Annotated in this window: 33 protein-coding genes and 4 pseudogenes; 25 read left to right on the top strand and 12 right to left on the bottom strand. The window is 67.2% G+C overall.

Translation table 11 applies throughout. The annotated features are described in order from the left end of the window. Positions 1-158: twin-arginine translocase TatA/TatE family subunit (locus SZN_RS38640; RefSeq protein ID WP_007495943.1), on the bottom strand; the 158-nt coding region annotated here is incomplete at its 3' end. A 181-nt stretch (positions 159-339) separates the two neighbouring features. Between SZN_RS38640 and SZN_RS15320 the strand changes: the two genes are divergently transcribed. The 3 genes from SZN_RS15320 to SZN_RS15310 all read left to right on the top strand — a co-directional run bounded on the left by SZN_RS15320 (position 340) and on the right by SZN_RS15310 (position 3,171). After that, on the top strand, positions 340-723 hold the full coding sequence (locus tag SZN_RS15320) for a BlaI/MecI/CopY family transcriptional regulator (protein ID WP_007495942.1): 384 nt from the start codon (positions 340-342) through the stop codon (positions 721-723). Between the two features lie 6 nt (positions 724-729). Beyond that, positions 730-1,662 (top strand): M56 family metallopeptidase, encoded by a 933-nt coding sequence (locus SZN_RS15315; RefSeq protein WP_007495939.1) that lies wholly within the window; start codon positions 730-732, stop codon positions 1,660-1,662. A gap of 126 nt (positions 1,663-1,788) precedes the next feature. After that, on the top strand, positions 1,789-3,171 hold the full coding sequence (locus SZN_RS15310; protein ID WP_483027200.1) for an LCP family protein: 1,383 nt from the start codon (positions 1,789-1,791) through the stop codon (positions 3,169-3,171). A 199-nt stretch (positions 3,172-3,370) separates the two neighbouring features. On the opposite strand, the gene SZN_RS15305 is transcribed toward SZN_RS15310, so the two are convergent. Next, the gene (locus tag SZN_RS15305; protein ID WP_007495935.1) at positions 3,371-4,351 is read right to left on the bottom strand and encodes a sporulation protein; all 981 of its coding nucleotides are present in this window, start codon (positions 4,349-4,351) and stop codon (positions 3,371-3,373) included. Positions 4,352-4,610: 259 nt separating this feature from the next. Between SZN_RS15305 and SZN_RS15300 the strand changes: the two genes are divergently transcribed. Together SZN_RS15300 and SZN_RS15295 are read left to right on the top strand one after the other, a co-directional pair. Further along, a complete protein-coding gene (locus SZN_RS15300) occupies positions 4,611-5,957 on the top strand; it encodes a hemolysin family protein (protein ID WP_007495933.1) in 1,347 nt (448 codons plus the stop codon). Further along, a complete protein-coding gene (locus SZN_RS15295; protein WP_007495931.1) occupies positions 5,954-7,009 on the top strand; it encodes a hemolysin family protein in 1,056 nt (351 codons plus the stop codon). The genes SZN_RS15300 and SZN_RS15295 overlap by 4 nt, the downstream gene beginning before the upstream one ends. Positions 7,010-7,363: 354 nt before the next feature. On the opposite strand, the gene SZN_RS15290 is transcribed toward SZN_RS15295, so the two are convergent. Together SZN_RS15290 and SZN_RS15285 are read right to left on the bottom strand one after the other, a co-directional pair. Next, positions 7,364-7,567 (bottom strand): DUF397 domain-containing protein, encoded by a 204-nt coding sequence (locus tag SZN_RS15290; protein WP_007495929.1) that lies wholly within the window; start codon positions 7,565-7,567, stop codon positions 7,364-7,366. Next, positions 7,564-8,415 (bottom strand): helix-turn-helix domain-containing protein, encoded by an 852-nt coding sequence (locus tag SZN_RS15285; RefSeq protein ID WP_043730792.1) that lies wholly within the window; start codon positions 8,413-8,415, stop codon positions 7,564-7,566. The genes SZN_RS15290 and SZN_RS15285 overlap by 4 nt, the downstream gene beginning before the upstream one ends. Before the next feature lie 427 nt (positions 8,416-8,842). Between SZN_RS15285 and SZN_RS15280 the strand changes: the two genes are divergently transcribed. Next, positions 8,843-9,289, top strand: coding sequence for an ATP-binding protein (locus SZN_RS15280; RefSeq protein WP_007495924.1), 447 nt, complete (start codon positions 8,843-8,845; stop codon positions 9,287-9,289). 84 nt (positions 9,290-9,373) lie between these two features. On the opposite strand, the gene SZN_RS15275 is transcribed toward SZN_RS15280, so the two are convergent. Together SZN_RS15275 and SZN_RS15270 are read right to left on the bottom strand one after the other, a co-directional pair. Then, positions 9,374-9,628, bottom strand: coding sequence for a hypothetical protein (locus tag SZN_RS15275; RefSeq protein ID WP_007495923.1), 255 nt, complete (start codon positions 9,626-9,628; stop codon positions 9,374-9,376). 36 nt (positions 9,629-9,664) lie between these two features. Then, positions 9,665-10,561, bottom strand: coding sequence for a phosphorothioated DNA-binding restriction endonuclease (locus SZN_RS15270; RefSeq protein ID WP_007495921.1), 897 nt, complete (start codon positions 10,559-10,561; stop codon positions 9,665-9,667). A gap of 136 nt (positions 10,562-10,697) precedes the next feature. Between SZN_RS15270 and SZN_RS40915 the strand changes: the two genes are divergently transcribed. The 3 genes and pseudogenes from SZN_RS40915 (at position 10,698) to SZN_RS38635 (ending at position 14,001) form a co-directional block, all read left to right on the top strand. Further along, positions 10,698-10,883, top strand: coding sequence for a hypothetical protein (locus tag SZN_RS40915; protein WP_139063556.1), 186 nt, complete (start codon positions 10,698-10,700; stop codon positions 10,881-10,883). Positions 10,884-11,304: 421 nt separating this feature from the next. Continuing rightward, positions 11,305-12,552 (top strand): VWA domain-containing protein, encoded by a 1,248-nt coding sequence (locus SZN_RS15265; protein WP_007495916.1) that lies wholly within the window; start codon positions 11,305-11,307, stop codon positions 12,550-12,552. Between the two features lie 475 nt (positions 12,553-13,027). Beyond that, positions 13,028-14,001 (top strand): annotated as a pseudogene (locus tag SZN_RS38635) (IS5 family transposase). Between the two features lie 343 nt (positions 14,002-14,344). Here the strand turns inward: SZN_RS38635 and SZN_RS40910 are convergent. The 3 genes from SZN_RS40910 to SZN_RS38630 form a co-directional block, all read right to left on the bottom strand. Then, positions 14,345-14,770 carry a hypothetical protein gene (locus tag SZN_RS40910; protein WP_139063555.1) on the bottom strand — a complete coding sequence of 142 codons (426 nt, stop codon included), beginning with the start codon at positions 14,768-14,770 and terminating at the stop codon, positions 14,345-14,347. A 287-nt stretch (positions 14,771-15,057) separates the two neighbouring features. Continuing rightward, positions 15,058-15,678 (bottom strand): helix-turn-helix domain-containing protein, encoded by a 621-nt coding sequence (locus tag SZN_RS40905; RefSeq protein ID WP_139063554.1) that lies wholly within the window; start codon positions 15,676-15,678, stop codon positions 15,058-15,060. A gap of 50 nt (positions 15,679-15,728) precedes the next feature. Beyond that, positions 15,729-16,532 carry a TIGR04255 family protein gene (locus SZN_RS38630; protein ID WP_167546308.1) on the bottom strand — a complete coding sequence of 268 codons (804 nt, stop codon included), beginning with the start codon at positions 16,530-16,532 and terminating at the stop codon, positions 15,729-15,731. A 1,198-nt stretch (positions 16,533-17,730) separates the two neighbouring features. Here SZN_RS38630 and SZN_RS15245 point away from each other — a divergent pair. The 5 genes from SZN_RS15245 to SZN_RS15225 all read left to right on the top strand — a co-directional run bounded on the left by SZN_RS15245 (position 17,731) and on the right by SZN_RS15225 (position 29,267). Continuing rightward, the gene (locus SZN_RS15245) at positions 17,731-22,446 is read left to right on the top strand and encodes a DEAD/DEAH box helicase (protein WP_043730806.1); all 4,716 of its coding nucleotides are present in this window, start codon (positions 17,731-17,733) and stop codon (positions 22,444-22,446) included. Beyond that, the gene (locus SZN_RS15240; RefSeq protein ID WP_007495910.1) at positions 22,443-23,960 is read left to right on the top strand and encodes a nuclease-related domain-containing DEAD/DEAH box helicase; all 1,518 of its coding nucleotides are present in this window, start codon (positions 22,443-22,445) and stop codon (positions 23,958-23,960) included. Before SZN_RS15245 ends, SZN_RS15240 begins: the two co-directional genes overlap by 4 nt. Beyond that, on the top strand, positions 23,957-27,136 hold the full coding sequence (locus SZN_RS15235; protein WP_007495909.1) for a helicase-related protein: 3,180 nt from the start codon (positions 23,957-23,959) through the stop codon (positions 27,134-27,136). The genes SZN_RS15240 and SZN_RS15235 overlap by 4 nt, the downstream gene beginning before the upstream one ends. Further along, positions 27,117-28,919 carry a DUF1998 domain-containing protein gene (gene drmB / locus SZN_RS15230; RefSeq protein WP_007495908.1) on the top strand — a complete coding sequence of 601 codons (1,803 nt, stop codon included), beginning with the start codon at positions 27,117-27,119 and terminating at the stop codon, positions 28,917-28,919. Before SZN_RS15235 ends, drmB begins: the two co-directional genes overlap by 20 nt. A 159-nt stretch (positions 28,920-29,078) precedes the next feature. Continuing rightward, positions 29,079-29,267, top strand: coding sequence for a hypothetical protein (locus SZN_RS15225; protein ID WP_032767136.1), 189 nt, complete (start codon positions 29,079-29,081; stop codon positions 29,265-29,267). Here the strand turns inward: SZN_RS15225 and SZN_RS42565 are convergent. Next, complete coding sequence (locus SZN_RS42565; protein ID WP_244313362.1) at positions 29,248-29,913, bottom strand: very short patch repair endonuclease; 666 nt, start codon at positions 29,911-29,913, stop codon at positions 29,248-29,250. The genes SZN_RS15225 and SZN_RS42565 overlap by 20 nt on opposite strands. A gap of 137 nt (positions 29,914-30,050) precedes the next feature. On the opposite strand from SZN_RS42565, the gene SZN_RS15215 reads away from it, so the two are divergent. From SZN_RS15215 to SZN_RS15185, 6 genes are all read left to right on the top strand, one after another. Beyond that, a complete protein-coding gene (locus tag SZN_RS15215) occupies positions 30,051-31,496 on the top strand; it encodes a DNA cytosine methyltransferase (protein WP_244313361.1) in 1,446 nt (481 codons plus the stop codon). Positions 31,497-31,767: 271 nt separating this feature from the next. Next, entirely contained in the window at positions 31,768-34,350 is a 2,583-nt protein-coding gene (locus tag SZN_RS15210; protein WP_007495904.1) for a Z1 domain-containing protein, read from the top strand. 23 nt (positions 34,351-34,373) lie between these two features. Further along, positions 34,374-35,351, top strand: coding sequence for a PD-(D/E)XK motif protein (locus SZN_RS15205; RefSeq protein WP_244313363.1), 978 nt, complete (start codon positions 34,374-34,376; stop codon positions 35,349-35,351). Continuing rightward, entirely contained in the window at positions 35,348-37,228 is a 1,881-nt protein-coding gene (locus tag SZN_RS37670) for a hypothetical protein (RefSeq protein WP_139063552.1), read from the top strand. Before SZN_RS15205 ends, SZN_RS37670 begins: the two co-directional genes overlap by 4 nt. Further along, entirely contained in the window at positions 37,225-38,127 is a 903-nt protein-coding gene (locus SZN_RS38620; protein ID WP_139063551.1) for a hypothetical protein, read from the top strand. The genes SZN_RS37670 and SZN_RS38620 overlap by 4 nt, the downstream gene beginning before the upstream one ends. Then, a complete protein-coding gene (locus SZN_RS15185; protein ID WP_007495897.1) occupies positions 38,127-38,888 on the top strand; it encodes a DUF6339 family protein in 762 nt (253 codons plus the stop codon). The genes SZN_RS38620 and SZN_RS15185 overlap by 1 nt, the downstream gene beginning before the upstream one ends. 81 nt (positions 38,889-38,969) lie before the next feature. Here the strand turns inward: SZN_RS15185 and SZN_RS15180 are convergent, their stop codons facing one another. Then, complete coding sequence (locus SZN_RS15180; RefSeq protein ID WP_007495895.1) at positions 38,970-40,277, bottom strand: restriction endonuclease; 1,308 nt, start codon at positions 40,275-40,277, stop codon at positions 38,970-38,972. 257 nt (positions 40,278-40,534) lie between these two features. Continuing rightward, positions 40,535-41,134 (bottom strand): annotated as a pseudogene (locus tag SZN_RS42560) (serine hydrolase); the annotation flags it as partial. Here SZN_RS42560 and SZN_RS15170 point away from each other — a divergent pair. From SZN_RS15170 to SZN_RS15150, 5 genes and pseudogenes are all read left to right on the top strand, one after another. Continuing rightward, positions 41,117-41,785 (top strand): annotated as a pseudogene (locus SZN_RS15170) (IS256 family transposase); the annotation flags it as partial. The pseudogenes SZN_RS42560 and SZN_RS15170 overlap by 18 nt on opposite strands. 162 nt (positions 41,786-41,947) lie before the next feature. Next, complete coding sequence (locus SZN_RS15165; RefSeq protein ID WP_007495888.1) at positions 41,948-43,312, top strand: IS4 family transposase; 1,365 nt, start codon at positions 41,948-41,950, stop codon at positions 43,310-43,312. 13 nt (positions 43,313-43,325) lie between these two features. Further along, positions 43,326-43,883 (top strand): annotated as a pseudogene (locus SZN_RS15160) (IS256 family transposase); the annotation flags it as partial. 63 nt (positions 43,884-43,946) lie between these two features. Further along, complete coding sequence (locus SZN_RS43495; protein WP_043730764.1) at positions 43,947-44,228, top strand: endonuclease domain-containing protein; 282 nt, start codon at positions 43,947-43,949, stop codon at positions 44,226-44,228. 163 nt (positions 44,229-44,391) lie between these two features. After that, a partial coding sequence (locus SZN_RS15150) for an IS21 family transposase (RefSeq protein ID WP_007495884.1) occupies positions 44,392-44,696 on the top strand: 305 nt, incomplete at its 3' end.

Below are 44,696 nucleotides of genomic sequence, written 5' to 3'. Positions count from 1 at the left end.
CCGTCGTCCGCTGTGCCGCCGTCCCGCGCCGCCCGCGCCTCGGCCTTCAGGATGCGCGCCGACCGGCCCGCCGTACGGGTCAGCTCGGGCAGCTTCTTCACACACAGGACGGCGATGACGACGACGAGGATGATCGCGAGCTCGCTGAGTCCGAACATGTCGGTCCTGTCCTCCTGGTGGGCCGGGCGGCCGGCCCACCGCGGCCGGCCGTGCCGCCTGGAATCTACAGGAGTGTAGATTCACTGGGGAGGCGGCGTCTGCTTTCCTTACGATGGACCGCTCGATCCAGCGCCCGGCACACCGGGTGTGACGCGCGGATGTGCGACAGGGAGACAGGGCATGACGGAGCACCGGCAGCGCGCGCGGCGCCGGGGGCAGGGCGAGCTGGAGGCGCTGGTCCTCCGGGCGCTGCGGGAGGCCGACGGCCCCGCGACGGCCGGCTGGGTGCAGGAACGGCTCGGCGGCGGCCTCGCGTACACCACGGTGATCACGATCCTGACCCGGCTGCTGGCCAAGGGCGCGGTGACCCGGGAGCGCGCCGGGCGGTCCTTCGCGTGGACCCCGGACTCCGACCAGGCGGGCCTCGCCGCGCACCGGATGCGCCGGGTGCTCGACGCCGAGAGCGACCGGGAGGCCGTGCTCGCCAGCTTCGTCACCGGTCTCGGACCCGACGACGAGCGGCTGCTGCGCGAGCTGCTCGACCAGTCCCGCGGTGAAGACTGACGCCGCATGGGGTTCTTCGTCTTCCTGCCGCTCGTCCTGCCGCTCACGGCATGGCCGATCGCGCGCCTGGCCGAGCAGCATCTGCACCCCCGCACCGCCACCCGGCTGCTGACCGGCGTGGCCACGGTGATGGCCGCGTGCTCCACCCTGTGCCTGGCCCTGGTCATGGTGGTCGGCACCGCCCAGCTCCCCGGCAACCCGCTGCCCGACGGCTGGTCGGACCCCGAGGTGCGCGCCGCGGTCCCCTACGACGAGATCGTCGGCAAGGCGGCGATCCCCGCCCTGGGCGCGGTGCTCGCGGCCTGCGCCCGCGCCCTGTGGCGGCACGGCAGGGTGCGCCGCCGCGCCCACCGCGCGCTGGCCGGACTGCCGGCCACCGGGGTGGCGGTCCTCCCCGAGGCGGCGCCGTACGCCTACGCGCTGCCGGGCCGCCAGCGCGACCGGGTGGTGGTGACCACCGGGCTCCTGGAACATCTCGAACCGGCCGAGCGGCGGGCCCTGTTCGCCCATGAGCGGGCCCATCTGGCCGCCGGGCACCACCGGTTCCTGCTCGCCGTGCAACTCGCCGCGCGCGCCAACCCGTTCCTGCGTCCGCTGCGGACCGCCGTCGTCTACACCGCGGAGCGCTGGGCGGACGAGGAGGCGGCCCAGCGGGTCGGCAGCCGCCGTACGGTCGCCTCCGCGATCGGCAAGGCGGCGCTGGTCTCCCGCGGCACCCCGGCCGCCACGCTGGCCGGGTTCGCGGCGCCGGGCCCGGTGCCCCGGCGGGTGGCGGCCCTGCTCGGCCCCGCCCCCGCCGTACGGTGCTGGCCGTCGCTGTTCACCTCGGTGGGCCTGGCGGCCTGGTGCGCCGCCGCGGGGACGGCGGCGTCGGCGATGTCGTCCGCGAACTCCGCGGTGACCATGGTCCTGATCCTGTACGCGGCGACGCCCCTCTGAGACAACCGGCGCCGGCACGCAACGAACGGGGCGCGGATCACCGTCTGTCCAGGGTGGGCCGACCGCGGCGGCGGCCGGCCGGGAACGGACGGGTAGGGTTCAGCGCGTGAGGGGGAGGAACGACAGGTGAGCGGTCAGCGAAGGCGCCGTGCCGCGGCGGCCGGCCGGGGGAGGACCCGGCTGACCCGGCGGGGACGGATCCTGATGTGGAGCGCGGCGGTGACGTCGGTGGTCGTCCTCGGGGCGGGCGGCGTGGGCGCCTGGGTCTACCAGGACCTCAACGGCAACATCAAGTCCGCCGACGTCGACGACAAGATCGGCGGCGGACGGCCGGTCAACCTCAGCCCGGGGTCCAAGAACATACTGATCGTCGGTTCCGACAGCCGCGCCGGCGCCAACGCCGGGTACGGCAAGGACCTGACCACCATGCAGTCGGACACGCTGATGCTGCTGCACGTGCCCGCGAACCGGAAGTGGGCGACCGTGGTGTCGTTCCCGCGGGACTCCTGGGTGGACATACCGGCCTGCGACAAGGGCGACGGCAGCACCTCGGCGCCGCACAGCTTCAAGATCAACCAGGCGTTCGCGATCGGCGGCAGCGGCGGCGAGGTCTCCAGCGCCGCCGCCTGCTCGATCAAGACCGTCGAGGCCAACACGGGCCTGCGCGTCGACAACTTCATGTCGGTGGACTTCCAGGGCTTCAAGGGCATGGTCGACGCCCTCGGCGGCATCGAGGTCTGCCCGAAGCAGGCGATCCGGTCCAAGAAGGCCAGGCTGGACCTGCGGCCCGGCTGCCAGACGGTCGCTGGCGACAAGGCGCTCGGCTACGTCCGGGTGCGCTACGGCGTCGGCGACGGCTCCGACATCGGGCGCATCGGCCGCCAGCAGGAGTTCATGGACGCGCTGGTCAAGAAGGCGCAGGACCGGCTGACCAGCCCCAACTCCCTCTACGGCTTCCTGCAGTCGGCCACCAAGTCGCTGACCACCGACCCGAAGCTGGCCGGCGTCAAGCCGCTGTACGGGCTGGCGTCGATGCTCAAGGGCATCCCGAGCGACCGGCTGACGTTCCTCACGGTCCCCAACTACCCGCGCGAGGCCGACGTGGCGACCGACCGGGCCAACGTGGTCTGGCAGTACCCGCAGGCCGCCGACCTGTTCACCGCGCTGGCCAAGGACCGCGAGGTGGACAAGAAGGAGCTGGAGAGCTCCGCGAAGCAGCCGGTGTACGCCTCCAGCGTGCGCGTGCGGGTCCTCAACGGCACCGGGGTGCAGGGCAGGGCCGCCGCCGTGGCCGAGCGGCTGCGCGCCGACGGCGTCGCGGTCACCGGGACGGACAACGCCCCCGAGCTCGCCGCCACGAAGGTGACCTACCCGGCGGGACTGGAGCGGCAGGCCGCGGCGCTGGCCGGGCGGCTGCGCGGGGTCAGGCCCGCGGCGGCGCAGGACGCCCCGCCCGGCGTGATCACCCTGGTCGTCGGCAAGAACCTCGCCCTCGACGACATCCGCTGAGAGGCCGTGCACCGGCACCGGGGCGTACGCCGCCGGGGCCGTTGCCCGGTGGCGGCCGTTGCCCGGGGGTGCCGGGCGGGGCCGGGCGCGGCGGGTGTCCCCTACGCGGCGGCCCCGTCACGGGCCGCCCGCGTCCGGAGTATCCGGAGTATCCGGAGTATCCGGAGTATCCGGCGTGTCCGCCGCATCCGGCCCCGGCTCAGCCCTCGTCGTCGCCTGACTCGGCCGCGTCGCCTTCGTCCTCGCCCTCGAAGAAGTCGCCGACCTCGTCCACGACCTCGGCCGCGACCAGGCCGCCCGCGACGCCGACCGCGAGTCCGGCCGCCCCGGCGACGGCCGCCGTGCCGACGCCGGGGCCGGAGCGGCCGTCCCCGTGACGCTCGTCGTAGTGGGCGCCGTGGGAGCCGTACGCCTCCCGGTGCTCGACCAGCTGCCGGATCCAGCCGTCCACCTCGGTGTTCCAGTCGCGCGTGTCGTGGTGGCCGACCGTGACGCGGGTGAGCGCGTCGTGCCCGCCGGAGAGCGGGCCCCCGCGCTTGTCGGCCTCCAGGACCACCTCCAGCCCGGCCGGGCCCGCGAGGAAGGTCACCTCGATCTCGTTCACCTGGTGCGCGTACCGCGGCGACGGGGTGATCTCGATCTCCTGGTAGAAGGGCAGCTGCTGCCCGGTGCCGCCGATGCGCCCGTACTCCAGATCGGCGGACCGGAAGCCGAACCCGAGCTGTCCCAGGGCCTCCAGCACCGCCTCCTGCGCGGGCAGCGGGCGGACGGTCAGCGGATCGAGGTCGCCGCTGTCCCGGGCGCCCGCCACCGACAGCCCCGTGCGCACGCCGAGGACGATCCCCAGCGGCTGGCCGTACAGCTCGGTGACCGGTGTCTCCCAGGGCAGCGGCACGGCGAACGGCACCGACCGCTCCTCGTCCCCGCCGAGCCGGAAGCCGCCGCCGACCGTGAACCGGCCGAAGGCGACGAGGCCCTCGCTCTCGCCCTCCCCGTGCTCCGCCTCCACCCGGGCCACCAGCTCCAGCGTGACGTGCTCGACGTCGAAGCCGGCGCCGCCGCCTCTGAGGCGCACCTGCCCGGCCAGGGTGCCGCCGGGCCGGACGGCCCCCTCGTCGAGGACCGTGTCGACCGTGGGGCCGCCCACGCCGAGTGAGCCGAGCAGTCGTCTGAACACCATCGTGGCGTCCACTCCTTCGCGTTCACGTGCGTACGTGCGTGTCCGTGGGAACAACCGGGAATGCCGGGCCGTTCTCTACAAGCGAGTAGAAGAATAGGATGGCCGGACCCGGAAATCCGGCCACGACGACAGAACCGGCCACGACGCAAGCGGCCCACGAAGACAGAAGGAGACACGAGCCCGCGATGGGTGAGCCTCCCAGTACCAGCCGTGCCACACCCCGCACGATTCCCGCGCACGAGGGAACGGGGGTGGCACGGTGACCGAGACGCTGCTGCTCCTGACCGCCCTCCTCCTCATCCTGGCCTGCGCCGTCTTCGTCGCGGCCGAGTTCTCGCTGACCACCGTCGAGCGCGCCGAGCTGGAGCGCGCCGCCGACGCCGGTGAGCGCGGCGCCGCGGGCGCCCTGGAGGCCGTCCGCCGGCTGACCCTCCAGCTCTCCGGCGCCCAGCTCGGCATCACCGTCACCTCCCTGGTGATCGGCATGCTCGCCGAGCCGTCGCTGGCCGCGCTGCTGCGCGGCCCGCTGCGGGCCGCCGGCCTCGGCGGCGCCGCCCCCACGGTGGCCACCGTGCTCGGCGTGGCGCTGTCCACGGTCGTGCTGATGGTCATCGGCGAACTCGTCCCGAAGAACTGGGCGATCTCCCGGCCGCTGGCCGTCGCCAAGGTGGTCGCGGGCCCCCAGCGCGGCTTCACCGCCGCCTTCGGCCCGCTCATCCACCACCTCAACAACGCCGCGAACCGCTTCGTACGCCGCCTCGGCCTGGAGCCCGCCGAGGAACTCGCCTCCGCCCGCAGCCCCGAGGAACTCATCGCCCTCGCCCGGCACTCGGCGGCCAAGGGCGCCCTGGAGGCGGACTCCGCCGAACTCTTCGTACGCACCCTGCACCTCGGCGAACTGACCGCCGAGAACGTGATGACGCCGCGCGTCGACGTACGCGCCCTGGAGGCGCACGCGACGGCCGACGACGCGGCGAAACTCGCGTACGCCACCGGCCTGTCCCGCTTCCCCGTCTACCGCGACAGCCTCGACGAGGTCGTCGGCACCGTCCACATCCGCGACGTCCTCGCCCTGGAACCCGCAGACCGGCTGACCACCCCGGTCACCGACCTGGCCGGCGAACCCCTGCTGGTCCCCGACAGCCTCACCGCCGACCGGCTGCTGGAGCGCCTGCGCACCGGCCGCACGATGGCCGTCGTCATCGACGAGTACGGCGGCACGGCGGGCGTCGCCACCATGGAGGACATCGTCGAGGAGGTCGTCGGCGAGGTCCGCGACGAGCACGACCCCGTCCGGGCCCCCGACCTCCAGAGCGCCCCCGCCACCGAGGACGGGCGCGCGGTGTGGGAGGCGGACGGCGGCGTCCGCCTCGACGAACTCGCCGGCACCGGACTGACCGCGCCCGAGGGCCCGTACGAGACCCTCGCCGGGCTCGTCGCCACCCGCCTCGCCCGCATCCCCGTCCGGGGAGACCTGCTGGAGCTGGACGGCTGGCAGCTGTGCGTCCTCGACGTCGACCACCACCGCGCCGGCCGGATCCGCGTCACCGCGCCGCCGAGCGGCCCCGAGACACGGCCCGTACCGCTCGCGAAGGACGCCCGATGACCGCCCTGCAACTCGCCATCGCCGCCCTGACGCTGCTGACCAACGCCTTCTTCGTGGGCGCGGAGTTCGCCCTGGTCTCCGTGCGCCGCAGCCAGATCGAGCCCCGGGCCGAGTCCGGCAACAAGCGGGCCCGGATGACCCTGTGGGCCGTGGAGCACCTCTCCGCGATGATGGCCACGGCCCAACTGGGCATCACCGTCTCCTCGCTGGTCCTGGGCGCGGTCGCCGAACCGGCCATCGCGAGCCTGCTGGAACCCGCCTTCGAGACGGTGAGCATGCCGTCCGCGCTCATCCACCCGGTCGCCTTCGTGATCGCCCTCACGGTCGCCACGTATCTGCACATGCTGATCGGCGAGATGATCCCGAAGAACATCGCGCTCGCCGCGCCGGTGCCGACCGCCCTGCTGCTCGGCCCGGCGCTCGTGGCGCTCACCCGGGCGCTGCGGCCGTTCATCTTCGGCATCAACGCCTTCGCCAACACCCTGCTCAAGCTGCTGCGCGTCGAGCCGAAGGACGAGGTCGGCGCCGTCTTCACCGACGACCAGCTGGCGCGGATGGTCCTCGACTCCAGCGAGGCCGGACTGCTCACCCCGGCCGACGGCGAACGCCTGCGCGACGCGCTGGAACTGGGTACCCGGCCGGTGGGCGAGATCCTGCTCCCCGCGCGCAAGATGCGCACGGTGGACACCTCGATCACCCCGGCCCGGCTGGAGCGCACGGCCGCCGAGGCGGGCTACTCCCGCTTCCCGGTCACCGGACCCGACGGTGCCCTCCTCGGCTATCTGCACATCAAGGACACCCTGGGCGCGGCCGACCGCGACCAGCCCTTCCCGTCCACCGCACTGCACCCGATCCCCCGGGTGCGCATCGACACGCCCCTGGACGACACCCTCACCGCCCTGCGCGCCGAGGGCAGCCACCTCGCGGGCGTCCTCGGCGAGGGCGGCAAGGTGATCGGCTTCGTGACGATGGAGGACGTCCTCTCCGAACTGGTGGGCCCGACCCGGACGGCGGCTCCGACGCCGGTTCGGTCAGTCCTGGCCGAGAACTGAGGGGCGGGCGGAACCTGCACCCGCGCGCGTCGGCCGCCGTACTCGCTCGGCCGCTGCGGGCGCGCGCCACGGGGACGGCCCAGACGGAGCCCGGTCGGGCAGCGCGATCGACGCGTCTGCCCCGGCCGGCTCCGGGGTCCGAGGCCGTGGGGGCCGGCCCGGGTCGGACGGACGCGGCGGGGCGCGGGCTGCCGTGGAAGACCTGGCTGGTGTCCTGGATCAGGGTCCGCAGGGCCTCGCGGGTGTCCGTGAGGTACGCCTCCTCCCGCCCGGCCACCGCGATACGCGTTGCCGTCGGCGTCGGTGCCGACACGGAAGCAGTTGGAACTCTCCGCGCAGACGGCGGAGCCGGCGTCAGCCGCCGAACTCGCGGCGGCTGACGGCCCCTATGAAGTCCCGCCAGTCGTCGCGGGTGAACAGGAGTACGGGGCTGTTGAGGTTCTTGCTGTCGCGAGTGGCGATCGTGTGGGTCAGGGCGGCGACCTCTACGCACTGCCCCTCGCCGCTGCTGTAGCTGCTCTTGACCCAGTGGGCAGTGGTGAGGTCGGGGGCGTTCATGCTGTCTCCAGTTCCTGCGTCAGTTCGGCCGTCGCCGTGGAGATCAGGGCGAGCGAATCATCGGGGCTGAGGGCCTGCGCCCGCAGCTTGTTGAAGGTCGTGGCGTAGCGGACGATGTCGCTGTCTGACTCAAGGAAACTGTCGTTGGCCATCGAGTCGATGTACACGATCTCGCCGTCCTCGGGGTCCGCGAAGGAGAGCAGGGCGAAGCCGCCGGGCATTCCCTGGTGTGCACCGGAGGCGTAGGGAATTACCCGCACGCTGATGTGTGGACGGTCCGCCAGTTCTTGGAGCTGCCGGAGTTGATCGGCCATGACGGCCGGTCCGCCGACCTGTCGCCGCAACGCAGCCTCGTCCATGATTGCCGCGAGTTCCAACGGGTGCTCTTTGGTGAGGACGGCTTGACGCTCCATGCGGGCCCTTACCCGTTTTTCGAGGTCGTCCGGCGGGGCATCGGGCAGGTGCCCCTTGATGACGGCGTGGGCGTAGCTCTCGGTCTGGAGAAGGCCGGGGATGTACAGCGCCTCCCAGTTGCGGACGGTCTTCGCCTCAGCTTCGAACTGGATGTAGGTGTTGTACTCGTCGCGCAGTGCGTCGTGGTACGGCCGCAGCCAGCCTTGGGTGTCGGCTCCCTCGTGCAGCGCCAGGATTCGCGTGCGCTGGCCGTCGTTGACCTCGTAGAGGTCGAGCAGCGTCATCAGGGTGCGCATCTGGGGCCGGCCTTCCGGCTTTTCGATGCGGTACAGCGTGGCGGGGCTGATGCGCGTCTGCGCGGTTACGTCGTCCTGGCTGAGCCCGGCGGCTTTCCGAGCCCGCTTGAGTTCGGACGCTAGGCGACGGAGGCGCACAGTCGGCGGCCTTGCGGTCACGCTCACTTCCCTTCCCACTGCATGAGCGGTCACGGCCGAGTGTGGCCCATCGGGGGCCTGCTCGCCAAGCCGATTCGCAAATGAAGGGACTTCATTCGAAGGGCTTGCATCGACTCGGCGGGAAGGTCATGCTGAGTCCGAAACAGCGACCCACTGTGACTGAGGTGTAGCCGTGAGTTGATCGCGCCCGGTGGGGGCGAGGGCTCGCGAGGACGGCGTCTGTGGGTTTCCGCAGTTCCGCCGCGTGCTTGCCGAAGCAGGCTGGTCGCGCGCCTTCGGGGTGCGACCCGATCGACTGGGAGGACCGACCCTTGACCCTCGTGACGTATGTCCTTGATCGTCTGCTGCCCGGCACCGGCCGCCGCAGACTTCCGGTCTGTTCGAGGTGCCGGGAGGTGGGCGCGGCATGGACCGTGTGACGTATTGGTTCCGGCACGCGGCCGAGCCCAGGGCGGTGCCGCTGGGGCGGCGTTTCGCGGGGAACGTCCTCAGGGACTGGGGACTTGAGCACCTGGGCGATCCCGTCAGGCTCATCGCCTCCGAGTTGTTGACCAACGCCGTGGAGGCCACCGGAACCACGAAGGCCGGGCTGAGCCATGGCGAACGCGAGACGCTGCCGTTCGTCGCGGCGCGGCTGATCGTGTCCGACCGGGCGCTGACGGTCGAGGTCTGGGACACCGGCCGGACGCTGCCCCGGATGCGAACGCCCGAGGCGGACGCCGAGAACGGCCGGGGCCTGCCGGTGGTGACGTTGTTGTGCGAGCGCTGGGACTGCTACCGCCACCCCTCGGGCGGCAAGGTCGTCTACGCGGTGCTGCCGCTCGCGCGACCGCCGGTGAGATCCTTACGCTGATAGGCGCCATGATCGCCGGGGCGAGAGCGCCGGGGCGAGAGCGCCGGGGCATGATCGTCGGGGCGAGAGCGCCCGCCCCTCTCGTCACCGCTGTACTTCGCTGTTCGCCAGGACGAGCAGGGCCCGCAAGAGCGTGGTGGCCCGCCGGGTGCCGGTGCGGAGCTTGGTCGGGGTCCGCCGGCTCTTGAGGTTCGCGAAGCCGTGTTCGTTGGCGGCGCGTTCGCGGCTGACCAGGCGGTTCGCCTCCTTCTCGGCGCCGGTCAACTGGTGGTTGCGGCTGGCCTTGCGGCCGGTGACGATCACCGGGTCGTCGTCGAGGCCGACGAAGCCGAGGTGCACTCCTTACCAGCGGGTCACGTGATCGGCGCTCGGCGATCAGGCGGCCGGGGCGGGGCGCGGGCTGCCGTGGAAGACCTGGCTGGTGTGCCAGGAGCGGTGGACCGCCGCGACGGGCTGGGCACCCGGTTGGGGACCGATGAGCGGGCGGCCGGCGAGCGCTGTGACGTGCTCGCGGGCGGCGGGGCTGTGGCCGACGAAGCGCTGCGAGACCAGGATGCGGTGACCGTCACCGATGCCGAGGACGCCCTTGTCGAAGAGCTTGTGGTGCAGCGAGCACAGACACATGCTGTTGTCGACGTCGTCAGGGCCGTCGAACGCCCACCAGCGCACATGCGCGGCCTCCAGCCCGACCGGCACCGTGCCGATCCTGCCGTCGTAGCCGCAGAATGCGCACTGGTACTCGTATGCCGTCAGGACCTGCTCCCGCATCCGGGGATCCCGCCGCCTCCGCGCGACGGCCGAGAGCTGTCCGGCCTCCGCCTGCTCCAGCTCCAGACCTACGGCTTCGCACAGGTCGCCGTGGAGCGAGGGCGGGAAGTGCAGATCGAGCAGGACCCGTACCATCCGGCCGAGCAGTTGCGGATCACGCCGCAGCGCCGCCCGCAGCTCCGGCGCCAGCCGCCCTGCGGCTCGCAACTCCCGCAACTCCCGCACGCCGCTGCCGGGGCTGCCCGGTCCGCGATCGGTGCGCACCTCCCACACGCCGTCGCTCACCAGGTGGTGGAACGGGTAGGCCGGGGTCGTCCTGTTCGGCGGACCGTACTCGGTGAGCAGCCGCTGCAGGTCCTCCTCCACCGCGCTGTACCGCAGTTCGCCGGCGGCATCCTGCTGGAACCGACCGAGCGCGTACAGGAACAGCAGCGGCTTGTGCGGAGCGCGGGTCCCGCTTCTGCTCCACTGCCTCAGCTTCGCGGCACGCTCCAGCCAGTCCATGACCGGCGATCGTAGTGGCGTTGGGGTGCGGTGGTTTCGAGGGGGCATGGGGAGCGGGGTCGACTCCCAGACGGCGCCCGGACGCCGTGGGGCCACCGGCTTCGTGCCGACGTTGCCTGTTGCGGCCCATCGAGTCGTGCCGAGGACGACTGCGACGGGTCTCAGGTCGGCCGCTCAGAAGGAGAACGAGAAGCTGCAGGCCGAGAACGAGCGGCTGGCCGCCTCCTGGGAGAAGCTGGTCAAGATCTTCTCCCAGATTTCTCCCAAGAGATCTCCAGGAACCACTCAGGGGCCCGACCCGCACTGCGGATCAGGCCCCTGACCTGGTGTTTCACTGTCGGGGTGGCGGGATTTGAACCCACGACCTCTTCGTCCCGAAGCAACTTGGGCGGGGGTGCCTGCTTGGGCTGGCCTGGCTCTTACCTGCGCTGATGGTTCGCAGACGTCCGCGGGCGTCCGCCGTTGTTCGTCGGCGTTGTCACGCAGTTAGACACTCACTGATGCCGGGAGTATCTGCATCCCTAGGGTTCAGCATCAGGACTCTTGCACCCTCGATCCAGCTCTATCACGGCGTCCGCGCCACTGCCCTGGTGGCTTCTATCTATCCGGCCGTACTTGATAGTGACCAGGTCTCCGAGTTCCGCCACAAGCGTTGAGGGGTGCGCTAGCTGCGATGGATGTCGTCGAGCACGCCACAGACGGGTCAACTGAGGTCTAACTTACTTGCTAATAGGAGGCATCCGATGACCAACACCCTTGCCAAGGGTGGCAACGCACCCCTGCTTGCGGGGAACTGTAGAGTCACCCTCACCGCACGCCAGACCGACATCGACGTGTGTGCTGTGCTCCTGTCACAGGACGGCAAGGTGCGCAGCGACGACGACTTGGTGTTCTACAACCACTCGGCTCAGGACGGCGTCGTCCTCGGCGGGCAGTCTGTGAGTGCGGACCTGTCTGTTGTACCTGGCGCGGTTGATCGCATCGTCATCGTCGCCAGCATCGACCCGCAAGCGTCGGCTGCATACTTCAACGCAGACAACACCCCGCAGGCAGTCATTGACTCAGGAGGCGCACGACTCACATTCATGCCCCCACCGTTCGTCCATCGTGAGACGGCCGCCGTGTTGGTCGAGTTCTACCGACGGGCAGGAGGTTGGAAGGTCCGCGCTGTGGGGCAGGGCTGGGACACGGGTCTAGCAGGTCTGGCGACCGACTTCGGTGTCGTGGTGGACGATGACGGCTCGGCTCCGGACGCCGCAACAGCGTCGAGCGGCCCTGCTGGGGCCCCGGTGCCAGCCATCAGTCTGGACAAGGTTCAGCGATCGGCACCAGGACTCGTAGACCTCTACAAGGCTGCTCATGTCTCTCTGGCGAAGAATCGTGTTGTCGGCCAGCGCGCAGCCGTCTACCTGGTCCTTGACCACTCCGGGAGCATGGGCGGGTTCTACGACGATGGCACCGTGCAGCACCTCGCCGAGCAGGCACTCGGGCTGTCTGCGAACCTGGACGACGATGGCACCGTACCGCTGGTGTTCTTCTCCCATGAGGTCGACCTGATCACGGACATCAGTCTGGGCAACTACCAGGGCCGCGTCGAACGCCTTCATAGAGCTCTGGACTGGGGTGGTACCTGCTACGCGCCTGCCATGCAAGCCGTAATCGACCACTTTCGAGCCAGTAGATCCTCTGATCCGGCGTTCGTGATTTTCCAGACTGACGGAGATCCCTTCGATCGGAGGGAGACTCGTGAGCTTCTGCGCCGAGCTAGCTCTCTACCGATCTTCTGGCAATTCGTAGGCTTCGGGCTCAGCCGAGACCTGCGGTTCCTTCGCAGCCTGGACACTCTAGGCAATCGGACGATCGACAACGCTGGGTATTTCGGGGCCGGCCAGCATCCGAGAAGGCGCTCAGACGCGGACTTGTATGACCGCCTCATGAAAGAGTTCCCAGACTGGTTGGTTACCGCGCGGGCTGCTGGCGTCATCCGGTAACGACCGTGTTTGAGAGAGGGCCATCATCAGCAGGTCGCAGGGCAGACAGACAACCGGGTAGATGCCTTCCAGGTGGGATTACCACCCCCGCTTTAGGAGAGGCTGGGGTGTCCCGGTGGTGATCTGGGGCTTCGATGACTGGTGAGATGCCCAGCAACTCGACCGCCAGACACCTTCGTTGATCGTGGCGGACCACTGCATCTGGCACGACAGTGGCACGAACCTGAGCTGACGACAGCCAGCTACGACGGCGGGTGCGCCGACCGACCAGGCGCGCGTATGCCTCTCTGCACCCCCACCTACCTCCGCCACGCTGCCGCTGCCGTCGACCAGAGCAAGCCGCGACGGCCATCCCGTAACGACGATGCCTGAGCTCTCAGCTTGGGAAGCTTGGGTCTTCTAGGGCGTGTGTGGAGTTGTGATCTCATGGGCCCCCGGCCTGGGAGGGTCGGGGGTCTTGGGGTAGAACGGTGGGGTGTCTCGACCTCAACTTTCGGATGCCGAGTGGGAGTTCGTGTCCCCGTTCCTGCCGGTCGGTGAGTACGGGCCGTACCCGGAGAACCTGCGGGCGCACTTCGAGGGCGTCGTGTGGCGGTTCAGGAACGGTGCGAAATGGCGGGAGTTGCCCGAACGATTCGGGCACTGGTCCACCGTTTACGGCCGGTTTCGGCAGTGGCGGGATGCCGGGGTGTTCACCGCGGTGTTCCAGGGTGCGATCGCCGAGGCGGCGAAGCGGGGCCTGGTGGACCTGTCGCTGGTCAGCGTGGACTCGACCACGGTCCGGGCCCATCACGATGCTGCCGGGATGATCGTGAAGCCCGAGATCCTGGAAGCGCTGGAGGAGGCCGCCGCGGAAAAGGGGGCGCCGGCCAGGGACAAGACGGGCAAACAGACCCGGAGCGGGAAGAACGGCGACGCGTGAGGCGTCGCCGCAGGGCCCGACTCGCCGCTGCCGGCCTGGGACGTTCCCGCGGAGGGCTGACCACCAAGACGCACCTGTCCTGTGTGCCGCAATGCCTGCCCCTCTCACTGAAGATCACTGCGGGGCAGGCCGGCGACAGTCCGCAGTTCATCCCCGTCCTGAACAAGATCCGCGTCCCCGGCCCGGTCGGCCGGCCCCGCACCCGGCCCGGCGCAGTCGCGGGCGACAAGGCGTACTCGCCCCGCCAGAACCGTTCCCATCTGCGCAAACGCGGGATCAAAGCGGTCATCCCCGAGAAGAAGGACCAGGCCGCCCACCGCAAGAACCGCGGCTCACGCGGCGGACGGCCCGTCACCTGGGACAAGCAGCTGTACAAGCTCCGCAACAGCGTCGAACGCACCATCAACAAGATCAAGGACTGGCGCGGTCTCGCTGTCCGCTACGACAAAAAGCCTGAAAGCTACCAGGCCGGACTCGAATTATGCGCCAGCCTCCTCTGGATCCGGCACCTCGGATCACAGCATTGATCACAACTCCACACAGGCCCTAGGAGTCGATGACTGCCCCTAGCCTGCGGCGAAGTGGTGTACGAGACTTTGCGGATCCGCGGTCGAGTCCCCGCTGTTCCCCGTGAGTGCCCGCAGTATCTGGCACGCGAATGGCACGACTCCTGCCCCTTGACCTCAGCGCACCTGATCGCAGCGGGGCATTGGACGTCTGCGCCTCAACTGACGAACGCCAGCCACATCGTCGGGTGCGTCGACCGATGAGGCCCGCATGTGCCAGGGCAACCACCATCGGTCCTCAGCCACGCTGTCCGGCGACGTCCGTCGTAGCCAGACGAGGTGTCAGCCGCCGCGCCAGGCGCGGTTATTTATAGAGAGACGTGTAGTGTTGACGGGCTTCTCGACGAATTCGACTGTGCTCTCTAACGATCTTCAGTGCTTCCCTCCGCTCGACATTATCTTCGTCGAGCCAGGATTGATACTGCTTTACAGCTTCGTCAGTAACCGTGACAGTATCACTATCTGCCGTGGCCGATGCTAGTGCTTCCTCAGTCCATTCTTCCTGCAACTCCAGTTCTATGAACGTGGGCGCCATCTGGCTGTGGAATCGGTCAAGTGGGAGCAGCAATCGAGTTTGAGTGAATACCATGCGTTGCTGGAGAATCAGAACACCTTCATCACTCAGAGCTGCAACGCGATTTTGTGCAGTCAAGTTTGCTGAACTCGCGGTGATGAACTCAATCATGTCGCCCATGTAATTGGGTGTCCCGCTGCCATGCAGTTCAGGCAACGGCATGATTCTGAAGCGGTTGGTCCAGTCAGAAGACCTTTTGGAGTATTCGCTTACTGGGATCACTGTGATGCGATCCCGTAGGGCCGCCCCTCGTCGCATATTGCAGGGATGCATCACAATTTGCGCGCACTGAGGATCTTCGCTGAAACCAGGCAGGGGAACGTCTGAGAAGACGTCCCCCTGCATTAGAGGGCGCGCTAGCGAGGGGCGTTCCCCCCAACACGAGTAAAGCAGTTCAGTTGAACTCGGAGCGCAAAGTTCCCCCATTAGGACAGTCGTCCTCCCTAGCGGCTGCCTCCTCGCTCGCGGAAGGCTAGCTGTCCATCAGTAGCGGTGAAGACCTCAATATCGGAACGGCGGGTGTCACGCCACTGGGGATCAATCTCGTCCAGGACGTGTGCAGGGTCTCGCCGTTGGCCAGCGATCTCCAACAGGGCAATCATATGCCCGTCCGCGTAGAGTTCAACGGCTCGCACCGAATAGTCGGATGGCAAGGCAAGATCCATTTCCAACCACTGGGCTGGATCCTCGATGCTGGACTCTTCGAGTAGATCAAGAAAAGCCGCGAGTTGAGCCAGGAGCCTGCGCTTCTCCGGTGTAGCGTCGCCCCCCGTCCGCCACTTGCGAACTGCTGATACGCTCACGCCAACTAGGCGAGCGATGTCGGACCAAGCCATGCCCCGCTCAACTGCCAACTCCTGAAGCAGGGTTGGCACACCGTGCTTAGCCTTGACGGCTGCGCGGGTTCGTAGATCTTCTTCTGTGGCCTGGTTGTGGATCTCTGCGATATCCCCACCCAGTGCACTGACTTGTGTCCGGAGCGTCCCCGCTTCGGTGCGGAAATACCCTGGGTGAGTGATTGCGGCTGACGGCGTTCCTTGTTCTGGACTGTAGTCGCGGATCATTCCGCTTGTGCTCTGTGAAGAGAGAGATGCGTGAGGTGTTCGTGCGGCCATTATTCCCCCCTGAAAAGGTCGCGCAGGCGATCCGTGATGGCTGCCTGAAACATCCTGCCTGTGGGCTGATGTAGCCTTGTTAGTGTCTCCTCCAGGAATTGTGTGGTGAAGACTTTAGAGTCCTCTGGTGTACTACATTGCCAGTAGCTATCGAAATCTAGGACAAAGAATTTCCCGGCATCGGGGAAGTGAGTGCGACGGAGGGGCGCGTTGCCTACGATGGGAGCCCCATCAACGGCCGCATACTGGAACTGGAGACATGTTGAATCTCCTGTCTCGAAGAGTGAAACTCCCTGGCTGGACTTTAGAGGCCCAATGCCTGGGTTGAGTTGTGGCAGCAGTGTTGGCGCTACCCAGTTGCCCCATTGTGAGGCATCTTTAATCTCCTCGGGCACTCGAATTTCATCGATGTACCGAATGCCTACTCGCTCTATTGCTGGAATGATCGTCGCGTCTGCAATTGCCGTCGCAACTTTCAGCATTAGGGCGAGGAAGTCTGGGAAGTCGGAGTACCTTGTCGTTTCGATTGTGAAGGCTTCGGTAGAAATGACCGCAGAGCGCGTGCTGCTGCGATTTAGATACCGATAAACTTCGGTACTCTGTTTCTTTTTGATTCCACTATCGAAAGTAAATTCGAGAGTGGCGCGCTGCTCCGTCTTGCGGATCGGTAGTTCGTCCTCTAGAGCGAGCTGGATGCGATCAAGGGTCTCGGCCTGCCGCAAGCGTGGTGCGTAGGGGTAGCGAACCTCAGCAGTTACCAGTGCCAAGGGGGCGTTGCTGTAGACCTCTCTGCGGTCATACATCGGACACATCACCACCTTCTCGGCGTTCTGAGCTGGACGTTTACCGCAGCGTGCACCAGAAGTGCACCTAGACTGTAACCATAACGCGCACCCGTGCGCCTGCGTAGGTGTTGTACTGCACCCAAATGAAGGATCGCAGGCGCCGTGATGTGACTGTGGTTCGGTGGCTCAGTGTTACGGCAGAGGGCGGATGCCGCTCATTCGGCTACGAGAACAGGTGAGCTAAGAGGTCGGTGGAGCGGCTTTGGGGTGGCGCTGCTTCGGCGCGAGTGATCATGGCCCCGTAAGCTTCCGGCGCGTCGGGCAGTCTGTGGACCTGCCCGGTAAAGCACGACGTTGGGGCCATGATCTGTGAGGCTCGCGCCAAAGTGGCTCCGTAAAGCCGTGGAGCTGACCGCCCGGCCATTGAAACCGTGCCCTGCGCATACGCCGCTGTAGATCCAACTGATCGGCTCCGGCTACGGGGGCCGCATTCGCGAACGCGCAGGTCCGAGTGCGCTCAGCCGCCGCACCTCAGACGGCCTCACCGGTTACCCCTTGGGAGACTCTGACCAAGATCTTCTCCCAGGTTTCTCCCAAACGATCACCGGAGACGCGGGAAGGGCCTGATCCTCAGTGAGGATCAGGCCCTTGACCTGGTATTTCTCTGTCGGGGTGGCGGGATTTGAACCCACGACCTCTTCGTCCCGAATGAGGTTCGGCTACCACCCCTGCCAGCATGAATCCTGTTTTCCCTGGTCAGGTGGGTGGTCTCGCTTGGTCTCGCGCCGTATGAAACGGGCTTGCGGAGTCGGTCGGCTCCCAAACGGCTCCCACAGCGTTTCCTACCGGCTCGGGCGAGGACCTGCACGCCGGCAACCGTGTGACGTTCCCGTTCACTTGGCCCATCCTCCTGTGCCACCGAGCCGGTGTCGTCTCGGCTCTCGCTGAGTGACCCGTCGACACCGACCCGTGACATACCTGCGCCTTACAACTTGTGAAGGTTTGGCGTAGGTTTCTATCCTCCTGCTTCGACGACCGATCTGGTAATAACCGGTCGGTCTGTCAGTGGATGCGTCTACAGTCCGTGGCAGGTCGGCGGTGTGGTGTGTGACACATCGTCGGTGTACATGGTGATCGACGTTTCAGGAGCCATGCAAGTGCGGCTTTGGCAGTGGTGCGTTGCTGTGTCAGCAGCGGGGGCGGTGTAGGCGTGGCGATGAATCGAGCCGGTTGGATTCCCGACGAGCGTCTGGTTCGCGAGGTCGACGACCTCTTCGAGCGGGCGACCAACTCGTATCGTGCGAACTCGCACCTGATCGCGGAGCATGCCAATCAGGAAGAGTCCATCCGAGTCGGCGGTTACTCGAACCGCACGCTACTGGAGCTGGTGCAGAACGCGGCCGACGCGATGTCGGGAGCCGCCGAGCACGAGGAGGGGGCCGGGCGGGTCGAGATCGTCCTCGACCTCGATCGCCAGACCTTGTACTGCGCAAACGCCGGGCGTCCGTTTTCGCGTAGCGGCCTGACCACGCTCGCGCACGCGCACCTCAGCGGTAAGAGAGGCGATGAAATCGGGCGGTTCGGACTCGGGTTCAAGTCGGTACTCGCGGTCACCGACGCTCCGCAGGTGTTCAGCCGGTCGATCGCCTTCGAGTTCAACTCTCCCAAGGCGAAGGCGGCCCTCGCGGCGATCGCCCCCGCATCCAAGAGGCTGCCGGTCCTAAGGACCCTGACGCGGATCGATGCCGACGTCGAGTTCGCCGAGGACCCGATCCTGGCCGAGCTGGCGGAGTGGGCGGTGACGATCGTCAGACTGCGGCGCGCGTCGAGGTTGGAGAACCTCCGGAAGGAGATCGAGGAGTTCCGCTCCGAGTTCCTCCTCTTCGTCAACTCGGTGCGCGAGGTTCGGCTCCGGGTCGTCGGCGCCGACGCCGACTTCGTGACGAGCCACGTGTCGCGTGACCTCGGTGACGGTAGGTTCCGCATCGAGCGTCCCGACGGTGACCACGAGGAGTGGTACGTCGAGAATCGGATGCACGCACCCAGCCCCGAGGCTCGGACCGAGGTCGGTGAAGCGGTGTCGCGTGACCGGATGAAGGTCACGGTCGCCATGCCGGCACGGTTCGCCCAACTGAAGACGGGCGGGTTCTGGTCGTATTTCCCGCTCCAGGACAGGACGTCGGCATCCGCCCTCTTCAACGCCCCTTGGAGCGTGAACGACGACCGCACCACGCTGCTCGCGAACACGTACAACCGGGAGATCCTCGTGACTCTCTCCGGGATGTTCCTCGACATGTTGCCGAAGGTCTCGTCCTTCGACGATCCTGCAGCGCACTTGGACTACATGCCTGCACGTGGTCGCGAGACCCACTCGTTCGGCGATGAGATCCTCTGCGTTCATATCCCGCAGCTCGGATGCGAGAGGGCTCTGATCCCCGATGCTGCAGGTGTACTGCGCACGCCGCCGGAGCTCCGTCCTCTCGACTTCCGCGTCAGCGAGGCGTCCGAGCGCGACCACGAAGAGTGGATCAAGTCGCCCCACACCAGTGGCGATGTGCCGCACTGGCGTTGCTACGCCAACAATCAGCGTATGACGCGTCTGCGGACGCTTTACGTGTGCAGTGTCTCCTCCGCCTTCGTCGACTCGCGGCCGAGGGATGAGGCTAAGGCGCTGGAGAAAGTACCCAAGAGAGGCGTCCTGTCGTGGCTGCGCGAGTGGGCGGAAGGGGCCGACGCGGCCTCTGCCGCGAGAGCGCTCGACTTCGTGCTGCGGAATCCCAGAGTCGACGGCATCGGCTCCGCGAAGGTCATACCCACGACTGACGGCATGAAGTCCGTCAAGGATCGCGGTCAGGTCTTCCTCCATCGCGTGGAGGGCATCGAGGTCGAAGGATCGTGCTTCGTCGGTCCGGATTTTCTGGCCGTTCCCGGCGTCGAGAAGAAGCTCGGTGACAGGGGCTTCCGAGACCTGGACCCGCTCGCGAAGTTCGAGGCCAGGATGGCCAAGCTGTCGCCGGAGTCGGAGGACGACGAGCTTCCGAAATTCTGGGACGCGGCCGTCGACGTGCCCATAGCGCAGGCGCAGAAGGTCGTGGCGGGCAACAAGGCAGGTGCCCTCAAGGTTCCGACACGCGACGGCGGCTGGGCGTCCCCCGAGTACGTACTGGACATCGACGGCCTCGGTGACGGCATTGCCGACCGAGTGTTGGACAGGACGAAGTGCGTTCCCCAGATCGCCCATGCAGCAGGCGTCATCACAGAGCCTGTGGCTTCGTACTCGGTCGAAGAGGAGGTCCATTTCGACGACTACTGCCAGTACGTCCTGGATGAGCTGAACCGGAGGTTGGGGCCCGGGGAGCGCCACGTCGAAGAGGTCGAGTTCGACAAGGGCGACGGCCCGGGTCCGTTCTCGGCGCTCCTCATGCTTAAGGAGGCGGAGGCGCCTGAGGGCATCCGCGAACACTGGACGGAGAGGCTGCTCAGGCTCGACGAGACGGGTCACTGGCTCTGCACGGACGTCGACACGGGGCTCACCCACCGAGTCGCTTCCCCGGTGCGATGGGCGGTGGACCAGGCTGGCCTGCTGAAGTCGAGCCGCGGTTACCGGGCTCCCGGTCACGTCGTCTCCGCGTCGCTCGTCGAGTACGAGGCCCTGCTGCCTCTCTTCCGCGGACCGCGCCACGTCGAAGACGCCCTGGCACTGCCGAAGGGGCTGGACGAGGTTCCGGCGGAAGTCATGCGCGATGCGCTCCGATCGGAGGTCCTCAAGCCGATCAAGAACGGGGCCCTGACGGGGTTCGTCCTCACTGCCGGCAGGACCGCATTCCCGGACGGGCGTCCGGCACTCATCCCCGCCAGGGTTGGACGCGCCATCGAGGCGAGGCGACCCGACGCGGTGTACTTGGCGACGACCGAAGAAGAACGCAGGTTCCTCAGCATGAGGCAGAAGCCGTACCTCAAGGCGGACCCTGACGAAGCGGAGCTGCTCGTCGAGGAGGTCGGATGTCGTCGGTTCGAGGACAGCTTCTCCTTCTCGCTGCTGGTCGACGGCCGGCAGGGCGAGGAGCGCGTCATCGACTTGTACGCCGGGCTGCGTTCGACGTTCGTCGAGGACAAGGTCGTGAACGCGACCGTGGCGAAGGCCGTCCAGATCACGAAGCGCGTGACCACCGAGGACGGCGTCGAGGACCAGACGCTCGAGTGGCATCTCGAGGGGCTGACTCTTGTGGTCCATGCCGACCTCGACGAAGAGCGCGTTCTGCAGATCGTCAACGGCGCGTTCGACCTGCGTCTGTCGAGCGCCGAGCTGAGCGACATCCTCCGAGCACGTGCAGACCAACGTCTGGAGGAACAGCGGCAGGCCGCCCGGGCCGCAACCGGTGATGCGGAGCGCCTGGAGATCTTCTTCGGCGACGACACGCTGAAGGAGTGCCTGCCGAAGGGGCTCTGGCAGGCACTCGAAGGGCAGGGCCTGGTGGACGACTCCACGTCCGTTGCGGAGCTCTTCCTGACGGTCTACGGCAGCGACTCGATCAGATTCCTCAAAGATCAATTCAGCGTCGAGGGATACACGGACGTTCCCACGGCGTGGGCGGGGGGAGCGTCGACCGTCGCCTGGCTCCGGAAGATGGGATTCGGCACGCAGTATGCCGGACGCCGCGGTCGGCACCAGGACGAGGAGTTCGTCGTGCCCGGTGCCGTGAGGCTCAACCCTCTGCACGATTTCCAGAAGGAGATCAGCCGGGAGCTGAAGGAGGTTCTGACGTCCCGGGAAACGGATGGGCGCGCACGCAAGGGCATGGTGGAACTTCCGACGGGAGCCGGAAAAACTCGCGTCGCCACCGAAACCGTGCTGCGGCTCTTCGTCGACGGCGACATGAGCGGAACCGTGATCTGGATCGCGCAGTCGGAGGAGCTCTGCGAGCAGGCGGTGCAGACGTTCGAGACCGTCTGGCGATGGCTCGGCGACGAGCGTCCGTTGACCATCGGCAGGCTCTGGAACTCCAACGTGGTCCACGAGCCAGATACCGAGTTCAGCGTGGTCGTGGCCACCGACGCCAAGCTCGACAGGGTTGCAGACACCCCCGAGCACGAGTGGCTCAGTCGCGCGTCCGCGGTGTTCATCGACGAGGCGCACCGGGCGGGCGGGTCGAAGATGTACACGAAGATCCTCAGGTGGCTCGGAGTCGACGGCCGTAGCTGGGAGCGGCCTCTGGTGGGCGTCTCGGCCACCCCGTTCAAGGGGAAGAGCGACGTCGTCACCAAGCCGACGGAGGAGCTGGCGGCCCGCTTCGGCCACCACATCATGAGGGCCTTCGGAGGCAACGCCTACGAGGAGCTGTCGAAGAGGGGCGTCCTCGCGCGGGTTCGACACGAGGTGCTGAAGGGCGTGGACGTCGCGCTGAAGCCGGATGAACTCGAGCAGGTGCAGTCGTGGCGCAAACTCGAGCCCAAGGTTCTCGACCGCATCGGGCGGGACCAGGCCCGCATGCGGATCCTCGTGGAGGACATTCTTCGCCGGGACCCGGAATGGCCGATCCTCGTGTTCACTCCGAACGTCCTGTCCGCCCAGGTCCTCGCCGCCACGCTTCGTTACCGGCAGGTCGCGGCCGAGGCGGTCAGCGGCCAGACCGGACGGCAGGCACGCCGTGACGTAATCGAGAAGTTCAAGAAGGGGGAGATCCGGGTCCTGGCCAACTGCGATCTGTTGATCCAGGGCTTCGACGCACCGGGTGTCCGGGCCCTGTACATCGCGAGGCCGACGTTCAGCCCCAGCGCGTACATCCAGATGGCCGGCCGCGGACTGCGTGGCCCCGCGAACGGCGGCAAACCGGAGTGCCTCATCGTGGACGTCGCCGACAACTTCGGGGCGGTCAACGATTTCCTGGGATACCGCGCCTACGAAGACCTCTGGCGAAAGCAGGGAGCATGATCCTGGTACCGGATCTCGCCGACGTCGAGACGACGACCACCAGCAACGCCGAACGGCGCGTGGCGCGACTACTGCGGGCGATCGACGGGCCCCACGGGGCGGTCGCCTTCCACTCGGTGAAGCTGCGGAGTCATGCGGTCAAGCAGCAGGGGGAAGCCGACTTCGTCGTGCTCTGGGACGGTGTCGTCGTCATCGTCGAGGTCAAGGGCGGGGGCGTCAGGAAGTACGACGGCGTCTGGTACTCGATCGACCGCCACGGTGACTGGAAGAAGCTGCGCGAGTCCCCGATGGACCAGGCGCAGTCGGCGATGTACGCGTTGCGCGGCATTCTTCAGGAGGAAGGCGTCGGTTGGTTCGCGACCGAGGCCGTCGCCCTCACCCCCGACATCGACGCGCCTCCGGCCGCGGTCGAGTGGAAGGGGAGCCACTGGTGGGCCAGGGACCAGATGACCATCGCGGCGATGACGGAAGCCTTTGAGAAGGTCGCCGATGAGGCCAGGATCGCACCCTTCGGAGTCAGGATCGCTCGGTCCGAGACCCTGCGGGCGCGCCTCTTCGGCGAGTTCACGCGGATGCCCGTTATCGATGCACAGCGGGGCGCCGTCCTGGAGGAGCAGAACCGGGCGACCGAGGGGCAGGCACGGGTCCTGGCCGCGCTCTCCCGAAACCCGAGGATGCTCGTCTTCGGCGGTGCGGGCACCGGAAAGTCCCTGGTGCTGGTGGAAGGCGCGAAGCAGGAGGCGGGCGAGGGAAAGTCGGTTCTCATCACCTTCCACTCACCCGCCCTCGTCGACTTCTTCGGTCCGCGGATCGAGGGCAGAGACATCGATCTTCTTCCGTTCGCGGACTTGTCAGGTGACAAGCAGTACGACGTCGTCTTCGTCGACGAGGCGCAGGACCTTATGAACGCCGAGGGTATGGACGCACTGGACTCCGTGATCCGCGGAGGTCGCGAGGGCGGTCGGTGGAGGATGTTCCTGGATCCGAACAACCAGGCGCGCGTCGACGGCGAATTCGACCCTGATGTCTGTGAGCTGGTCCAGCAGGAGGCGCTCCAGTACGACCTGGACCGGAACGTCCGCAACACCCGGGCGATCGTCCACGTCGTGCAGGAATACCTGGGCGCCGACGTCGGAGACCCGGGCATCGTCCACGGTGACCGAGTGGAATGGCGGTGGTCCGATGAGACGGCCGACGTCGACGCGGCGGAATCCGTGGCCCGGGACCTCGTCGCGGACGGCGTCCGTCGTCAAGACATCTGGATCATCAACGTCTCCGAGGGCGCCGAGCCTTATAGAAGCGAGGCCGGGTTCCTCGTGACGAACCCGCGGTTCGCCAAGGGGCTGGAAGCAGAGCACGTCATCGTCTGCGGCCTGCCCCGTGAGTACGACGATCGGGGCCTGGCCGCCTTCTACGTGGCAGTCACGAGGGCGCGGGTCACGCTCCACGTGATCGCGTCCAAAGAGGACAAGAAGCGGCTCCAGGCTCTTCTTCGAAAGCAGGTCTGCAAGTGAACCTCACCGTGGCTCAGAAGAAGGCCCTGGAACACCTTCGAGAGTCCTACGTAGGGCCCGAGGCGGGCGATGACGAGGTCACGACGAACCTGCCTCACCGGCAGTACGCCGTCGGCATGCTGTTCCCGGTCGAGGCCGGGAATCGAGGGACTCACGGCGGCGGAGACACGGACGAAGACGTTTCCGCCGACGTCCCGGACGGCGAGGTGGAGGAGAGCGGCGCCGGGGTCCCCCTGGCAGAGGACTGGAGGCCCTCGTCCGTCGCGATCTCCCTCGTCACCGACGGCGATTCCGTCGACGTCGACTTCTCGTGCGGCACGTACGCCGTCGTCGACGGGGACGGGCCACCCGGATGGCGGCGTACTCCGTTCTCCGCCGGCGTCATCGAACTCCGGCGGGAGAAGAAGATTGAGCGCCTGTCCGTGGAGGGTGTTTCGGTCGAGGTCGGATCGCGCTGGCGCGTCTTCGGGGGAAACTCGTTGGTCACCGTCCATGTACGGGTTCTGACCGAGTCCACGGGTGACGACCGTCTCGACATCCCCGGGATGCTGTTCCAGGTCCGTCTGGCCGTCACTCCGCCCGCTGGTGCAGAGATCCTGGAGTACGACACGACGCGTTCGTTCGACGCCGATCCGGAAGCCGCCGAGCTGCGTCTGCGGTACCGCAACCGAAAGGTCTACGCGGTCGGGCACGGAATGGCCGCGGACTGGGAGTTCACGGCTGGCCGTTGCACACGGATCTTCCTCGAACCCGTCCCGGCGTTCGTGGTGCCCGCCGTCGAGACCACGGGGTTCGACGAGGGGACGGCCGAAGCCGGGGCCTTGGAGCTGAGGTACCTCCAGCAGATCGACGAGGACCCCGGAGCGGTACTGCAATCGTTGGACGCCTTCGTCGAGGCGTTCGCCGGCTGGGCTTCCCGGCAGATGGAACGGGCGGAAGCGTTCGGCGACGACAAAGCCGTGGCCGTCCGTATCGCCGAACGTTCGGAGAACACGGTCGGCAGGATGAAGAAGGGCGTCGATCTCCTCCGGTCACCGGAACAGCAACATCTCCGAACAGCATTCTCACTCGGCATGGCCGCCATGCGCCTTCAGATGCGGCAGGGGGCGATCAACCGTGGGGAGCCGGAGGACCAGGTGCGGGAACCGGAGTGGCGGCCGTTCCAACTCGGCTTCCTGCTAGTCTCGCTGGCTTCCACCGTTGACGAGAGGCACGAGGACCGGGGACTCGTCGACCTCATCTGGTTTCCGACCGGTGGTGGTAAGACCGAGGCATACCTGGGTCTCGCCGCGATCGAGGTCTTCCGCCGACTGCTCGACCACGGTACGGCCGGTGGGGGAACCGCCGTCATCACCCGCTATACCCTGCGGCTCCTGACCGCTCAGCAATTCCAGCGGGCCGCGGCATTGGTCTGTGCGATGGAGAGGTTGCGGGCCACGGACGGCCGGGCGAAGGGGATGGCGCCTTTCTCGATCGGTCTGTGGGTCGGCAACGAAGTCACCCCCGGTACGCGTGGAGAGGCGCGTGACGCGCTCAAGCGTCTTCAGAAGGCGGCGCGTCCGGAAGAGGCGAACGAGTTCCAGGTCGAGAGCTGCCCGTGGTGTTTGACGCCGATGGTGCCGAAGCTCAGGAGCGACAAGCCGCATGACTACGGCATGCGTCTGGTAGGACCGGACGTCGTACCCCATTGCGTCGACGAGTCGTGCGAGTTCACCGACGGGCTTCCGCTCGCGGTCGTCGACGAGGTGCTGTACGAGGAACCGCCCACGATCCTGCTGGCCACCGTCGACAAGTTCGCACGTCTTCAGTTCAAGCCGGAAGCCGGGAGGCTGCTCGGTCTCGGGACCATTTTCAAGCAACCGTCCCTGATCATTCAGGATGAGTTGCACCTGCTCTCGGGGCCGCTCGGGACCACCGTCGCCGTTTTCGACGCGGTGATCCAGCTCCTGCTGAGCCGGTCGGGGGTCAGCCCCAAGATCGTGGCTTCGACGGCCACCATCCGCGCGTCCGAGGAACAGGTGGGAGGGCTCTACGGACGAAAAGTCGCCCTGTACCCGCCGTCGGGGCTCGACGACGACCGGACGTTCTTTTCCCGCCCCGTCGAGAGCGGAGAAGGGCGTCTCTACGTCGGTTTGATGCCGCAGTCGGTCTCGCAGCCGTCGGCCGTCATCGCCGCCGTCACCCCCATGGTGGAGATGCCGGAGGCACTCGCCGCCCGCGCTCCGTCCGCCGCGCCACGGGACGCATACTGGACACTGGTCATGTACCACAACAGCCTCCGCGAGCTCGGGCGTACCGGAACGCTGGTCGTCGACGACGTCAACGGCCGTCTGGAGCCTCGTGCCGAAAGGCTCGGTTTCCCGCTGCGTCCCGTCAGGGCCGGAAAGGTCCTCGAACTGACGAGTCGCCGCGGAGCGGAGGAGCTGCCGAACGACCTCCGTGCGCTCCGGATCGGGGTCGACGAGTCGTCGGACGCCGTGGACGTGGTCCTCTCGTCGAACATGCTCTCCGTGGGCATCGACATTCCGAGGCTCGCGCTGATGCTCATGGTGGGGCAGCCGAAGACCACGGCCGAGTACATCCAGGCCACCAGCCGTGTCGGGCGTGGAGACACGCAAGGCGTCGTCGTCACGCTGTTCCGGTCGAGCAGGGCCCGCGACCGATCGCACTTCGAGACCTTCCGCGGTTATCACGAGGCTCTTTACCGGAGCGTAGAGCCCACGAGTGTCACGCCGTGGTCGTTGGCCTCGCGCAACCGCTCGCTCGCCGGCGCACTCGTGGCGCTGTTGAGGCAGTCGTTCAGCGCGCTCGCTCCGAACGAGGCCGCGGGTCGGCTCGACCTCGGGGACGACAAGATCCGCGAAGCGGTCGACCGACTCGTCGACGGGTTTCTCGGTTACGTGACGCGCGCCGACGGTCTCGAAGCGGAGGAGACGCGCTCTGCGGTGGGCAGCCTTCTAAGGGATTGGGACCGGCGGGCGGCACAGGCACGCGAGGCGGACGAGCCGCTGTACTACCAGCGCACGAAGAAGGATCAAGCAGCTCTGTTGAAGAGGTTCGGTCAGCCCGGAGAAGGGTGGCTCGTCGGAGACTCGATGAGGTCTGTGGAGCCAAACGTGGCGGTCGAGGTCCAGGAGCCGCAGGAGGAGGTGCACCGTGGAGAAGATCAGGCATGACCTGCGCCTCTCCGAGACGATCTCGCCGTTCGGTGCGGGAGCGATCGTCGACGTCCGGGGTGAGTCGCTCATGGCGCCGGACACGTCCTGGTGGGACAAGAGATTCGCCCATGAGATCAGCTGTGAGCGTCTGATGGCGCGCCTCGGTGCCGGCGTCCTCAGGCAACCGCCGGAACATGCGGGTCGCGCCGGTAAGGACACTCCCGCGTTGCCCTACTGGCGCTTTCCCGCTTGGCGGTTCTGCGAACGCTGCGACAAGCTCTCGAAGCTGACCGGGAAAAAGAAAGGTAAGTGGAGTAACGCCTGTGAGTGTGGCGGCGCGCTCGTACCGATGCGCTACATCGCCGTCTGTCAGAAGGGCAGCCACGCCCAGGACGTCAACTGGTTCAAGTGGGCGCATCGTGGGCGCGGGGCGAGCCTGAGCGAAGCGGTCCGTTTCTGCCGCGATTACAAGGCGCTCAGGTTCCACAAGCTGGCCACCCGTGGCGAAGGTCTCGCGGCGTTGGTGGTGAAGTGTTATGGATGCGGAAACGAGCGCAGGCTCGCGGAACTCGTGACGAAGGGGGCTCTGCACCGGGACGGGATCCGTTGCGCGGGGCGGCAACCCTGGGAGCCGGAGGACTCCGTCAAGAAGCCCTGCCCGTACGAGCTGGTCGCCGTTCAGCGCGGTGCCACGGGCAACTACATCGCCGAGAGGATCTCGGCTCTCGACATACCGGAGGAACGTCCGCAGTCCGCGGAGACGTCCGACAAGATCCGCGGGCACGTGTTCTTCGAGAAGGTGGTGACGGACAACGGCGGGCCCCTGTCGGAGCAGGTGGCGGAGTGGATCGCCGACGATCTCGGAGTTATGCCGGAAACCGTCCTCGCCGTGGCGGCGGGGGAGGAGACCGCACCGGACGAGATGCTGCTCGATCTCAAGGATGGTGAGTGGGCGGCGTTCCTGAAGAAGCTGGACGGTGGACGCGACGGTTCGGGAAGCGACTTCGTCGTCGACGGACGAAGCCTCGGAGGCGTCACAGGACCGCAGAGTCTGCTCGGCAAGATCAGCGGCATCGGGCAGGTGCGCAGGGTCCGTGAGGTCCGTGCTCTACGAGGATTCCGGCGTCATGACGCAGAAGCGGCGATGATCAGCGTTGATCTGGGCTCGGACCAGCGGCGTTGGCCCACCTACCCGGCGATCGAGCTGTTCGGGGAGGGGATCTTTCTGCGGTTCGACGAGCGGAAGCTCGCCGAGTGGGAGGCGCAACCGGAGGTGGAGGCACGCGCCGGCATTCTCAAGGAGCGCAGGGCCGACTCTCCCTGGGCCGGCCGCCTCGACATGCCGGAACCCAGGTACATCGCCCTGCACACGCTGGCGCACCTGCTTATCCGGCGACTGGCGTTCGCAAGCGGTTATGCATCCGCCGCGCTGCAGGAGCGGATCTACGCGAACTCCGACCGTACGGACAAGACCGCCGGGATCTTGATCTACACCGCGGCGGGGGACGCTCAGGGGACCCTCGGCGGCCTCGTCAGACTCGGGGCCCCCGAGAAGTTGATCCCGCTCCTGGTGGCCGCTCTGGACGACGCGGATATCTGTTCCAACGACCCGGTCTGCATCGAGAGCGATCGGCACGGAGCCTCGCAGCTGAACCTCTCGGCCTGCCACGGTTGCTCCCTGGTGAGCGAGACTTCCTGCGAAACCGGAAACCGGCTGCTCGATCGACAGCTGGTGCTGGGCGGAAGCGATGTGAGGGGACTCTTGGACGATGTTCTGGCGGAGGTCCGACAGCCAAGTTGATGTGGCGGCCGTCCTGTGACGCGCAACGTAGGACGGGCCGTAGTGGCTCGTTGCGGTTTGCGAACCCGTGCAGAGCGACTACGGGGTCTGGTCACTCTGGATGCGCCTGCTGCCCCAGGAGGAACAACGGGGGTGGGAGCGGCGTGCGATCCTGGCGGCATGATCCGAGAACCGGCTGAGGCCCTGGTGCGTGAGGACGGCTCCGTAGAACTTCCCATGGGGATTCTCGTCGAGGCCGGCCTGGCCCCCGGCGCCCGGCTCCTCGCCTACAGCGACGGAGACGGGCGGATCGTACTGCGAAGGGAGGTGGACGCCCTGGACGATCTACTCAACGGCCGTCCGCTCTGAGCACACGGGCGGTGCGCTCTTCTTTGGACTCCTCCAGTCCGAGTCGTACGAGGGCGGCCGCATCGTCGATCGGCGTGTGCTCCCAGACTCGGACCACGAACCAGCCGTGTTCCACCAGGACGCGGTCCGTCTCTCTGTCACGGCTCTTGTTGCCTTCGATCTTCGACACCCAGAAGTCCCTGTTCGTCGATGGGATCGACCGGTGAGTGGAGCACCCGTGCCAGTAACAGCCGTCCATGAACACCGCCACCTTGTGCTTGGTGAAAAGTACATCCGCGGTTCGGCGCAACGTGGCCACCGGCCTGGCGTTCACCCTGAAGCGCAGCCCTTCCCGATGCAGAGAGGAGCGGAGCCTGAGCTCGGGCTTGGTGTCGCGTGCCCGATTGGAACGCATCGACGCCCGGGTACCGCTCGACGAGGCCCAGGAGTTCCCTATCTCCTCCTCCACCAGGAGCCCGGCTTCTTCGGCCAGGAGCCAAGCGGCACGAAGGTTGGCACTCCGGGTGGGGTGGTCCACTGCGCCGAGGGAGTATCGGTGTCTGCGTCCTGCGACCGCCCATTCGAGTCTGGCGACGACGTGCCCCGTCCTTCGAGACTCGGTCAGGACGACGGTGGCGGGTACTTTGACGCCGGACTCGTCGCTCACGAACCGCTTGGCGTGACCTCCGGCAGCCCGATCCTGTTCACGTTTGCGATCAGTCCTCGTCATGCCGGCCCTGGGGCGCCAAGCGCGGGAGGGCGGGCGGTAGGCAGAGGTGTGCCGTCGGCTCGCGGGGCCGTCGGATGATCCGCGTGAAGGGTGCCCAAGGTCCACTCCTTGAGCTTAAATGGCTGCATGACCTGATCGAGCAGTCCGAAATGGACCTGATTGGGGGCCGGCACGAAACGCTGTTGAGCTGTAGAGTCAGGAGATTGCCTTCCGGCCTGGTGGCTGGCTACAGTGCGCCAATGCGCCAACCACACAATGAAGTCGACGCCTCCGAAGTGGAGACGGGGGAGCCCGGTCTCCCTCCGCTGAGGACGATCGACCTCTTCGCCGGCTGCGGTGGGCTGACGCAGGGCTTCATCGACGCGAAGTGCGGCGGCCGTCCGGTGTACCGGCCCGTCGCGGCCGTCGAGCTCGATCGGGCAGCGGCGGCTACGTACGCGGTGAACTTCACCGAGAAGTTCGGGGCGCATATCCACCAAGGGGACATCGCGGACTGGGTCGACAGGCCCGGAGGACTCCCGGAAGCCGACATCGTGTTGGGCGGTCCGCCCTGCCAGGGGTTTTCGAGGCTTGGAAACCAAGATCCGAACGATGCGCGCAACCAGCTTTGGCGCCATTATCTGGATGTGGTTTCAACCGTCCGGCCGATGGCTTTCGTTATGGAGAATGTCGACGCCTTCAGGAATTCTCCCGAATTCGAACTCTTGCGCAGAGAAGTGCGGGATGGGGGAGCTCTCTCCGAATACTTCATCTACGATGATCTTCTCAACGCTGCTGATTATGGTGTGCCGCAACGACGTTTCCGTGCGATTGTCGTCGGAATCCGAAAGGATCTACGATCCGCCGTGGACTCGGCTCGTCTAATCGATGACCTGACGGACATGGAACTACAGGCCGCGCTCATCCCGACTCCGGCTGCCGGGCCCGAACGCACCGTATGGCAGACGATTTCCGACCTCGTGCTGCGCAAGCTCTCCTCCGACCTACCCACCCGCGAAGTGTCCGCTAACGGGCGTAAGATCGCTGGCCCGTTCCGTATGGACGAGCTTCATCTGCGCCGAAACGGCATAAAGCCGATCTCGATGTCGCGCTATCGTTCCATTCCCGAGGGGGGAAACCGGTTCGACATCCCCTTCGAGTTGCTTGCGCCTTGTTGGAAGAAGCACAAGAGCGGTTCCGCCGACGTCATGGGGCGACTGCACCGCGACAAGCCGTCGGTCACCATCCGTACGGAGTTCTTCAAACCGGAGAAGGGCCGTTACCTGCACCCTTGGCTGCATCGGCCCATCACACACCTGGAAGCGGCCAGACTGCAGGGCTTCCCGGAGTCTTTCCAATGGTGTGGAAGCAGGAGCGACATCGCACGGCAGATCGGTAACGCCGTGCCCGTCGGGCTGGGACGGGCCATCGCCGAGCACCTCGCCCCGCTGCTACTCGCTCAGCGGGACCTTCAGGCAACGACCACGGTGAAGGCTCCCCGTCCGCCCAAGCGGCGACGAAAGCTGGCGGCGGCGGCCTGACCGGTCCTGCGCAGAACGTTCGATGATTCTCTACGGGGAACTTCCCGCATCCGGGCCCGGTTGTCGGTGCGCGCGGATATAGAGTTGTTTCATTGGACACCGACGCCGGGGCCTCAACCGTTGATTCACCTACGGGAGGGTGAGCGGTGGTGGCCGTGGCCGACCTGACGTCCGCGGCCGACGGGCGCGCGGGTCCGACGCCGCTCGTACGGCGGTCGACCCGTAGGCCACCCCTACGATCGCGGCACGCCGTGTATCCGAGGGGTGGGGCTTGCAGGAGTTCGAGGATCAGTACGAGGCGTTCAAGCGCCTGATCAAAACGCACACGCCCGAACAGGCGTTGGCGACGATCAAGCTCTTCGGCATGTCCGACGAGCTCGCCAAGCGCATCGCGGAGCGCCATCAGCAGGAGACCATCGCCGTCCGCGAGAAGCGGGAGCCCGGTTCCGTCGTCCGGAACAACCGCGAGACTTGGTACGTCGGCCCCCAGGACGACGACAGGTGCTGGCCCGCCCTCAGGAACCTGCTGGCGAAACAGTCGTGGAACGAGGACAGCCTGCGCGGCCTCGACTCCGCTTCGACCAAGGTCGTTTCTATGCTCGACCACCCCCTAGAGAGCGCCTTCTCTACCAGAGGGCTGGTCGTCGGCTACGTGCAGTCGGGTAAGACCAGCAACTTCACCGCGCTCATCGCGAAGGCGGCCGACGCCGGATACAAGTTCTTCATCGTCCTCGCCGGCGTCCACAACGGACTGCGGCTCCAGACCCAGCTCCGACTCGAGCGGCAGCTCGTGGAGCCGGTGATAGACCAGTGGCACCCGCTCACCGGTCGCGTCGGGGACTTCGAGCCTCCCGCGGGCAACCCGGCGGCCTTCTTCGGCGACAAGAGTCAGCAGCACGTCCTTTGCGTGATCAAGAAGAACGTGCCCAGGCTGCGGAAGCTCAAGGCGTGGTTGGCAAAGGCGCCCGACTACCTGCGCAACTGCCCGACACTGATCATCGACGATGAGGCCGACCAGGCGAGTGTCGCGTCACGTAGCACCAATCCGCTGATCCGGGAGATCATCGACCTGTTCCCCCGCGGGGGATACGTCGGTTACACCGCCACGCCCTTCGCCAATCTGCTGATCGACCCCGCCGCCAAGGACCTCTATCCGGAGGACTTCGTCGTCAACCTGCCGAAGCCACGCGGACACTTCGGCACCGAGGTTCTGTTCGGCCGGGACGCTTTGGACGGTGAGGACCCCGAGGAGGTACCGGACGGATACGACATGATCCGAACGGTCCCCGACGAGGAGGTGCCCCTCGTTCGACCGGGACGAGACGAGATCGAGGGGTTCGTACCCGAGATCAGCGGTGCCTTGAGGACGGCAGTCCTGTACTTCTGGCTCGTCACGGCCGCCCGACGAGTGCGCGGTACGGGGGTGCCCCACTCCACGATGCTGATCCACACCAGTGTCAGCACCGTCGTCCACGAGAGCTTCGAGATGCCTTTGGAGGCGTTCCGCAAGCGGACGGCGGGGTGGCTCGATGCCGCGGACGGGGAACTGCTCGAGGAGCTGAGGCGGCTCTGGGAGGCCGAGATCGTCCGCGTTCCCGGCACCGAGCCGGACCTCGGGGAGACGCCCGTTCCCTACGACGCTCTCCTGCCGTTGCTGGCCGGTGTGGTGGACGACTGTCGCATCATCCTGGACAACTCGAAGAGCGTGAAGCGATTGGACTACGAGGCCGGCCCGGTCGTCGCCATCGCCGTGGGCGGCAACACTCTGTCGCGTGGCTTGACCCTGGAAGGGCTCGCCGTCAGTTACTTCGTGCGAAACGCCACGACGTACGACTCTTTGCTGCAGATGGGCCGCTGGTTCGGCTTCCGCGAAGGGTACGCAGACCTGCCGCGCATCTGGATGACGGACGGGATGCGGGACTGGTTCAGGCACATCGCCACCGTCGAGTCGGAGATGCGTCGGGACATCGATGTGTACATGGTCGAGGACAAGACGCCCAGGACCTTCGCCGTCCGCATGCGGACCCACCCGTCACTCCGTATCACGGCGGCGGGCAAGATGCGGGACGCGGTGAAGGCGAGTGCGGCGTACGGAGGACAGCGTGTGCAGACCCGCTACTTCCGTACGCGGGACGCCGAGTGGTTGCGGGCCAACCGGCAGGCCGCCCACGACCTCGTCGACCGCTCCCTGCGATTGGCGGGAGCCCGACACCAGGACAACGGAATGCAGGGCAGGCACATCCTCCGAGGTGTGCCCTACGACGTCATCCTGGACTTCCTCGACGAATACCGCTTCCACGGCAAGTCGTTGGAGTGCGACGCGGGTCTGTTGCGCAGTTACGTAGAGCGTCGGGTGCGGTCCGGGGGCGGCGGTTCGCTGAAGCGCTGGAACGTGGCGATCATCGGCAATCCGCTCAGCGCTGATCCGGAAAAGCGGTACGAGTTCGGCCCCGGGCTCGCCGTGGACCGCGTCATCCGAGCGAAGCTCGGCGAGAGCGGAGGCGACGCCGCCGACATCAAGACCCTGATGAGCCGTCGCGATGCCGGCGTCGATCTCGACCTCGGTGCGCTGACGGAGATCAACGAGGCGGCGCTGAAGAACGCCAGGCGCGAGCAGGCGCCCGACACCGCGTTGCTGACCCTGTACCCGATCGACGCTCTATCGCCGTCACCGACGAACCGCGAGAGGCGTGCCCCGCTCGATGCCGTCGACCACGTGATCGGCGTCGGTCTGGTCTTCCCGATGCCTCGGGGTGAGGACAGTGAGGTGGAGTACTACAGCGCCGACCTGTCCCGCGTACAGGACGACGAGGAGGAAGACCTGTCGTTGCTCTTCGAGGAGGACGACAGTTGAGCGGGGGCGCCGATCTGCGGCGTGTGCTCGACCGGCACTGGGCCGAGTTGGATCTCGCCCCACTCGGCCCGGGAGCTGCTCTCAGGACCTCTCCGCTCCCCGTCGTCACCGAGCACGGGGCGGTCGCTGCGGCTACCGACGGTGACTCGTTGCGTCACTTGCTGATCCCCCTCCGGGGACGTCGACGTATCCCCACCGGGCGGATCGGCGGAACACTCCGCGTCATGGAGCGGGCGTTGCAGGACGACGAGACCTACGGACGTTTCGCGGATATCGTCTGCACCCGCAGGGATCTCGACGACGTCTTCACGGGGCTGTGCTCCGACGTCCTCGTGGCACTGGAGGCGGACGGGCGGCAGCCCTACCGCACTACGCTGGCGGTGGTGAACCGCTGGCGTCAGCTCTTCAGCGGCATACCCCGCACGCTCACCGAGACGCAGGAGATCGGCCTCATCGGCGAGTTGTCGGTCCTCCTCCACCTGCTCGTCAAGGACCCGGGCGCCGTGAGGTGGTGGACCGGCCCCGAGGGAGGACGGCACGACTTCTCCGACGGCCTCCGCGCCGTGGAGGTGAAGAGCACACACACGACCTCGGAGCGTAGGACTTTCGACGTCCACGGACTCGACCAGCTGGAGGCACCGCAGGACGGTCGTCTGACGCTGGCCTGGCAGCGGTTCGAAAAGAGCCCGCGGGGGCGGACCGTCGGTGAGCTCGCCGCGGAGGCGGCCCGGATGTGCGACGACGAGTCGGAGCTGTGGCTTCGACTGGCACGTGTCGGCTATCGGCACGGACAGACGGACGACGAAGGCGCACTGCGCGTGTCACCGCTTGAAGAACGTTGGTACGAGGTCGACGGGGCCTTCCCCCGCCTCACGGCGGAGCCGGTACCCGACGCACTCCTGGACGTTCGCTACACCGTCGACCTGGCCGGTGTCCACTCGCCGGTGCTGGACGACGCGGCCGTGGATGCCTTCCTGGACGAGCTGGGGTGGACGCCATGAGCGCGGAATCCCCGCGTTGGTCGTCCGAGCCCTACGCCCCCGGCGGCGGAGGGACGGCCGAAGGTGCCTTGAAGAACCTCGACGGCACCGAGCTCGACCCGCTGACACTTCTGGTGAGGGAGTCGGCTCAGAACAGCTGGGACGCACGAACCGGGGACGGCCCGGTGGACTACCGAGTGGAACTGCGCACCCTCGGACCCAGTGAGGCTCCGGTGTGGCGCGAACTCCTGGCCGCGGGCGCGCCTCAGCTGCGACACCTCAAGCTCCGGGCCTCGCTGGCACGTCCCGCCCCGCGCATCCTGACCGTGACCGACACGGGGACGAGGGGACTGGGCGGACCCACCCGCGCCGACGTCGCGGTTCCCGGGCAGTCGGACTTCGCGTCGTTCGTCCGCAAGACCGGCAGCTCCAGCAAGGTCACCGGCCGTGGCGGCACCTACGGTTTCGGGAAGGCGGTTTTCCACCTCCTCTCCGCATCGCACACGGTGATCGTGCACACGCGCTGTCGGGTGGACGACCGATTGGAGACCCGACTCATCGGGTGGGCGGTCCACGAGAGCTACACCGTGGAAGGCGACGACGGTGCGAAGACGTTCACCGGCCGCCACTTCTGGGGAAGGGTCCGCCGCGGTTACGTCGAGCCGCTGGTCGGGGATGAAGCGGACGAGGTCGCCGGAAGTCTCGGCCTGAACTCCCTCCCCGACGGCGACACCGGGACTTCCGTCGCGATTCTCGACCCGGTCTTCGGCGAACGCGACGACGCCGAGGCCATGAGGTGGATCGTCGACGCGATGGTCTGGAACCTTTGGCCGAAGATGCTCCCGGAGGGAGGAGACGCCCCCATGCGCTTCTCCGCCCACCACGAGGGCCTGGCCGTCCCCGTTCCCAGGCCGTCGGAGGTGCCCCACCTGCGACCGTTCGTCTGGGCCTACGACGACATGACCCGTCTCGTCGAGCACAAGTCCATGGGGCGCGTCCTCGGCCGACTCGGTATGCGGAAGTTCATCTCCCCTCAGGGAAGGCCCCCTCGGGTGGCGCAGGAGGCGGGTATCGGGGACCGGCTTCACCACACGTGCCTGATGCGGCCGGTCGACCTGGTGGTGAAGTACCTCGAAGGTCCCCCCTTCTTCGAGGAGAGCGGGGGTTACGCCGCGATCTTCCGTGCCGACGCCGCAGTGGACCGGGTCTTCGCGGCGGCGGAGCCCGCATCGCACGACGCCTGGTTGGTGGACAAGCTCAGTGGCGACGACCAGCGCCTGGCCAAGCACGCCCTCCGGAAGATCAACGACGCCATGAAGGAGACTTCCGGGCCTGCCCGGGTGGCGAACGAGACGGGCGAAGGCGTCTCCCTCGCGGGGATGAGCCGACTCATGGCTGGACTCATGGCGGGTACGGCGGGGGAGGGGGCGGAGGCAGTTTTCGCCGCGGGTACGACGCCCCCGGGAGGTTCCTCGGGCGCCGGACGAGGCTCCGGGGGGCCGGCCGGAGCCGGTGGGATCCCCGGTCCCAGAGGAGGATCGAGCGTCCTCTCCGATCGCAGGCGCGTTCTGTACGACGGAGCCCCCGAACACGACGTGGTGGACGGTGAAGCCGTCATCGTCCAGCGATTCACCCTGCCCGACGCGGGCTCCTACGTCGTCCACGGTCGCCCCGCCGTCGCGTTGGGCGACGGACGCGGTGTCGAGACGGAGCCGCCCATCGGAGCGTCGATCCCCACTGTGCTGGGATGGCGTGCGGGGAGCGGACCCGTGACGGACGGGTCCTCGTTGCACACGGTCGGCGGCGACGGCACGGTCTGGTCGCTGGTCGTCCGGCCGGCCCCCGACACCATGACCGAGGTGACGGTCGTGGCCGAGGCAGGGGGTGACGATCGGTGAATCGTCGCGCCTACCCCTATCGCAGCGCGGCCGTCGGGTCGGTGACGATGGCCGAGTGGTCCCTCAAGTCCGAGGACGGGGAAGCCGTTCCGCTGCCCGCCTTCATACCCGACTGGGACTTCCAGAGAGACCTGTCCCTCGAGACGGTGGTCGAGGTCGACCTCGACGCAGTCAGGGCTTCGGCCGGACTCCCATACGAGGCCGAGCTCGCCCTCTCCGCGATCTGGAGCTCCACCGGCAGCGGCCTCCGGCGACTGGCCCACCGAATCACACTCCACGGTGGGGGCACCCGCTCGGCGCAGCTCTCGTTCACCGTGATCGGACGCGACAGCGGCGGCCGATTGTCCCTCGACACCCAACTGGTTCTCGCGAAGGCCCAGGACAATCCGGATCCGACCGGCCCCCGACGCGCGGGGTCCGTGCTCTGGCAGCACCGGGCCGGGGTGCGGCTGCAGGGCGACGCGTCGCAGTTCCCCATGGCCGTGATCGACTTCAAGAGTGCCGGCTACCCGGAGAACGCTCCCTGGTACCTTGACGTCGGTCCGAACCTGGAGGCGGCGACGATGGGCGCCGTCGTGCTGCTCGTGAACAGCGGCACGCCGGTCGTGCTCAACGCGCTTCGCCGCGCGGAGAAGGCGTCATACGCGGAACGGCTCATCCAGTCCGCCGTCCGCCAGGACGTCGTCCGCCTGATGATCGAGCGGGCCGTGTCCGACGAAGAGCTGACGGACTCGTCCCGGTTCGAGCCGGACACGCTCGGTCACACACTGCTCGGCCTTCTGCGTACCTTCCTCCCCGGTACATCCCTCACCTCCCTGCGCATGACGCGTCGCACGGATCCGGCGCTCTTCTCGGCGAAGATCCAGCACGCCGTCGGCTTCTTCTCCAAGGAAACGTAATGGTGCACCTGTATCCGCGGCTTCTGCCCGCGGCCGCGGCCAACCTCCGGGAGGAGTGCCTACACCGTTCCGTCGAGTACCTACGTGATCGTTCGGCTCTCTCCCACTCGGCCATGTTCTACGCGGCCACCGGCGGGTCCCGTCTTCCCGAGCGGAGCCTCGGCTCCCTACGCGAGGCGGTGCTCGCGTGCGCCATCGAACGCGGCTATCCCGCCAAACCCGGCAGGAGGCAGGCGGCGGGTTTCGACATCGACGTGGCGACGGTCCTCCACCGAGACTCGGGCATCGTTCCGGCGGAGGCGGTCGCGGGTGACCTCTGGGCCTTCCTCTCCCTCGTCGTCCTGCCGGACGTGTCCGCGTGGAGATTCGCGGACCTGCATCGCGACCGGGTGCTGGGGACCGACGTCACACGCCACGTCTTCGGCCGGCTGTGGTGGCGAGCACACCTTCTGTACGACGAGGACGGAGGGAGGGAGGACCTCTACGCCTCGTTGTCCGTGCTCAACGAGTCGGACTTCGACCAGATCTACGCCCGACGCACCTCGATCGGCGGGAGCCCGCATCTGGTGCGGGCGATCGTCAGGGTGTGGCAAACGCTCGACGTTCCGCCCAACGCGGAGAGGCGGGTACTCCGCGATTTCCTCATGCGTGTGCTCAGGCTCAACGCCTTCATCTCCTTCGACTCGCTGCCGGCGGAAGTACTCGACGAGGAACTGGAAGGCGTGTTCCGGGAGTCGCTGTCCGTGGTGGCCGGAGGGTGAATCCCCGAGTGCCGTCAGGCGCGTTCACGCTGGAAGAAGAGCTGCCGGGGTTCACCGTGTGTAAGGACGGCCGGTGGCCGGCTACTGCAGCAGGATTTCCTCGGGGCGTCGGTTCGTGATCGCGACCTCCCGTCCGGCGAGGACGTGCTCGATGCACGCCGCCAGGTCGCCGCCGTGGTCGTCCCTGGCCATGCTCCGCAGTTCCGCGACCAGGCTCGTGCCGTTGAGGAGGATGATCGGATACTGATCCTCCACCATCTCGGTCTGTGCCGACTCGGAGTAGGCGCCGGTGGTGACGTAGACCCCGATCCACCCGCGTCGGAGCCGGGCTACCACCCGGGCGATCTGCTCCGCCGTGATGAGTGTGTCGGGTTTGACGCACTTCGCCTGCCCGAGCACGACGAGGCTCGTGCCCGCCAGGCCGCTTCCGCCGCCGAGGTCGAGACGTCCGACGAAATCGGCTCCGCCGTCACCCGACCGACGTGTGAGCCAGCCTTCCACGTACCCGTGACCCGCCCCACGCAGTACACGAGCCGCCACCGCGGCGGCCAGAGCCTCGAAGTCGTGCTTGCGGCCGTCGAAGTACTTGTAGATCGTTTCCAGGTCCGCCGCTTCACCACTGCCTGGCTTCGGGCGTTGATCACGCACCTTCGCCACCTGAGCCCGGGCGACCCGGCGACGCAGTCCCGGGAGGGCCGAGGAACCGTGCTTGACCCACTCCCGCCATGCCCGTGGCGCGAGGTTGAGTGCTTGAGCGTGGGACACGCCCTCGTCCCTGCGGGCCCCGATCCATTCCCAGTCGACCGTGTCGTCCTCGGAGGTCAAGTCAATGAGGGCGATGTCGTAGACGTAGTTCACGAACGGGGTGTGCTCGCGGCCTCCCCATTGCACCAACCGTTCGGTCCGCTCGATGACGCCGAGCCCACAGAACGCCACATGGCCCTTTGGTTTGCCGTTCCGGGGCACTGCGCGGAACAGCAGCAGAGGCGTGGCGGCGGCTCGTTCATCGGCGGTACGCCCCTGGTGGTCGGTGAAGGCGTCGAGTAGGGCGGCGTTACCGGTGGTCGTGCCGGGCGGAACGCTCGAACCGGCCTTGTGATCGCCGAAATAGCGGACGTGGCCGTTGTCCATGTCGAAGACGTCGTGCCAAGGCGTCTGCTCGGTGCCGGCCTTCCAGGGACTGGAGCGGATGAGGATCGCCGGGCGCCGTATGCCGTCGGGGGTGGAGACCTTGGCCATCCCGTTGATGCCGGCTTCCAGAAGAGCCCGTTTGTGGCCCGACGAGTGCGTCACGTGGTGGAAGTTCGGGAAGCCGTCGAGCGACTCCGGCTTCGGGTCCTTGCCGCTCGCGTAACGGTAGACCTGTCCCACCCGCAGCTTCCCACCCACAGCTGGCCATCTCCCTGGACTCGCTCCCCTATGTGTCATCACGACAGTAGCGGCGGGTACTGACAGAGCGGTGTGCTTGCTCCGGGGTCGAGGATCTCGGAGGGTCCCGCCGGCGGCAGACGGGCGCGCTACGGCGATGCCCGGCTGACGCAGGTCGGGTCGAAGGGAGGTGCCTGGCGTCCATCGCCCCGGGTGGCCAAGCGGATGACCGAAGAATCTCCCGCGGTCTCACCGCCAGGGACGCCGACCGGCTTCGCGAGAGCCTCGCGCACCGTCTCGACCAGGGAGGACGCACGCACATCGTCGATGCCCCCGACGATGTTGTTCATCGCATACCCGAAGGCGGCACCGTGCTCCGGATCGGCGAAGGCGAGCGACCCTCCTCGACCCGTGTGGCCGAATGAGCTTGACCCCAACATCGGGTTGCTCTCGGTGGGCAGCATGTACCCGGCGCTGAAGCGGCTGGGGATCAGCATGACCTGATCTTTCCCGCCAGCCTGCTCCTCGGCCGCCAACGCCAGGACGGCCGAGGAGAACAGGCGCACGCCGTCCACCTCACCGATCAGCGCGGCGTACATGCGGGCAAGCGCGCGGGCCGTACCGATGCCATTGGAGGCCGGGAGCTCCGTCGTTGGTGTCGAATCACCGAGCAGCAGGAGGCCCTGGTGCAGCAGTCTTGGATGGCGTCCCGCTGTGTGGTGTAGGGGATCTCCGCGGTTGAGTGCGCGGGTTCTGCTCCCTCGGGTGCACCGTCTGCCGGTGTCTGCTCCCTGCTCAACTGGCAGGCCACCGTGCAACTGTCCGGAGTGAACGGGCAGTTCGACCCCAGGGGGTGCACGGTGGCCTTGTCCCAGCATGACCTACTTCGCCTGCTTGAGTCACTACGTTCGGCCGATGGTCTTGAACTCGTCCGCGAGGTCGCCGAGCGGCTGCTGCAGGAACTGATTGAGGCCGAGGCCACCACAAAGATCGGCGCCGAGTGGGGCGAACACTCCGAGACCCGCACGACCTGGCGCAACGGCCACCGGGAGAAGACGGTGACCACACAGGCCGGCGACCTGGAACTCGCCATCCCGAAACTGCGGGCCGGGAGTTTCTTCCCGAGCCTCCTCGAGCGCCGGCGGCGCATCGACCAGGCCCTCTACGCGGTGATCATGGAGGCATACGTCCACGGCGTGTCCACCCGCTCGGTCGATGACCTGGTCAAAGCCCTCGGCTCTGACACCGGGATATCGAAGAGCGAGGTCTCCCGGATCTGCGCTGAGCTGGACGATCAACTGGACGCCTTCCGGACCCGGCCGCTGGACCACATTCGGTTCCCCTACCTGTTCCTCGACGCCACCTATGTCAAGGCCCGCGTCGACCACCGCATCGTCTCGCAGGCGGTCGTCATCGCCACCGGTGTCACCCAGGACGGCGGCCGCGAGGTCGTCGGTGTCATGGTCGGCGACAGCGAGACTGAAGCGTTCTGGACCCAGTTCCTGCGTCACCTGCGCGAACGCGGCCTGAGCGCAATGCCGTTCGGTTAGGGGTTCGATCGGCGGTGCAACTTTCGGCGTTTCGGCTGGTGATACGGGTGCAGCCCTTGTAGTGGTTCTCGGGTCCGCCAAGACTCGTGTTCCTCAGCAAGGGCTGCAGTGTCTGATTCTGTCATTACGCATGCTCCCGGCGTGTTCGCCGTGGGGCACCTGGGCGAGTTGACCCGGGTTGTTCCGTTCGATCTCGTCGACGAGGCACTCGCGTCTGCAGGTGGTCTGCAGCAGCGGGTGCGGCGGCTGCCGTCGCGGGTGGTGGTCTACCTCCTGCTCGCCGGCGCGCTGTTCACCGGGGCGGGCTGGACGGGGATCTGGTCCCGGCTGGCTGCCTCGCTGTCCGTGCCGCTGCCCGTACCGGCGCGTTCATCAATCACGGCTGCGATGCGACGGGTCGGCCCCAAACCGTTGAAAGCACTGTTCGACCTGGTCAAAGGCCCCGCAGCGGTGACCGCGACACAGGTGACACGGTTCGCGGGCAGGCTGGTGGTCGCGATCGACGGCACCCAGATCGCCCTGCCGGACACGCCCGCGAACCTGTTGGTGTTCCCCAAGGCGAAGGCCGGACCGAACGGGCCCGCCGGTTACCCGATGCTGCGTCTGGTCACGCTGACGGCCTGCGGGACCCGAACCCTCATCGACGCCGCCTTCGGCACCGACGCGACCGGCGAGCTGACCTACGCCCGTGACCTGGTCACCGCCGCGGGCACGGCCAGAGCACTCCGGCCCGGGATGCTGCTGCCGGGTGACCGGAACTTCTCAGCCACCACGTTCGTGGGCACCGTCGCGTCCACGGGCGCGGACTTCCTCATCCGGGCCAAGACCCACAGCACAGCGCTCAAGCTGCCGATCCTGCGTCGTCTGCCCGACGGCACGTTCCTGTCCCACATAGGTGAAGTCACCGTCCGGGTCATCCCGGCCACCATCACCCTCACCCCTGCCGACGGCACCGGCAAGCACACTGCCGCCCACCACGCCTACCGGCTCGTCACCAGCCTGCTCGACCCCGACGAGGCGCCCGCCACCGCTCTGGTCAGGCTCTACCGAGAACGCTGGGAGATCGAGACCAGCTACTGCGAGCTGAAATCGACCGTCCTCGGCGGCCGAGTCCTGCGCGGCCGCCACCCGGCAGCCGTCACCCAGGAGACCTGGGCACTTCTGGTCGCCTACCAGGCACTACGCACCGCGATGAGCGACGCCGTCCTGCACCGGCCCGACATCGACCCCGACCGCGCCGCATTCACCATCGCGCTGAACACGGCACGTGACCAGATCATCCGGGCCGCCGGCATCATCCACACCCAGACCGACCTCGTCGGACAGATCGGCACCGCCGTACTCAACGGACTCCTGCCCGCCCGCCGAGACCGGTCCCGACCCCGCGTGAAGAAACGAGCGATCAGCTCCAAGTACCGCGCCGTCGGCCGCAACACCGACCATCGAACCCACAGAACCACCGTCCACATCGAGATCAACGCATCGCCAAGCCCGCCAGACGACTAACCGAACGGCATTGGGCCTGAGCGGCGTTCGCCCGGTCATCTCCGACAGCCACAGCGGCCTGGTCAAAGCGATCCGCAAGGTCATGCTCGGCGCCGCCTGGCAAAGGTGCCGTGTTCACTTCGTCCGCAACGTCTTCGCCGTGATCCCGAAGGGGTCGGCGGAGATGGTCGCCGCGACGATCCGCACCGTCTTCGCCCAGCCCACCGCGGACGCGGTCCGCACCCAGCTCGACACGGTCGCCGACATGCTCGGCCGCCAGTTCCCCAAGGTCAGAGAAATGCTGCTGGAGGCGAAGGAGGACCTGACCGCGTTCGCGGACTTCCCGCACCAGCACTGGAAGAAGATCCAGTCCACCAACCCGCTGGAACGGCTGAACCGGGAGATCAAGCGCCGGACCGACGTCGTCCAGGTCTTCCCGAACCCGACCGCAGTCCTCCGCCTGGCCACCGCCGTCCTCGCCGAACTCCACGACGAATGGATCGCCTTCCCCCGCCGCTACCTCTCCAACGAGAGCATGGATGCCCTCTATCCCGACGACACGACCGTCCTGCCGGCCGCATCAAACGACTGATCCCCTACACCACGTCAAGGGTCATGACCCCCCCGGGGTAACTGCAAGCTGTGTCAGGGGATCGTGACTCGAGCCAGTAAGCACACGCGGTCGTTCTTGGATGTGCATCTGCTCTTCGAGCATCAGGGGTACAAGTGCGCCATTTGCCCGGTTGTGCATGCTGACGGAGATGGCCTGCACCTTGATCACGGCCATGAGTGTTGCCCCAACAAGGGTGAGTCCTGTGGCCAATGCATCAGGGGATTGCCGTGCTGGGGATGCAACGGGGGTGTGTGTACTTCCGTGGTACGAGCGCATCCGCGGTCCATCGCCCCCGTATCCGCCGCTGGAGTCGTACCTGAGTGATCCTCCAGCAGCAGCACTTGGGCTAACGACGGCCCCGCCTGGGAGCGAGTAAGGCCGAAAACTGTCGCCGTTCCGTGAACCGTGACCCCCTATCGGTCGATGAAAAGTGACCCCTTCCGTGATCAAGTGATCAGTCTGGCTCCATGGGAGTCAGGTGGAAGAGGTGATCGGTGTGGAGGACTGGGCTGAGATCCGGCGGCTCCACCGTGCGGAGGGAATGTCGATCAAGGGGATCGCGCGGCATCTGGGGATCGCCCGGAACACCGTGCGGCGGGCCGTGGCCAGCGACGATCCGCCGAAGTACCGGCGGGCGCCGAAGGGCTCGATCGTGGACGCGGTGGAGCCAGCGATCCGCGAACTGCTGGCGAAGTACCCGCGGATGCCCGCCACGGTGATCGCCGAGCGGATCGGGTGGGAACGGTCGTTGTCGGTGCTGAAGCGGCGGGTGCGGGAACTGCGGCCGGTCTG

It is taken from the genome of Streptomyces zinciresistens K42 (genome assembly GCF_000225525.1).
GTDB classification, from domain to species: Bacteria; Actinomycetota; Actinomycetes; order Streptomycetales; family Streptomycetaceae; genus Streptomyces; species Streptomyces zinciresistens.
This window is presented reverse-complemented; position numbering and strand designations above follow the sequence as displayed.

What these genes read in the sequence shown, in the direction of transcription:
- SZN_RS15320 (WP_007495942.1), top strand. Translation starts at nt 340, where the DNA reads ATGACGGAGCACCGGCAGCGCGCGCGGCGCCGGGGGCAGGGCGAGCTG.
- SZN_RS15315 (WP_007495939.1), top strand. Translation starts at nt 730, where the DNA reads ATGGGGTTCTTCGTCTTCCTGCCGCTCGTCCTGCCGCTCACGGCATGG.
- SZN_RS15305 (WP_007495935.1), bottom strand. Translation starts at nt 4,351, where the DNA reads ATGGTGTTCAGACGACTGCTCGGCTCACTCGGCGTGGGCGGCCCCACG.
- SZN_RS15295 (WP_007495931.1), top strand. Translation starts at nt 5,954, where the DNA reads ATGACCGCCCTGCAACTCGCCATCGCCGCCCTGACGCTGCTGACCAAC.
- SZN_RS15290 (WP_007495929.1), bottom strand. Translation starts at nt 7,567, where the DNA reads ATGAACGCCCCCGACCTCACCACTGCCCACTGGGTCAAGAGCAGCTAC.
- SZN_RS15280 (WP_007495924.1), top strand. Translation starts at nt 8,843, where the DNA reads ATGGACCGTGTGACGTATTGGTTCCGGCACGCGGCCGAGCCCAGGGCG.
- SZN_RS15270 (WP_007495921.1), bottom strand. Translation starts at nt 10,561, where the DNA reads ATGGACTGGCTGGAGCGTGCCGCGAAGCTGAGGCAGTGGAGCAGAAGC.
- SZN_RS15265 (WP_007495916.1), top strand. Translation starts at nt 11,305, where the DNA reads ATGACCAACACCCTTGCCAAGGGTGGCAACGCACCCCTGCTTGCGGGG.
- SZN_RS40905 (WP_139063554.1), bottom strand. Translation starts at nt 15,678, where the DNA reads ATGATCCGCGACTACAGTCCAGAACAAGGAACGCCGTCAGCCGCAATC.
- SZN_RS38630 (WP_167546308.1), bottom strand. Translation starts at nt 16,532, where the DNA reads ATGTATGACCGCAGAGAGGTCTACAGCAACGCCCCCTTGGCACTGGTA.
- SZN_RS15245 (WP_043730806.1), top strand. Translation starts at nt 17,731, where the DNA reads ATGAATCGAGCCGGTTGGATTCCCGACGAGCGTCTGGTTCGCGAGGTC.
- SZN_RS15240 (WP_007495910.1), top strand. Translation starts at nt 22,443, where the DNA reads ATGATCCTGGTACCGGATCTCGCCGACGTCGAGACGACGACCACCAGC.
- SZN_RS15225 (WP_032767136.1), top strand. Translation starts at nt 29,079, where the DNA reads ATGATCCGAGAACCGGCTGAGGCCCTGGTGCGTGAGGACGGCTCCGTA.
- SZN_RS15215 (WP_244313361.1), top strand. Translation starts at nt 30,051, where the DNA reads ATGATCCGCGTGAAGGGTGCCCAAGGTCCACTCCTTGAGCTTAAATGG.
- SZN_RS37670 (WP_139063552.1), top strand. Translation starts at nt 35,348, where the DNA reads ATGAGCGCGGAATCCCCGCGTTGGTCGTCCGAGCCCTACGCCCCCGGC.
- SZN_RS15185 (WP_007495897.1), top strand. Translation starts at nt 38,127, where the DNA reads ATGGTGCACCTGTATCCGCGGCTTCTGCCCGCGGCCGCGGCCAACCTC.